At 60.0% G+C, this 57,671-nt stretch carries 52 protein-coding genes, 1 tRNA gene and 1 pseudogene (2 of these 54 running past the window's edge); 31 read left to right on the forward strand and 23 right to left on the reverse strand.

Features of this window, described 5'->3' with window-relative positions:
• From ruvA to nadA, 13 genes are all read left to right on the forward strand, one after another.
• Nucleotides 1-559: the 3' portion of a Holliday junction branch migration protein RuvA gene (gene ruvA, locus FFS64_RS01610; protein WP_137803950.1), read on the forward strand. It extends 50 nt beyond the left edge of the window; only the last 559 of its 609 coding nucleotides appear in the window; its start codon lies off the left edge, out of view; its stop codon occupies nt 557-559.
• The gene (ruvB, locus tag FFS64_RS01615) at nt 560-1,621 is read left to right on the forward strand and encodes a Holliday junction branch migration DNA helicase RuvB (protein ID WP_137803951.1); all 1,062 of its coding nucleotides are present in this window, start codon (nt 560-562) and stop codon (nt 1,619-1,621) included.
• 127 nt (nt 1,622-1,748) lie between these two features.
• Nucleotides 1,749-2,216: a tol-pal system-associated acyl-CoA thioesterase gene (ybgC, locus tag FFS64_RS01620; RefSeq protein ID WP_095193174.1), complete on the forward strand. Its 468-nt coding sequence runs from the start codon at nt 1,749-1,751 to the stop codon at nt 2,214-2,216.
• A complete protein-coding gene (gene tolQ, locus FFS64_RS01625; protein ID WP_095193175.1) occupies nt 2,206-2,901 on the forward strand; it encodes a protein TolQ in 696 nt (231 codons plus the stop codon). Before ybgC ends, tolQ begins: the two co-directional genes overlap by 11 nt.
• A 23-nt stretch (nt 2,902-2,924) precedes the next feature.
• A complete protein-coding gene (gene tolR, locus FFS64_RS01630) occupies nt 2,925-3,377 on the forward strand; it encodes a protein TolR (RefSeq protein ID WP_171017047.1) in 453 nt (150 codons plus the stop codon).
• The gene (gene tolA / locus FFS64_RS01635; protein WP_137803953.1) at nt 3,377-4,456 is read left to right on the forward strand and encodes a cell envelope integrity protein TolA; all 1,080 of its coding nucleotides are present in this window, start codon (nt 3,377-3,379) and stop codon (nt 4,454-4,456) included. Before tolR ends, tolA begins: the two co-directional genes overlap by 1 nt.
• Nucleotides 4,457-4,473: 17 nt before the next feature.
• Nucleotides 4,474-5,754 carry a Tol-Pal system beta propeller repeat protein TolB gene (gene tolB / locus FFS64_RS01640; protein WP_171017048.1) on the forward strand — a complete coding sequence of 427 codons (1,281 nt, stop codon included), beginning with the start codon at nt 4,474-4,476 and terminating at the stop codon, nt 5,752-5,754.
• 52 nt (nt 5,755-5,806) lie between these two features.
• A complete protein-coding gene (gene pal / locus FFS64_RS01645; protein WP_003178634.1) occupies nt 5,807-6,304 on the forward strand; it encodes a peptidoglycan-associated lipoprotein Pal in 498 nt (165 codons plus the stop codon).
• Nucleotides 6,305-6,310: 6 nt separating this feature from the next.
• Nucleotides 6,311-7,156, forward strand: a complete 846-nt coding sequence (gene ybgF / locus FFS64_RS01650; protein ID WP_137803955.1) for a tol-pal system protein YbgF — start codon at nt 6,311-6,313, stop codon at nt 7,154-7,156.
• Between the two features lie 167 nt (nt 7,157-7,323).
• Nucleotides 7,324-7,971 carry a 7-carboxy-7-deazaguanine synthase QueE gene (gene queE / locus FFS64_RS01655; protein WP_137803956.1) on the forward strand — a complete coding sequence of 216 codons (648 nt, stop codon included), beginning with the start codon at nt 7,324-7,326 and terminating at the stop codon, nt 7,969-7,971.
• Between the two features lies 1 nt (nt 7,972).
• Nucleotides 7,973-8,665, forward strand: coding sequence for a 7-cyano-7-deazaguanine synthase QueC (gene queC / locus FFS64_RS01660; protein ID WP_095193180.1), 693 nt, complete (start codon nt 7,973-7,975; stop codon nt 8,663-8,665).
• 63 nt (nt 8,666-8,728) lie between these two features.
• Nucleotides 8,729-8,804: transfer RNA gene (locus FFS64_RS01665), tRNA-Lys, on the forward strand.
• Nucleotides 8,805-9,076: 272 nt separating this feature from the next.
• The gene (nadA, locus tag FFS64_RS01670) at nt 9,077-10,135 is read left to right on the forward strand and encodes a quinolinate synthase NadA (RefSeq protein ID WP_095193181.1); all 1,059 of its coding nucleotides are present in this window, start codon (nt 9,077-9,079) and stop codon (nt 10,133-10,135) included.
• A gap of 96 nt (nt 10,136-10,231) precedes the next feature.
• On the opposite strand, the gene FFS64_RS01675 is transcribed toward nadA, so the two are convergent.
• The 7 genes from FFS64_RS01675 to FFS64_RS01705 form a co-directional block, all read right to left on the reverse strand.
• On the reverse strand, nt 10,232-10,720 hold the full coding sequence (locus FFS64_RS01675) for an RDD family protein (protein WP_137803957.1): 489 nt from the start codon (nt 10,718-10,720) through the stop codon (nt 10,232-10,234).
• Between the two features lie 96 nt (nt 10,721-10,816).
• Nucleotides 10,817-11,029 (reverse strand): cold-shock protein, encoded by a 213-nt coding sequence (locus FFS64_RS01680; protein ID WP_007931076.1) that lies wholly within the window; start codon nt 11,027-11,029, stop codon nt 10,817-10,819.
• Between the two features lie 402 nt (nt 11,030-11,431).
• A complete protein-coding gene (gcvT, locus tag FFS64_RS01685) occupies nt 11,432-12,556 on the reverse strand; it encodes a glycine cleavage system aminomethyltransferase GcvT (RefSeq protein WP_137803958.1) in 1,125 nt (374 codons plus the stop codon).
• 39 nt (nt 12,557-12,595) lie between these two features.
• A complete protein-coding gene (locus tag FFS64_RS01690; protein ID WP_137803959.1) occupies nt 12,596-13,972 on the reverse strand; it encodes an L-serine ammonia-lyase in 1,377 nt (458 codons plus the stop codon).
• A 110-nt stretch (nt 13,973-14,082) separates the two neighbouring features.
• Nucleotides 14,083-16,950 carry an aminomethyl-transferring glycine dehydrogenase gene (gcvP, locus tag FFS64_RS01695; RefSeq protein WP_137803960.1) on the reverse strand — a complete coding sequence of 956 codons (2,868 nt, stop codon included), beginning with the start codon at nt 16,948-16,950 and terminating at the stop codon, nt 14,083-14,085.
• 11 nt (nt 16,951-16,961) lie between these two features.
• The gene (gcvH, locus tag FFS64_RS01700; RefSeq protein ID WP_095193186.1) at nt 16,962-17,345 is read right to left on the reverse strand and encodes a glycine cleavage system protein GcvH; all 384 of its coding nucleotides are present in this window, start codon (nt 17,343-17,345) and stop codon (nt 16,962-16,964) included.
• Between the two features lie 459 nt (nt 17,346-17,804).
• Nucleotides 17,805-19,313 carry a sigma-54-dependent transcriptional regulator gene (locus FFS64_RS01705; RefSeq protein ID WP_137803961.1) on the reverse strand — a complete coding sequence of 503 codons (1,509 nt, stop codon included), beginning with the start codon at nt 19,311-19,313 and terminating at the stop codon, nt 17,805-17,807.
• Between the two features lie 138 nt (nt 19,314-19,451).
• Between FFS64_RS01705 and FFS64_RS01710 the strand changes: the two genes are divergently transcribed.
• Nucleotides 19,452-20,315, forward strand: coding sequence for a DNA-3-methyladenine glycosylase (locus FFS64_RS01710; protein WP_137803962.1), 864 nt, complete (start codon nt 19,452-19,454; stop codon nt 20,313-20,315).
• Between the two features lie 111 nt (nt 20,316-20,426).
• On the opposite strand, the gene FFS64_RS01715 is transcribed toward FFS64_RS01710, so the two are convergent.
• From FFS64_RS01715 to gap, 10 genes and pseudogenes are all read right to left on the reverse strand, one after another.
• Complete coding sequence (locus FFS64_RS01715; protein WP_137803963.1) at nt 20,427-21,776, reverse strand: CoA transferase; 1,350 nt, start codon at nt 21,774-21,776, stop codon at nt 20,427-20,429.
• 172 nt (nt 21,777-21,948) lie between these two features.
• Nucleotides 21,949-22,704 (reverse strand): methyl-accepting chemotaxis protein, encoded by a 756-nt coding sequence (locus tag FFS64_RS32085; RefSeq protein WP_371807299.1) that lies wholly within the window; start codon nt 22,702-22,704, stop codon nt 21,949-21,951.
• Nucleotides 22,705-22,854: 150 nt separating this feature from the next.
• Nucleotides 22,855-24,162 (reverse strand): annotated as a pseudogene (locus FFS64_RS32090) (chemotaxis protein); the annotation flags it as partial.
• A 194-nt stretch (nt 24,163-24,356) separates the two neighbouring features.
• Nucleotides 24,357-24,734 carry a YbaN family protein gene (locus FFS64_RS01730; RefSeq protein ID WP_137803966.1) on the reverse strand — a complete coding sequence of 126 codons (378 nt, stop codon included), beginning with the start codon at nt 24,732-24,734 and terminating at the stop codon, nt 24,357-24,359.
• A gap of 146 nt (nt 24,735-24,880) precedes the next feature.
• Nucleotides 24,881-25,483 carry a biliverdin-producing heme oxygenase gene (locus FFS64_RS01735; RefSeq protein ID WP_137803967.1) on the reverse strand — a complete coding sequence of 201 codons (603 nt, stop codon included), beginning with the start codon at nt 25,481-25,483 and terminating at the stop codon, nt 24,881-24,883.
• Nucleotides 25,484-25,596: 113 nt separating this feature from the next.
• Nucleotides 25,597-28,185, reverse strand: a complete 2,589-nt coding sequence (locus FFS64_RS01740) for a TonB-dependent receptor (RefSeq protein ID WP_137803968.1) — start codon at nt 28,183-28,185, stop codon at nt 25,597-25,599.
• Between the two features lie 122 nt (nt 28,186-28,307).
• The gene (locus FFS64_RS01745) at nt 28,308-29,273 is read right to left on the reverse strand and encodes a FecR domain-containing protein (protein WP_137803969.1); all 966 of its coding nucleotides are present in this window, start codon (nt 29,271-29,273) and stop codon (nt 28,308-28,310) included.
• A 65-nt stretch (nt 29,274-29,338) separates the two neighbouring features.
• Entirely contained in the window at nt 29,339-29,899 is a 561-nt protein-coding gene (locus tag FFS64_RS01750; RefSeq protein ID WP_137803970.1) for an RNA polymerase sigma factor, read from the reverse strand.
• Nucleotides 29,900-29,976: 77 nt separating this feature from the next.
• Complete coding sequence (locus FFS64_RS01755) at nt 29,977-30,441, reverse strand: methylglyoxal synthase (protein ID WP_137803971.1); 465 nt, start codon at nt 30,439-30,441, stop codon at nt 29,977-29,979.
• Nucleotides 30,442-30,596: 155 nt separating this feature from the next.
• The gene (gene gap / locus FFS64_RS01760) at nt 30,597-31,598 is read right to left on the reverse strand and encodes a type I glyceraldehyde-3-phosphate dehydrogenase (protein WP_095193197.1); all 1,002 of its coding nucleotides are present in this window, start codon (nt 31,596-31,598) and stop codon (nt 30,597-30,599) included.
• Between the two features lie 220 nt (nt 31,599-31,818).
• On the opposite strand from gap, the gene edd reads away from it, so the two are divergent.
• The 11 genes from edd to FFS64_RS01815 all read left to right on the forward strand — a co-directional run bounded on the left by edd (nt 31,819) and on the right by FFS64_RS01815 (nt 45,386).
• Complete coding sequence (edd, locus tag FFS64_RS01765) at nt 31,819-33,645, forward strand: phosphogluconate dehydratase (RefSeq protein ID WP_137803972.1); 1,827 nt, start codon at nt 31,819-31,821, stop codon at nt 33,643-33,645.
• Nucleotides 33,642-34,592, forward strand: a complete 951-nt coding sequence (locus tag FFS64_RS01770) for a glucokinase (protein WP_137803973.1) — start codon at nt 33,642-33,644, stop codon at nt 34,590-34,592. The genes edd and FFS64_RS01770 overlap by 4 nt, the downstream gene beginning before the upstream one ends.
• 177 nt (nt 34,593-34,769) lie before the next feature.
• Nucleotides 34,770-35,501 carry a response regulator gene (locus FFS64_RS01775; protein WP_137803974.1) on the forward strand — a complete coding sequence of 244 codons (732 nt, stop codon included), beginning with the start codon at nt 34,770-34,772 and terminating at the stop codon, nt 35,499-35,501.
• A 31-nt stretch (nt 35,502-35,532) separates the two neighbouring features.
• On the forward strand, nt 35,533-36,960 hold the full coding sequence (locus tag FFS64_RS01780; protein WP_372242157.1) for an ATP-binding protein: 1,428 nt from the start codon (nt 35,533-35,535) through the stop codon (nt 36,958-36,960).
• A gap of 171 nt (nt 36,961-37,131) precedes the next feature.
• Nucleotides 37,132-38,391 carry an AGE family epimerase/isomerase gene (locus tag FFS64_RS01785; protein ID WP_137803976.1) on the forward strand — a complete coding sequence of 420 codons (1,260 nt, stop codon included), beginning with the start codon at nt 37,132-37,134 and terminating at the stop codon, nt 38,389-38,391.
• Nucleotides 38,392-38,509: 118 nt separating this feature from the next.
• On the forward strand, nt 38,510-39,817 hold the full coding sequence (locus tag FFS64_RS01790) for an ABC transporter substrate-binding protein (protein ID WP_137803977.1): 1,308 nt from the start codon (nt 38,510-38,512) through the stop codon (nt 39,815-39,817).
• Between the two features lie 198 nt (nt 39,818-40,015).
• Nucleotides 40,016-40,924 (forward strand): carbohydrate ABC transporter permease, encoded by a 909-nt coding sequence (locus tag FFS64_RS01795; protein WP_095193204.1) that lies wholly within the window; start codon nt 40,016-40,018, stop codon nt 40,922-40,924.
• Nucleotides 40,917-41,762, forward strand: coding sequence for a carbohydrate ABC transporter permease (locus tag FFS64_RS01800; protein ID WP_095193205.1), 846 nt, complete (start codon nt 40,917-40,919; stop codon nt 41,760-41,762). The genes FFS64_RS01795 and FFS64_RS01800 overlap by 8 nt, the downstream gene beginning before the upstream one ends.
• 4 nt (nt 41,763-41,766) lie before the next feature.
• Nucleotides 41,767-42,927 (forward strand): ABC transporter ATP-binding protein, encoded by a 1,161-nt coding sequence (locus FFS64_RS01805; RefSeq protein WP_095193206.1) that lies wholly within the window; start codon nt 41,767-41,769, stop codon nt 42,925-42,927.
• Nucleotides 42,928-43,073: 146 nt separating this feature from the next.
• Nucleotides 43,074-44,420: a carbohydrate porin gene (locus FFS64_RS01810; RefSeq protein WP_137803978.1), complete on the forward strand. Its 1,347-nt coding sequence runs from the start codon at nt 43,074-43,076 to the stop codon at nt 44,418-44,420.
• 111 nt (nt 44,421-44,531) lie between these two features.
• Nucleotides 44,532-45,386, forward strand: coding sequence for a D-hexose-6-phosphate mutarotase (locus FFS64_RS01815; protein ID WP_137803979.1), 855 nt, complete (start codon nt 44,532-44,534; stop codon nt 45,384-45,386).
• A gap of 80 nt (nt 45,387-45,466) precedes the next feature.
• On the opposite strand, the gene FFS64_RS01820 is transcribed toward FFS64_RS01815, so the two are convergent.
• Complete coding sequence (locus FFS64_RS01820) at nt 45,467-46,327, reverse strand: MurR/RpiR family transcriptional regulator (RefSeq protein WP_170948639.1); 861 nt, start codon at nt 46,325-46,327, stop codon at nt 45,467-45,469.
• A 228-nt stretch (nt 46,328-46,555) separates the two neighbouring features.
• Here FFS64_RS01820 and zwf point away from each other — a divergent pair, with 228 nt between their 5' ends.
• From zwf to FFS64_RS01835, 3 genes are read left to right on the forward strand one after another with little or no spacing between them, the layout of a single operon-like run.
• Nucleotides 46,556-48,025, forward strand: coding sequence for a glucose-6-phosphate dehydrogenase (zwf, locus tag FFS64_RS01825; protein WP_137803980.1), 1,470 nt, complete (start codon nt 46,556-46,558; stop codon nt 48,023-48,025).
• Complete coding sequence (pgl, locus tag FFS64_RS01830; RefSeq protein WP_137803981.1) at nt 48,012-48,725, forward strand: 6-phosphogluconolactonase; 714 nt, start codon at nt 48,012-48,014, stop codon at nt 48,723-48,725. Before zwf ends, pgl begins: the two co-directional genes overlap by 14 nt.
• A gap of 17 nt (nt 48,726-48,742) precedes the next feature.
• Complete coding sequence (locus FFS64_RS01835; RefSeq protein WP_008056780.1) at nt 48,743-49,408, forward strand: bifunctional 4-hydroxy-2-oxoglutarate aldolase/2-dehydro-3-deoxy-phosphogluconate aldolase; 666 nt, start codon at nt 48,743-48,745, stop codon at nt 49,406-49,408.
• 132 nt (nt 49,409-49,540) lie between these two features.
• Here FFS64_RS01835 and FFS64_RS01840 read toward each other — a convergent pair whose 3' ends face one another.
• Both FFS64_RS01840 and FFS64_RS01845 read right to left on the reverse strand, forming a co-directional pair.
• On the reverse strand, nt 49,541-50,722 hold the full coding sequence (locus FFS64_RS01840) for an aminotransferase class V-fold PLP-dependent enzyme (RefSeq protein ID WP_137803982.1): 1,182 nt from the start codon (nt 50,720-50,722) through the stop codon (nt 49,541-49,543).
• A 32-nt stretch (nt 50,723-50,754) separates the two neighbouring features.
• Nucleotides 50,755-50,991: a DUF3820 family protein gene (locus FFS64_RS01845; protein WP_032891009.1), complete on the reverse strand. Its 237-nt coding sequence runs from the start codon at nt 50,989-50,991 to the stop codon at nt 50,755-50,757.
• A gap of 203 nt (nt 50,992-51,194) precedes the next feature.
• Here FFS64_RS01845 and FFS64_RS01850 point away from each other — a divergent pair, with 203 nt between their 5' ends.
• Entirely contained in the window at nt 51,195-51,662 is a 468-nt protein-coding gene (locus tag FFS64_RS01850; RefSeq protein WP_137803983.1) for a PA2169 family four-helix-bundle protein, read from the forward strand.
• 74 nt (nt 51,663-51,736) lie between these two features.
• Here FFS64_RS01850 and FFS64_RS01855 read toward each other — a convergent pair whose 3' ends face one another.
• The gene (locus FFS64_RS01855) at nt 51,737-52,207 is read right to left on the reverse strand and encodes a MaoC family dehydratase (RefSeq protein ID WP_096509380.1); all 471 of its coding nucleotides are present in this window, start codon (nt 52,205-52,207) and stop codon (nt 51,737-51,739) included.
• A 41-nt stretch (nt 52,208-52,248) separates the two neighbouring features.
• Nucleotides 52,249-53,193 carry an alpha/beta hydrolase gene (locus FFS64_RS01860; RefSeq protein ID WP_137803984.1) on the reverse strand — a complete coding sequence of 315 codons (945 nt, stop codon included), beginning with the start codon at nt 53,191-53,193 and terminating at the stop codon, nt 52,249-52,251.
• 258 nt (nt 53,194-53,451) lie between these two features.
• On the opposite strand from FFS64_RS01860, the gene fadD2 reads away from it, so the two are divergent.
• Together fadD2 and fadD1 are read left to right on the forward strand one after the other, a co-directional pair.
• Complete coding sequence (gene fadD2, locus FFS64_RS01865) at nt 53,452-55,140, forward strand: long-chain-fatty-acid--CoA ligase FadD2 (protein WP_137803985.1); 1,689 nt, start codon at nt 53,452-53,454, stop codon at nt 55,138-55,140.
• Nucleotides 55,141-55,521: 381 nt separating this feature from the next.
• Nucleotides 55,522-57,222 (forward strand): long-chain-fatty-acid--CoA ligase FadD1, encoded by a 1,701-nt coding sequence (gene fadD1 / locus FFS64_RS01870; protein WP_137803986.1) that lies wholly within the window; start codon nt 55,522-55,524, stop codon nt 57,220-57,222.
• Between the two features lie 169 nt (nt 57,223-57,391).
• Here the strand turns inward: fadD1 and FFS64_RS01875 are convergent, their stop codons facing one another.
• Nucleotides 57,392-57,671: the 3' portion of a hypothetical protein gene (locus tag FFS64_RS01875; RefSeq protein WP_077047210.1), read on the reverse strand. Its footprint extends 98 nt past the window's final position; only the last 280 of its 378 coding nucleotides appear in the window; the start codon falls outside the window, past its right edge — the gene reads right to left on this strand; it ends in the stop codon at nt 57,392-57,394.

The raw sequence follows: 57,671 nt of genomic DNA on the forward strand, positions 1-57,671 counted from the left end.
GATTCTGGATGTAAACGGCCTGGGCTATGAACTTGAAGTGCCCATGACCACGCTTTATCGCTTGCCGTCGGTCGGTGAGCCACTGACGTTGCACACCCATTTGGTCGTACGCGAAGACGCGCAGTTACTCTATGGCTTCGTCGGCAAGCGCGAGCGAGACTTTTTTCGCGAGTTGATCCGTCTCAATGGCGTGGGTCCGAAACTGGCCCTGGCCCTTATGTCGAGCCTGGAAGTCGACGAACTGGTCCGTTGCGTGCAATCCCAGGACACCTCGGCGCTGACCAAGGTGCCGGGCGTGGGCAAGAAAACCGCCGAGCGTCTGCTGGTGGAACTCAAGGACCGCTTCAAGGCCTGGGAAACCGTGCCAAGCATGTTCGCCCTGGTACCGAACCAGCCGGACGGGCCCGCACCGGTCAATACCGCCGAGAATGACGCGGTCAGCGCGCTGATTTCCCTGGGCTACAGGCCGCAGGAAGCCAGCAAGGCGATTTCCGCGATCAAGGAGAAAGGCTTGAGCAGTGAAGACATGATTCGTCGTGCCCTGAAGGGAATGATCTAAGTGATTGAAGCTGATCGTCTGATCGCCGCCACGGGTGGTCCCCGTGACCGCGAGGAAGTCCAGGACCGGGCAATTCGTCCCGTCAGCCTGGCCGAATACATTGGCCAGCCGACCGTTCGCGAGCAAATGGAGTTGTTCATCCAGGCTGCCCGAGGGCGCAACGAATCCCTGGATCACACCTTGATTTTTGGTCCTCCGGGATTGGGTAAAACCACCCTGGCCAACATCATCGCCCAGGAAATGGGGGTTTCGATCAAAAGCACCTCGGGGCCGGTCCTTGAGCGTCCGGGTGACCTGGCGGCGCTGCTGACCAATCTCGAGCCGCACGACGTACTCTTTATCGACGAAATCCATCGCCTGTCGCCGATCGTCGAAGAGGTGCTGTACCCGGCGATGGAAGATTTCCAGCTCGACATCATGATCGGCGAAGGCCCGGCCGCGCGTTCGATCAAGCTCGACCTGCCGCCGTTCACCCTGGTCGGCGCGACGACGCGGGCGGGGATGTTGACCAACCCGTTGCGTGACCGTTTCGGGATCGTCCAACGCCTGGAGTTCTACAGCAACGCCGATCTGTCGACGATTGTCAGTCGCTCGGCGAGCATTCTTGGCTTGCCGCTGGACCCGGAGGGCGCCTTCGAAATCGCCCGGCGTGCCCGCGGTACGCCGCGGATCGCTAATCGCTTGCTGCGCCGGGTGCGGGACTTCGCGGAAGTTCGTGCCAAGGGCCATATCACCAAGCCGATTGCCGACCTGGCCCTGAACCTGCTGGACGTCGATGAGCGCGGCTTCGATCACCAGGATCGACGTCTGTTGCTGACCATGATCGAGAAGTTCGATGGCGGGCCGGTCGGGGTCGACAGTCTCGCCGCGGCCATCAGTGAAGAGCGCCACACCATTGAAGACGTGCTGGAACCCTACCTGATTCAGCAGGGCTACATCATGCGTACGCCACGGGGGCGAGTGGTGACGCGGCATGCGTACCTGCACTTCGGCTTAAACATTCCGTCACGATTGGGCGAGATGCCCGTGGTAGACGAGTTCCTCGATGCCGTGGACGATTAATTAACTTTTGCGGGCTGAATTTTCGGGCATTGTGCTGTCCTAGGACCGTACTTTCGCCAGAAAGCCGCAGAACATTGAAAAACAGTTGCCTGGCCGGATTGGCAACCCGAGGAGTAAGCACTAGAGTATGCGCGCGCAAAACGGGCTTGAGCCTTTCGCACATCGTTGTCGCGTTTATTACGAGGACACCGATGCGGGCGGCATCGTGTATTACGTCAATTACCTCAAGTTTATGGAACGGGCTCGAACCGAGCGGCTACGAGAGCTGGGCTTTGCCCAATCGCAGCTGGCAGGGGAGGACCTGTTGTTCGTCGTGCATTCCAGCGAAGCGCGCTACCACGCGCCGGCGCGACTGGATGACGAGCTGCTGGTAAGCGCTGAAGTAATCGAATTGAACCGTGCCAGCTTGCGCTTCAAGCAGCAGGTCAGGCGGGCCACGGATAATGCACTGCTCTGTGAAGGGCAGTTTCTGGTGGCCTGTGTGCGCACTGAAAGTTTAAAACCCCGGGCCATTCCCGAAGCTCTACGAGCGGCCTTTGCCGACGTGAGCGGCGCGGGTACACACTCAAAGCAGGAGATAAAGCGTGGAAGCTAACGTCGTCGACCATTCCTCCATGTGGAGCCTGGTCAGCAATGCCAGTATCGTGGTGCAACTGGTAATGCTGACCCTGGTAGCCGCATCGGTGACCTCATGGATCATGATCTTTCAGCGCAGCAACCTGCTGCGCGCCGGTCGACGCGCCCTGGAGAGCTTCGAAGAGCGCTTCTGGTCGGGTATCGACCTGTCCAAACTCTACCGTCAGGCGGGCAGCAACCCGGACCCGGATTCGGGTGTCGAGCAGATCTTCCGTGCCGGTTTCAAGGAATTCTCCCGTCTGCGCCAGCAGCCAGGCGTTGACCCCGAGGCGGTCATGGAAGGTGTGGCTCGTGCCATGCGCGTTGCCATTTCCCGTGAAGAAGAAAAGCTCGAGCAGAGCCTGCCGTTCCTGGCCACCGTCGGCTCTGTCAGCCCGTACATCGGTCTGTTCGGTACCGTCTGGGGCATCATGAACTCCTTCCGTGGCCTGGCGACTGCGCAACAAGCAACCCTGGCCACCGTGGCGCCAGGTATCGCCGAAGCCCTGATCGCCACTGCGATCGGTCTGTTCGCCGCCATTCCTGCCGTTATTGCCTACAACCGCTTCTCTGCTCGCAGCGAAACCCTGCTGAGCCGTTACTACACCTTCGCCGATGAATTCCAGGCGATCCTGCACCGCAAAGTGCACACCAGCGAAGAATAAGCAGGTAATTTCCAATGGCTTTAATCGCTCGAGCTCGACACAAGCGCAAGCCGGTCGCCGAGATGAACGTGGTGCCTTACATCGACGTGATGTTGGTGCTGCTGGTCATCTTCATGGTGACCGCGCCGATGCTCAACCAGGGCGTGAAAGTTGATCTGCCGAAGGTTTCCAGCGAAGCCTTGCCGCAGGACAACAACACCCAGGTCCTGACCATTTCGATCAAGGCTGACAAGACCTACTACTGGAACCTTGGCAGCGAAGTCGACACAGAGAAGCAACAAGATCGCGCCATGACCCTGCCGCAGATGACTGACGCGGTGACCAAGATCATTCGCGTCGGCAACGAAGGCGGCAAGCGTACCCAGGTCTTCATTCGCGGCGACAAGAGCGTCGACTATGGTTCCGTGATGGGCGCCATGGGCGGGTTGCAGAAAGCCGGGGTCGGTAATGTTGGCTTGATTACCGAGGCGCCCTGATGCAGCAACAGCGAGAGCCGTCCGCCTCGGAAAGCTACTTCTGGCCTAGTGTCTGGGCGATTGGCTTGCACGTGCTGGTGTTCGGCATGCTGTTCGTCAGTTTTGCCTTCACACCGGAGCTGCCGCCGGCCAAGCCGATTGTTCAGGCAACCCTGTACCAGCTGAAATCGAAAAGTCAGGCAACCACCCAGACCAATCAGAAGATTGCGGGTGAGGCGAAGAAATCCGCTGCACGCCAGACCGAAGAAGAACAGCTGGAACAGAAGAAGGTCGAGCAGGAAGCAGTGAAGGCTGCGGAACAAAAGAAAGAAGAAGCGGCTCAAAAGGCCGAGGAAGCCAAGAAGGCCGACGAGTCCAAGAAAGCGGAAGAGGCGAAAAAGGCTGATGAAGCCAAGAAAGCCGACGACGCGAAAAAGGCCGCCGAAGCCAAGAAGGCAGAAGAGAAACAATTGGCTGATATAGCCAAGAAGAAAGCGGAAGAAGAAGCCAAGAAGGCTGCTGAAGAAGAGGCCAAGAAAGCGGCCGCTGAAGAAGCGAAGAAAAAGATCGTCGAAGACGCGAAGAAGAAAGCCGCGGAAGACGCCAAGAAGAAAGCTGAAGCTGAAGAGGCGAAGAAGAAAGTCGCCGAAGAAGCGAAGAAGAAAGCTGCTGCCGATGCTGCGAAGAAGAAAGCGCAGGATGCGGCACGTAAATCCGCCGAAGACAAAAAGGCTCAGGCCCTGGCAGATTTGCTTTCCGACACGCCGCAGCGTCAGCAGGCCTTGGCGGATGAGCAGGGCGACGAAGTCGCCGGCAATTTCGATGACCTGATTCGAGTGCGAGCAGCGGAAGGCTGGGCTCGTCCACCTTCGGCCCGCAAAGGCATGACGGTCCAGTTGCAAATCGGCATGTTGCCGGACGGTACGGTGACTTCGGTCAGCGTGCTCAAGTCCAGTGGCGACGGTCCGTTTGACGCGTCGGCTGTAGCGGCAGTGAAGAATATTGGACGTTTGACAGAAATGCAGGGAATGAAGCCGAGTGATTTCGCTCCGTATCGTTCATTCAAGATGACATTCACACCTGAGGATCTATCCCCGTGAGAAACCTCCTTCGAGGAATGCTGGTCGTGATCTGCTGCATGGCAGGGATCGCGATGGCAGATGAGAAAAACATTCTGGTCACCAGCGGCAGTGACCGGGCGACCCCGATCGCAGTCGTACCGTTCGGCTTCCAGGGCGGCAGCGTGCTGCCGGACGACATGGCTGAAATCATCGGTAACGACCTGCGCAACTCGGGTTACTACTCGCCTATTCCAAAGCAGAACATGATCAGCCAGCCAAGCCAGGCCAGCGAAATCATCTTCCGTGACTTCAAGGCGCTGGGTGCCCAGTACGTCATGGTCGGCAGTATTGTTCCGGCGGGCGGTCGCCTGCAGGTTCAATACGCACTGTTCAACGTCGCTACCGAGCAGCAAGTGCTGACCGGCAGCGTGTCGGGCGGCGTCGATCAGCTGCGCGACATGTCGCACTACATCTCCGATCAGTCGTTCGAAAAACTCACCGGTATCAAAGGTGCGTTCTCGACTCGCCTGCTGTACGTGACGGCCGAGCGTTTCTCCGAGAAGAACACTCGCTACACGCTGCAACGTTCGGACTATGACGGTGCCCGCGCCGTGACCCTGTTGCAATCGCGCGAGCCGATCCTGTCGCCGCGCTTCGCTCCGGATGGCAAGCGCATCGCCTACGTCTCGTTCGAGCAGAAGCGTCCGCGCATTTTCATGCAGAACATCGACACCGGTCGCCGTGAACAGATCACCAACTTCGAAGGCCTGAACGGTGCGCCAGCCTGGTCGCCGGATGGCAATCGCCTGGCATTCGTCTTGTCCAAAGATGGCAACCCGGACATCTATGTGATGAACCTGGGTTCGCGTCAGATCAGTCGCGTCACCAACGGCCAGGGCATCAACACCGAACCGTTCTGGGGCAAGGATGGTTCGACCATCTACTTCACCTCCGACCGTGGCGGCAAACCGCAGATCTACAAAACCAGCGTGGGTGGTGGCGGTGCCGAGCGTGTGACTTTCGTCGGTAACTACAACGCCAACCCTAAACTGTCGGCTGACGAAAAGACCCTGGTGATGATCCACCGCCAGGACGGATTCACCAATTTCAAGGTGGCGGCTCAGGATTTGCAGCGCGGTAGTGTAAAGATCCTCACTGATAGCACTCTGGACGAGTCGCCTACTGTTGCGCCCAACGGCACCATGGTAATCTACGCCACCCGCCAGCAGGGCCGGGGAGTCTTGATGCTCGTGTCCATCAATGGACGCGTAAGGCTCCCGCTTCCTACCGCACAAGGCGAAGTCAGAGAACCTTCCTGGTCCCCTTACCTGAACTGACGCGGCGCTTTACGTTTTACTTAACACACTGGGGTTCATTAGGAGTTTCACGATGGAAATGCTGAAGTTTGGTAAATTTGCTGCGCTGGCTCTGGCCATGGCTGTAGCTGTAGGTTGCTCGTCCAAAGGCGGCGACAATGCCGGTGAAGGCGCGGTAGATCCAAACGCTGGTTACGGCGCAAACACTGGTGCAGTTGACGGCTCCCTGAGCGAAGAAGCTGCTCTGCGCGCAATCACCACTTTCTACTTCGAATACGACAGCTCGGACCTGAAGCCAGAAGCCATGCGCGCTCTGGACGTTCACGCCAAAGACCTGAAAGCAAACGGCGCTCGCGTTGTTCTGGAAGGCAACACCGACGAACGTGGTACTCGTGAGTACAACATGGCACTGGGCGAGCGTCGTGCGAAAGCCGTTCAACGCTACCTGGTACTGCAAGGTGTTTCCCCAGCTCAGCTGGAACTGGTTTCCTACGGCGAAGAGCGTCCAGTTGCTACCGGCAACGACGAGCAGTCCTGGGCTCAAAACCGTCGCGTCGAACTGCGTAAGTAATTCGTCATGCGAACGTGCCGTCGTGCTGTAACTGTTCTGGCTCTCAGTCTCGCACCGCTTGCGGTGTGGGCTGAGGTTCCTGTGGTCGATAATGACTCCGGCTATAACAATAGCGGGAGCAGTTATCCGCCTGCGGGTTACGGTACGAACGGCGCCTATGCCGGGGGAGGGGTTTCGGCCCCTGTCTCGGCACAGGGCCAGCTGTTCAACCAACTGCAACAAATGCAGGATCAGATCTCGCGCCAACAGGGTGTGATTGAAGAACTGCAAAATGATGTAACGCGCATGAAGCAAGAGAGCCTGGAGCGATATCAGGATCTTGATCGGCGCATAGGATCCGGCGTTGCACCAGCCGCGACTTCCGATAATTCTTCCACCGGTGGCGATTTGAATGCCCCCGGTGCAGCAGCAGGCGCAGCCGCCGGTGCAGGAGCGGCAGCCGCTCAAGCACCCGCCGCGGGCAGCGAGCCGGCAGACCCGGCGAAGGAAAAGCTCTACTACGACGCAGCCTTCGACCTGATCAAGGCCAAGGATTTCGACAAGGCCAGCCAGGCTTTCGCCGCATTCTTGCGCAAATATCCGAATAGCCAATACGCGGGCAATGCCCAGTACTGGTTGGGTGAAGTGAACCTGGCCAAAGGTGATCTGCAAGGTGCAGGTCAGGCGTTTGCCAAGGTTTCACAGCTTTACCCGAAGCACGCCAAAGTACCTGATTCGCTGTACAAGCTCGCTGATGTAGAGCGCCGCCTCGGTCATACCGACCGGGTCAAAGGCATTCTGCAGCAGGTGGTTTCCCAATATCCGGGTACTTCCGCCGCTCAGTTGGCACAGCGTGATCTGCAAAAAATGTAAGGGCTGCTTGACCTGTTTCGAAGAAACCCGCGCTTGTCGCGGGTTTTTTGTTAGAATTCATCCCCTTTTTTCTGAAACACGCTTTTTGGGATCTGCGCATTGCCGGGGTTCCTTGAAGTGCCTGACGGAGGCGGACAGCCTGTTTAGCTGTTACGCCCGTGGCGACTATGCAAGACACATTGAGAATCACCGAAGTTTTCTACTCGTTGCAGGGTGAAACTCGGACTGCCGGCCTGCCCACGGTTTTTGTGCGCCTGACCGGTTGCCCGTTGCGTTGCCAATACTGCGACAGCGCCTACGCCTTCACCGGCGGAACCATTCGCACGCTCGACGATATCCTTGAGCAAGTGGCAGGGTTCCGTCCGCGCTATGTCTGTGTCACGGGCGGCGAGCCCCTGGCGCAACCCAACGCCATTCCATTGCTCAAGCGGTTGTGTGACGCCGGTTACGAAGTGTCACTGGAAACCAGTGGTTCTATCGATATCTCGGCCGTGGATCCTCGGGTCAGTCGTGTCGTCGACCTGAAGACTCCAGGTTCGAAGGAAGCACATCGCAATCGTTACGAAAACATTGAACTGCTCACGTCCAACGATCAGGTGAAATTTGTCATCTGCTCGCGGGAAGACTATGACTGGTCCGTTTCCAAGCTGATCCAGTACGGTCTGGACCAGCGCGCCGGCGAAGTCCTGTTCTCACCAAGTCATCACGACCTCAATGCTCGGGATCTGGCTGACTGGGTGGTGGCGGACAATCTGCCAGTTCGCCTGCAATTGCAGCTGCATAAATATCTTTGGAATGACGAGCCGGGGCGCTGATATGACGGAACAATTGAACACTGTGGAAAAACGTGCGGTCATCCTCCTGTCCGGTGGCCTGGATTCGGCAACCGTCGTGGCCATGGCTCGCGCTGAAGGCTACAGCTGCTACACCATGAGTTTCGACTATGGTCAGCGTTCCCACGCCGAGCTGTATGCCGCTGAGCGTGTCGCCCGTGACTTGGGTGTGGTCGAGCACAAGGTGATCGGTCTGAACCTGAACGGCATCGGCGGCTCGGCGCTGACCGACAGCAGTATCGACGTGCCGGAGGTTGCAGGGGAGGGCATCCCGGTGACTTACGTGCCGGCACGCAACACGGTGTTCCTGTCGCTGGCGTTGGGGTGGGCCGAAGTGCTGGGCGCGCGTGACATCTTTATCGGTGTGAACGCTGTCGACTACTCCGGTTACCCTGACTGCCGTCCAGAGTTCGTCGAGGCCTTCGAGCGCATGGCTAATCTGGCAACCAAGGCCGGTGTTGAAGGGCAGGGCTTCCGTATTCAGGCACCCCTGCAAAACCTGAGCAAGGCACAGATTGTCCAGGCAGGTGTAAAGCTTGGCGTGGACTACGGCCTGACCGTTTCCTGCTATCAAGCTGATGACGATGGGCGTGCCTGCGGCAAATGCGACAGCTGCCGCCTGCGTGCGGAAGGCTTTGCGGCGGCCGGAATCAGCGATCCAACACCTTATTTTTGATTTATTTCAAAATAGGTGTTGAATAGTCCTTAAAAATCAGTATTATACGCGCCACCACACAGCGGGTCGTTAGCTCAGTTGGTAGAGCAGTTGGCTTTTAACCAATTGGTCGTAGGTTCGAATCCCACACGACCCACCATTTTCAAGCTGTTTTAAAAGTCTGGAAGGCCCACGAAAGTGAGGATTTCCGGATTTTTTTTTGCCCGCGATTTATGCCCGCCCGATTCCCGGGCTGCACTGCATGACACAGATCAGAATCATCTTTTGCATCCACGGGATATTCTGTAGCCTTGCGCAGCTTCAACGCTGTCCGTGCCTGATCAATACCCACTTTCCCGGCGGTACCCTGTTGGGTCCGGAGCCGGGTGTATACTCGACTTTCGCGCGAATGCGCCTGCAGGTCTTGCGAACATGACGCAGATTTCCGAACGCCTTCTGGTTCAAGCCCACCTCGACGCCAAGCAGCCCAAGCCGCTGACAGCCGATGAGGAGGCTTATTATCGTTCTGCCATCGCTGCCGAGCTCAAGGCTCAGGACGCAGTGCTGGTTGCTCACTTTTATTGCGATCCGATCATTCAGGCCCTGGCCGAAGAAACCGGTGGCTGCGTTTCCGACTCGCTGGAAATGGCCCGCTTCGGCAATGCTCATCCGGCCAAGACCGTGGTGGTCGCCGGGGTCAAGTTCATGGGCGAGACGGCCAAGATCCTCAACCCCGAAAAACGCATCCTGATGCCGACGCTGGAAGCCACGTGCTCGCTGGACCTGGGCTGCCCGGTCGACGAGTTTTCCGCGTTCTGCGACCAGCATCCCGAGCGTACGGTGGTGGTCTATGCCAATACATCGGCGGCGGTAAAAGCGCGGGCTGACTGGGTGGTGACGTCGAGCTGCGCGCTGGAGATCGTGGAAAGCCTGATGGACAACGGCGAAACCATTATCTGGGGGCCGGACAAGCATCTTGGGACTTACATTCAGCGCCAGACCGGTGCCGACATGCTGCTGTGGGACGGGGCTTGCATCGTTCACGAAGAGTTCAAGTCCAAGCAGCTCGAGGACATGAAGGCGCTGTATCCCGATGCGGCGATCCTGGTGCATCCAGAGTCGCCCACTTCGGTGATCGAGCTGGCAGACGCTGTGGGTTCCACCAGCCAGTTGATCGCGGCAGCACAGACCCTGCCGAACAAAACCCTGATTGTTGCCACCGACCGCGGCATCTTCTACAAGATGCAGCAGTTGTGCCCGGACAAGGTGTTTATCGAAGCGCCAACCGCCGGTAACGGTGCTGCGTGCCGCAGTTGCGCACACTGCCCGTGGATGGCGATGAACACGCTTGAGCGCACGCTGAAGAGCTTGAAAGAGGGGACTAACGAGATCTTTGTCGATCCTGCGCTGATTCCCCAGGCCATTCGGCCGCTCAAGCGTATGTTGGATTTCACCCAGGCGGCGCGGATGAAGTTGGCTGGTAACGCTTAAGAGCGAAAATCAAAAGATCGCAGTCTTCGGCAGCTCGTACAGGTGTAGACATAACCCTGTAGGAGCTGTCGAAGGCTGCGATCTTTTTTGTGGGCGCTACTTTTGTTTTTTCGGAATCCGCACCAGCTGGGTGTTGGAGTACATGTCGTGCCAGCTGCGCTTCTGCTTGTCGAACAGCGACCAGATGAATCCGAGGCCCACGCACAGCAGCGAAGCGATCGACACCACGAAGCGCAGCAGCGCTTGCCACAGGCTGATGGAGGAGCCATCGGCATTCTGTACGCGAATGCACCAGACCTGCATGCCCAGGGTTTGGCCTGAGTGGGTCCAGAACTTGGCGAAGAAGCCAAACAGAACGAACAGCAGTACGGTCGAGAGCAGCGGGTCGCCGTCGAGCGCTCCGGCCTCTGTGAGCGCGCGCATTTTTTCTTCACCGATGATCGCCATCTGAATCATCTTGTAGGCGCCGCTGGTCACGATCAGCAGGGCGGTGCACAGCAGGAAGTCATAGAACATCGCCGCCAGACGACGACCCAGGCCAGCGGCAGGAAATTCGCCCTGGGGTTTCAGCAGGTGTTTCGACATGACGGCACTCAAAGGGAAAAAAGAAGCCATTTTACGGATTTACGCGCACAAAAAAGCCCCTGATGTCAGCATCAGGGGCTTTTTCGTAACAGAAGATTAGCCTTCTGCTTGTACCTCGTCAGCCTGCATGCCTTTCTGGCCTTGCACAGCGATGAAGGTCACTTTCTGGCCTTCTTTCAGGCTCTTGAAACCGTTGCCCTGAATAGCGCGGAAATGCACGAACAGATCCGGACCGCTTTCTGGAGTGATAAAACCAAAACCTTTCTCGTCGTTAAACCACTTGACGGTACCGCTCTGACGTTGGGACATTTCTTATTTCCTTTGACGCTAAAATTAATGACAGTCTCTTTCTCATGAAAGAGTACTGGGGCTGGTTGCAGGAGAGTAAGAAGACGTCGAACGGGATGTAGCTAACTTGGTGGCTACTGCCCAGGTCACGATTCCAAGCGACCCATGCAAACACAGTGAACAAACTCTACGCCAACTATGGGAGAAAAAACAAGCCCCTGCGAAGCCCCCGGATTTCCTCAGGTTGCTGGCAGTTCGCAGACCATGCGGCGGCTTATTCGTTCCGCTTGTTCAATTGTTTTCGAACGTTATAAGCAAAGTTCATAATCGAAGCTTAGAGCCAAACGATGCACTCTTTTATGGCGGTTGCGTTACACATTAGTGCATTGTTAACGCAACCGCGTTACTTATAGGAACAATCAATCAGCCGCGATAGTAGCGTTGCGGAACAAATGGCATTTTGCTTACAAGCAAAGGAACCTTTTTCCCACGAACAATCGCCCATACTGGAGTATCGAGAGCGATATAAGCGCTGTCGACATAACCCATCGCCAAAGGACCGCCCAAGGTCGGCCCGAAACCGCCGCTGCAGACGCTGCCGATGATCTCGCCCGCTTCGTTGACAATCTCTGCACCTTCGCGCACCGGAGTACGTTCCTGAGGCAGCAGGCCGATACGCTTGCGGCTGACACCGCCCTGTTGCTGGGCGAATACGTTTTCAGCGCCAGGGAAACCGCCGGCACGCGCACCCTCGGCACGACGAGGCTTGGAGATAGCCCACAACAGGCTGGCTTCGATCGGGGTGGTGTCAGTGTTCATGTCGTGGCCGTACAGGCACAGGCCGGCTTCCAGGCGCAGCGAGTCGCGCGCGCCAAGGCCGATGGCTTCCACTTCCGGTTCCGCCAGCAGGGCGCGGGCGAGGGCTTCGGCGCTGGCGGCCGGCACGGAGATTTCGAAACCGTCTTCACCGGTGTAGCCCGAGCGGCTAACAAAGCAGTCAACGCCCAGCAATTGCACACGGGCGAACTGCATGAACGTCATTTTCGCCACTTCCGGAGCCAGGCGCGCCAGCACGGTGACCGCCGCCGGACCTTGCAGGGCCAGCAGGGCGCGCTCTTCGAACAACGGTTCGATACTGCATTGTTCGCCAATGTGTTTGCGCAGGTGTGCCAGGTCCTGGTCCTTGCAGGCTGCGTTGACCACCAGGAACAATTCGTCGTTACCCAGGTTGGCGACCATCAGGTCATCGAGGATGCCACCGGTCTCGTTGGTGAACATCGCATAGCGCTGCATGCCCACCGGCAGGTCGATGATATCCACTGGCACCAGGGTCTCCAGAGCCTTGGCGGCATTGGCGCCGGTCAGACGGATCTGGCCCATGTGCGAAACATCGAACAGCCCGGCCTGATCGCGGGTGTGCTGGTGTTCTTTCATCACGCCCAGCGGGTATTGCACGGGCATGTCATAGCCGGCGAATGGCACCATGCGTGCGCCCAGTTCGATGTGCAGTGCGTGCAACGGGGTTTTCAACAGTTGTTCGGTGGACATATTCAGCTCCTGAAAAAGTGTGCAGTGTGCGTAAGCCCATCAGCACTCGATAATGTTGACCGCCAAACCGCCTCGGGCGGTTTCCTTGTATTTGCTTTTCATGTCGGCGCCGGTCTGGCGCATGGTGCGGATGACCTTGTCGAGGGAGACGAAATGCTGTCCGTCGCCACGCATGGCCATGCGCACCGCATTGATGGCCTTGACCGAACCCATGGCGTTGCGCTCGATGCAAGGCACTTGCACCAGTCCGCCGATCGGGTCGCAGGTCAGGCCCAGGTTGTGTTCCATGCCGATTTCCGCGGCGTTTTCCACTTGTTGCACCGTGCCGCCGAGGACTTCGCACAAGGCCCCGGCCGCCATGGAACACGCCACGCCAACCTCACCTTGGCAGCCGACTTCGGCGCCGGAAATCGAGGCGTTTTCCTTGTACAGAATGCCAATGGCCGCGGCGGTCAGCAGAAAGCGCACCACCCCGTCTTCGTTCGCTGTGGGAATGAAACGCATGTAGTAATGCAGCACCGCCGGAATGATCCCGGCCGCACCGTTGGTGGGCGCCGTAACCACGCGCCCGCCATTGGCGTTTTCTTCGTTGACGGCCAGGGCGTAGAGGTTGACCCAGTCCAGAACCGACAGTGGATCGCGCAGGGATGATTCGGGGTTCTTGCACAGTTGCCGATACAGCGCAGCCGCCCGGCGCTTGACCTTCAAGCCACCGGGCAAAATGCCTTCGTTACGGCATCCAGCGGCAACGCAGTCCTGCATCACTTGCCAGATCTTCAACAGGCCGGCACGGGTTTCCGCTTCGGGGCGCCAGGCACTTTCGTTGGTCAGCATCACCTGGCTGATGGATAAGCCGTAGGTGGCGCAGTGACCGAGCAGTTCCTTGGCATTTTTGAAGGGAAAGGTCAGCGGGGTTGAGTCTTCGACGATGCGATCTGCACCGGCAGCGTCTTCATCGACGACAAAACCGCCGCCGACCGAGTAGTACTCGCGGCTGCGGATTTGCAAACCCGCCGCGTCGAATGCGCGAAAAATCATACCGTTGGGATGGTAGGCCAATGGTTTGCGGATCATCGCCAGGTGTTCTTTCTCGTTGAACGCAATGCTGTGTTCTCCGAGCAGGTTCAAGCGTCCGCTGCCACGAATGTCATGCAGGCGAGTGGCGACGGTTTCGGTGTCCACGGTATCCGGGTGTTCACCTTCCAGGCCCAGCAGCACAGCCTTGTCACTGCCGTGGCCCTTGCCGGTGGCACCGAGTGAACCATAGAGCTCGACCTTGACGCAGGTGGTCGCGGTCAGCAGGTTTTCTCGGCGCAGGCCCTCGGCGAAACGCGCGGCTGCGCGCATCGGGCCGACGGTGTGGGAACTGGAGGGGCCGATGCCAATTTTGAACAGGTCGAACACGCTTAGCGACATGGTTGGCCTCCGGGGGAGAAGTTGCAAGCGGCAAGCTACAAGCTACAAGCTGCAAGTCAGAGCCTGTTGGCTTTCAACTTGTAGCTTGCGGCTTGAAGCTAGTTGCTGCTTTAAGCGTAGCTTTCGATCGACGGGCAGGCGCAGACCAGGTTGCGATCACCGAACACGTTGTCGACGCGACCGACCGGCGGCCAGTATTTGCCTTCGATCAGCGAAGCGACCGGGTACACCGCTTGCTCGCGGCTGTACGGATGCGACCACTCGCCGACCAGCTCCGCCGCGGTGTGCGGGGCGTTTTTCAGCGGGTTGTCGTCCTTGTCCAGCGTGCCGTTTTCCACCGCGCGGATTTCCTCGCGGATGCGGATCATGGCGTCGCAGAAACGGTCCAGTTCTTCCTTGGATTCGCTTTCGGTCGGCTCGATCATCAGCGTGCCGGCCACCGGGAACGACATGGTAGGAGCGTGGAAGCCGAAGTCGATCAGGCGCTTGGCCACGTCATCGACGCTGATGCCGCTGCTGTCTTTCAGCGGACGCAGATCTAGGATGCACTCGTGCGCCACCAGGCCGTTGCTGCCGGTGTAGAGCACTGGGTAATGCTCTTCGAGGCGACGGGAGATGTAGTTGGCGTTGAGAATGGCCAGCTGCGAAGCGCGCTTCAGACCCGCGCCGCCCATCATGCGGATGTACATCCAGGTGATCGGCAGAATACTCGCGCTACCGAATGGCGCGGCGCATACCGCGCCTTCCTTGCGTGCCATTTGCGCGTGGCCCGGCAGGAATGGCGTCAGGTGCGATTTCACACCAATCGGGCCAACGCCCGGGCCGCCACCGCCGTGAGGGATGCAGAAGGTCTTGTGCAGGTTCAGGTGCGACACGTCGCCACCGAACTTGCCCGGGGCGCAGAGGCCGACCATGGCGTTCATGTTGGCGCCGTCGATGTACACCTGGCCGCCGTTGTCGTGAATGATGCCGCAGATTTCGCGGATGCCTTCTTCGAACACGCCGTGGGTCGACGGGTAGGTGATCATCAGCGCGGCGAGGTGTTCGCGGTGCTCGATAGCCTTGGCGCGCAGGTCTTCGATGTCGACGTTGCCCCGGGCATCGCACGCGGTGACCACTACGCGCATGCCGGCCATCTGGGCGGTGGCCGGGTTGGTGCCGTGGGCCGACGACGGGATCAGGCAGATGTCGCGGCGGTCTTCGCCACGGCTCTGGTGATAGGCGCGGATGGCCAGCAGGCCGGCGTACTCACCTTGCGAACCGGCGTTCGGTTGCAGCGAGATCGAATCGTAACCGGTGGCGGCGCAGAGCATTGCTTCCAGTTCATCGGTCAGTTGCTGGTAGCCGGCGCTCTGTTCGGCAGGGGCGAACGGGTGCAGGGCGCCGAACTCGGCCCAGGTCACCGGGATCATTTCGCTGGCGGCGTTGAGTTTCATGGTGCACGAACCCAGCGGGATCATGGTGCGGTCCAGCGCCAGATCCTTGTCCGCCAGTTTGCGCAGGTAGCGCATCAGCTCGGTTTCCGAGTGATAACGGTTGAACACCGGGTGGCTGAGGATCGGCGATTGGCGTACCAGTGCAACCGGGATGGTGCTTTGTACCGAGGCAGCGAGGGCGACGAAGTCCGGCAGGGTTTTGCCGTCGGCCAGCAGGCTCCACAGGGTTTCGACGTCGGCCTGGGTGCTGGTTTCGTCGAGGGACAGGCCCAGACGCTCGGCATCCACCACGCGCAGGTTGATCTGCTGAGCGCGAGCCTTGTCGTGCAACGCAGCCGTTTGCGCGCCGGTTTTAATGGTCAGCGTGTCGAAGAAGTTTTCCTGCTCGACGCTCAGACCCAGTGCGCTCAAGCCCTTGGCCAGAATCGCGGTGAGGTGATGCACACGGTTGGCGATCTGCGTCAGGCCTTTCGGACCGTGGTACACGGCGTACATGCTGGCGATGTTGGCCAGCAGCACTTGCGCGGTGCAGATGTTGCTGGTGGCCTTCTCGCGGCGGATGTGCTGTTCGCGGGTTTGCATGGCCAGGCGCAGCGCCGGCTTGCCAAAACGGTCCACGGACACACCGACCAGACGGCCCGGCATGTCGCGCTTGAACGCATCCTTGGTGGAGAAGTAGGCCGCGTGCGGGCCACCAAAGCCCAGCGGCACGCCGAAGCGTTGCGCGCTACCGATGGCCACGTCGGCGCCGAACTCGCCCGGCGGGGTCAGCACGGTCAGGGCCAGCAGGTCGGCGGCGACGGCAACCAGCGCGTTGGCGGCGTGGAAGCGTTCGGTCAGTTCGCGGTAGTCGAAGACGTCACCGTTGCTTGCCGGGTATTGCAGCAGGGCGCCGAAGAATGCGCTGACGTCAGTCAGTTCACGTTCATCGCCGACTACGACGTCGATACCCAGAGGCTCGGCACGGGTGCGCAATACGTCGAGGGTTTGCGGGTGGCAATGCACGGAGGCGAAGAACGCGTGGCTGCCCTTGTTCTTGCTCAGGCGTTTGCAGAAGGTCATGGCTTCGGCAGCGGCGGTGGCTTCGTCGAGCAGGGACGCGTTGGCGATCGGCAAGCCGGTGAGGTCGCTGATCAGAGTCTGGAAGTTCAGCAGCGCTTCAAGACGGCCTTGGGAAATTTCCGGCTGGTAAGGGGTGTAGGCCGTGTACCAGGCCGGGTTTTCCAGCAGGTTGCGCAGGATCGGCGACGGTGTGTGGGTGCCGTAGTAGCCCTGGCCGATGAAGGTCTTGAACAGCTGGTTCTTGCTGGCGATGGACTTGATCAACGCCAGGGCGTCGGCTTCGCTCAGGCCGTCTTCGAGGCCGAGGACGCTGGTGCCCTTGATGCTGTCCGGGATGACGCTGGCGCTCAGGGCTTCCAGGGAGTCGAAACCGAGGCTGTTGAGCATCGCTTGCTCGTCGCCGGCGCGCGGGCCGATGTGACGGGCGATGAATTCGTTGGCGGTACTGATGTTTACAACGGCAGGATTCACTTGAGTCATGTCAACGTTCCTCAGGCTTCGGCTTGGGCTTTGATCAGGCGGTCGTAGGCGTCCTGATCCAGCAGTTTGGCGACAGCCGAGTCGTCAGCCGGTTTGAAACGGAAGAACCAGCCTTCACCCAGCGGGTCTTCGTTGACCAGTTCCGGGCTGCTGTCCAGCGCCGGGTTCACTTCCACTACTTCTCCGTCCAGTGGCATGTACACGCCGCTGGCCGCTTTTACCGATTCCACGGTGGCTGCTTCAGCGCCTTTTTCGTAGGACTGCAGCTCAGGCAGTTGTACGAAAACCACGTCGCCCAGCGCGTTCTGTGCGAACGCGGTGATACCGACTGTGACAGTGCCGTCAGCTTCGGTGCGCAGCCATTCGTGATCTTCAGTAAAACGCAATTCGCTCATGGAAAACTCCTAAGGGGCCAGACTCGTCTGGTGGACGCGATTGAATGCTTGGGCAATTGCCCTGATTTATGAGTGGTGATTAAGCAAAAAAGCGGCCAATGTTATTTTATTGTTTTAAATCAATGGCTTAGGTGATTTTTTGAGGAGTGGTCATTTGCTGCCTGTAGCGAAATCGCTACAGGCATGGGTCAAGAAAAAAGCTGAAGTGGATCAAAGCCTTGCAGGACAGTGGTTGGAGAGGGGTGTAGCGATATCGTTCCGCTGTAGCGCTTTCAGTACAGGTGGAGGTCGTTTTTAGAGTGAAATTTACGGGTCAAACTCAAAACCTGTGGGAGCCAGCCTGCTGGCGATAGGGCCATCACATTCAACATCTTTGTTGTCTGTGAAACTGCTATCGCCAGCAGGCTGGCTCCCACAGTAGATTTTTGTTGGCTGGGAGAGGTGTTTCAACTGTAAGGATTACGGCTTATTGGGAATGCCGTACTTGCGCAACCGATGGGCGATTGCGGTGTGTGAGGTTTGCAGGCGGCTGGCCAGTTGGCGGGTCGAGGGGTAGCTGACGTAGAGTTTTTCCAGCAGGGTTTTCTCGAACTCGTCCATCGCCTGTTCCAGGCTGTCGACGTCGTGGTCGCTCTGGCGCGCTACCGAGGTGCCGGCAATGTCGAGGTCGCCGATGTCCACCAGGCTGCTTTCGCAAATGGCCGCCGCGCGGAAAATCACGTTTTGCAGCTGACGCACGTTGCCCGGCCAGCGGTTGCCCAGCAGGGCCGGATAAGTGCCCGGCGCCAGGCGACAGACCGGGCGCTGGATCTGCGCGCAGGCTTGCTGCATGAAGTAGCGAGCCAGCAGCAGAATGTCCTGGCCGCGCTCGCGCAGCGGTGGGACTTCGACGTTGAGGACATTAAGGCGGTAAAACAGGTCTTCGCGAAACTGCCCTTCACTGACCATTTTTTCCAGGTTGCGGTGGGTCGCGCTGAGAATGCGTACGTTGACCTTCACTTCGCGATCGCCGCCCACTCGCCGGAAACTGCCATCGTTGAGGAAACGCAACAACTTGGCCTGCAAGTACGGTGACATTTCGCCGATTTCATCGAGGAATACCGTGCCCTGGTTGGCTAGTTCCATCAGTCCTGGCTTACCGCCCCGTTGTGCGCCGGTGAAGGCGCCGGGGGCGTAGCCGAACAGTTCGCTTTCGGCGAGGTTCTCCGGCAATGCCGCACAGTTCAACGCCAGAAACGGTGAGTTGTGCCGCGCACTGATGGCGTGACAGGCCCGGGCCACCAGTTCCTTGCCGGTGCCGGTTTCACCCTGGATCAACAGCGGTGCATCGAGGGCCGCCACCCGTTGCGCGCGAACCTTGAGCGTGCGGATCACCGGCGATTCGCCCAGTAGCGCGTCAAAACCTTCGGCATGATCATGGTGCAACGCCGACAGGCGTTCGCCGATGCGGTTCGGTTGATACAGGGTCAGCAGGGCGCCGGCGTCGGTGATCGGTGTAGCGTCGAGCAACAACGTCTGGCCATTGACGGTGATTTCCCGCAGTGGCAGGCGAAAGCCGTGTTCGAGCAGGGTGTCGAGCAGCGCCGGGTCGGCGAACAGATCGGCGACGCTTTCACCGGCCGGTTCTCGGCCATACAGGGCAATCAGTGCGGGATTGCCCAGCAGCACCTTGCCGGCACTGTCTAAAGCCAGCACCGGATCGGTCATGGCCGCGAGCAGTGCATCGAGCTGCAAGTGCCGGCGCTGGCCCGGCAGGATATCGACCACCGTCATCGCCTGCACGCCACGCACGCTGAGCAACGCATCACGCAGTTCTTCAAGGACGTCCGGGCTCAGGGTCGGCGCGTCGATATAGACGTTGGGCGGAATCATTTCCACCGCATCCAGATTGAGATTGCGCCCACCGAGCAAGGCCAGGACTTCCTGGGTAATACCGACGCGGTCGATGAAGCTGACGTGGATACGCATGGGGCGGTTTCAGGTTCTGGAGTGCGGAGGGTGGCAAGTATGCCTTGGGGCGGGCGATTGGTGAAATCCCTGTGGGAGCGAGCAGGCTCGCTCCCACAAAGGATAATCTGGTCACATTGATCAATTTGAGGGACCGCCATGAAGTTGTTGCTTGCGTTTCAACCACCCTACGACTGGCCGGCGATGCTCGGCTTCTTGTCGGCGCGGGCGATTGCCGGAATGGAAGAGGTGATCGACGGCGTTTACTCGCGCAGCATTGGCTTGAAGGGCGTTCATGGCAGCCTGTCGATCAAACAGGCGACAACGGACTCACTGGAGCTGGCCCTCGATTTTCCCGACCCGACAGCCGTGCCCGAGATCGTTGCGCGAGTGCGGCGGATGTTTGATCTGGATGCCGATCTGACCAGGATCCATCGACATCTGGCGGTTGATCCGCTGCTGGCGCGATTGATTGCCGAGCGCCCGGGGCTGCGCGTGCCGGGGACGTGGGACGGACTGGAACTGGCGATTCGCGCGGTGTTGGGACAGCAGATTACGGTAGGGGCGGCAATCAAGCTCGCCGGGAAACTGGTGGCGCAATATGGCGTGCCACTGACCTCGCCGCGAGGTGGCGTGAGCCATGTCTTTCCCGAGGCCGCGGTGTTGGCGGCGGCGGACCTGGCGACTCTTGGAATGCCGAAAAGCCGTGGCTGCACGTTGTCGGGCGTGGCTCAGGCATTGCTGGATGATCCGCTGTTGTTCGAGCCCGGTCGGCAGGGTGGCGTGGCGCGGTTGCTGGCGTTGTATGGGATTGGTGACTGGACGGCGCAGTACATTGCATTGCGGCAATTGCGCGAGATGGATGGGTTTCCGACGGGGGACGTGGGGCTGATCAATGCCTTGGCGGCGCTTGAGGGGGAGGCGGTGACGGCGCGGCAGCTGTTGGTGCGGGCTGAGGGGTGGAGGCCGTTTCGGGGGTATGCGGCGCAGTTGCTTTGGACTTCGTTGAGTCGTTCTGACTGATTGATCCAATTTTCGTGTCAACTGTTCTGACGCCATCGCGGGCAAGCCCGCTCCCACAGGTTCAGCGCCGAAGTTGTGGGAGCGGGCTTGCCCGCGATGGCGATGTAAAAATTACCACCACTGCGCGCGATGGGAACCCAATTCAGTGGCTGCAATCGCCCACTGCAATGGCGTACCGGTGATCTTCAGTGGCACATGCAACCGATGCGCCGGCCCCCAGGGAGTCTGTTCGACCAGCATGCCCTGATCGCTTTCTTCCTCCGCCTGTAGCGGCTGCGCGATACCGGGTCCAGTCTCGATCAACAACTTCGCCGTTCGCGCCAACGACAACCGCGCCGACCCACTGCGCCCACTGCGCCAGCGCTCGGCCAATAACTGAATCACGCTGGCCGCCATCAGATACCCGGTGGCGTGATCGAGGGCTTGCAACGGCAAGGGCGTCGGTTTATCCGCCTGCTTCCAATGCATGCCGGCTTCGGCAATGCCGCTGCTCATCTGTACCAGACTGTCGAAGCCGCGACGGTTCAGCCACGGGCCGCTCCAGCCGTAGGCATTGAGGCTTGCGTCGATCAGGCCGGGAGCCAGTTTCTGCCGCTCAGTTGCACCGTAACCCAGGCGCTCCAGAGCATCGGCGCGGTAGCCGTGCAGAATGATATCGGCGCCCTTGAGCAGGCTTTCGAATACGCGGCGATCGGCGTTGTCATGCAAGTCCAGGCGTGCGCAGCGCTTGCCCAAGGTCATTTCCGGCACCACGCCCGGTTCGTTCCAGGTCGGTGGGTCGATGCGCAAGACGTCGGCGCCAAGGCCCGCGAGAAAACGGCTGGCGACGGGGCCGGCGAGTACGCGGGTCAGATCCAGCACCTTGATCCCGGCCAGCGGTTGCGCCACCGAACCCTGCCACGGTGTGCCGTTGTGACTGCTGTGATGGCCGAACTGAATCAGCGCTTCGGCGTTCACGGCCTGACCTTGTGGATGGGCCTGCCACTGTGCCCAGCTGCGCATTTCGGCGGCACAGCCTCCGGCGTCGACCACGGCCTGCTCCAGATCGCGCTTGGCCCATTGCGCCACCTTGCTTGCCATCGCCGCACGGTCGGCACAGGCGCCAAGCACCGATTCGGCCGCGGCGCGGTGATGGGGGGCATTGGTGTGCAGGCGAATCCAGCCATCTTTGGCGGCATAGTCACCGGCGATCGGGTCCCACAATGGTGGGACGCTCCAACCTACAGGCCGGATCGAACTGGAGAACCAGAACGAGGCCAGGCGCCGATCGACTTCAAGATCGGGCAAGCGTCCGGTTTGTTGGTGCAGCAATTGGCTGATGGTTTGGCCCGCGGCGGCGATACTGGCGCAGGCCAGGTCGGTGACGGCAAACGCCGAGGGCAGGGCGCCCGTAGAGGTGAAAGGGATTGGCGAATGCGGCAAGCCGAGTGCGGCTTGAATGGACGTGAGTAAATCAGTCATCGAAGGCCCTCCGGAGCGAGAGCCCGAGCATAGATCAAAAAGCCTGTGCAGCAGATGAAAAACCTGTGTGCAAGCCTGCTCGCGAAAGCGGTCTGTCAGTCAACATTCATGTTGAGGGTCAGTCCGTCTTCGCGAGCAGGCTCGCTCCCACAGGGGATTTGCGATGGGATGACTACACCCGGAACTGATCCATCAGTTTCATCTGGTGGGTGGTCAGGTTGTTGAGCTGGCTGCTGATCTGCGCCGATTCGGTGGCTTGTCCGGTCAGGGTTTCGGTCACGGTGCGGATCGCCGAGACGTTGCGGTTGACCTCTTCGGCCACGGCGCTCTGTTGTTCGGCGGCGCTGGCGATTTGCAGGTTCATGTCGCTGATCACAGTGACCGCGTCGCTGATCTTGCTCAAGGCCTGGACCGCTTGCTGGATCTGTCCGGCATTGCTGTGGGCCTGGGTCTGGCTCGAATGCATGGTGGCGACCACGCCGCGGGTGCCGCTCTGGATGCGTTCGATCACCAGGCGAATTTCTTCCACCGAATCCTGGGTACGTTTGGCCAGGTTGCGCACTTCGTCGGCCACTACCGCGAACCCACGACCGCTTTCACCGGCACGGGCGGCCTCGATTGCCGCATTGAGTGCCAGCAGGTTGGTTTGTTCGGCGATGCTGCGGATCACTTCCAGCACCGAGCCGATTTGCTCACTGTTGACTGCCAATGCTTCAACTTCAGTCACGGCCTTGCTGACTTCGTCGGCCAATTGATTGATGTCGCGGGTACTGCGCTCGATGATCTGCATGCCATCGCGGGCCGACTGGTCGGCGCCCTTGGCGGCACTGGCCGCGTTCGACGCACTGTTGGCGACGTCGTGGGCGGTGGCGCTCATTTCGTTGGACGCGGTGGCGACCTGGTCGATTTCGCGGAACTGTACCTGCATGCCTTCGCTGGTCTGGCGGGCGATTTCCGAAGACTGGTCGGCGGTGCCTCGAGCGTCAGTGATGCTTTGTTTGATCTGCGCGATGGTCGGTTGCAGTTTGTCGAGGAATCGGTTGAACCAGCTGACCAGTTCGCCCAGTTCATCCTTCTTGCTGTAGTGCAGGCGTTGGGTCAGGTCGCCGTCGCCGCTGGCAATCGCCTTGAGCATCTCGGCCACGCTGTTGATAGGCCGGGTGACGCCCGAGGCGGTGAGCCAGATCAGCAGCAAACCGATCAGGCCGGCGATGATTGCAACAGCTACCGCCTTGATCGTGCCGTTTTGCTGGGCGTCGTCGAGCACCGCTTGCAGTTTCACCGAATCGGCCAAAAGCACTTGCTTGGGCAAGTCGATCACCACGCCCCAGGCCTTGGAGTCGGCGATCGGGCTGACCGGGTAGACCGCGCGGATCAGGTCACCCTGTTCAAGAATCTTCGGGGTGCCGGCGCCGAGCAATTGCAGGACATCCTTGCCGTCCGCGCCCAGGGTGTCGCCGATGCTTTTACCGACTTTGCTGGCGTCGACGCTGTAGGCGGCGAGCACACCGCTGCCGGAGACGATCAGCATGTGACCGGCGCTGTTGAACAGGTCGCGCTGGGAGTCGACGGCCGCCGCTTGCAGGGCATCAAGGGCGATGTCGACACCGACCACGCCGATGGCCTTGCCATCCACCAGCAGCGGTACGGAAATGGTGGTCATCAGCATTTCCTTGCCGGCGACGGTGTCGGCATACGGGTCGAGCAGGCAGGTGCGTTTACTGTCGCGTGGGCAGGTGTACCAGACGTTGTACGGCGTGCCGCTGAGGTTAAGGTCGGTCTTGGTCATGTCGTCTTCGACCATGATCGTGTTCAACCCGGTGCCGCCGGCACGGCTCCAGTAAGTGGCAAAGCGTCCGGCTTCGTTGGATTGGCGAGCCGCGTCATTGGCGAATTCGCTGTCCTTGCCATCCAGGCCATTGGGCTCGAACGCCAGCCAGATCCCGAGTACTTTGCTGTTGCGTTCGAAGGCGGTTTTCAGGCTCTGGTTCAGCTCCTCGCGCAAGGCGCCGGCCTCAAGCGAACGCTTGGCAGCCATGGCGCGCATGTCCTTGATCTGATCGGCCAGGGCGGTGACCACCAGCAGGTTTTCCCCGAAGGTCTTCTGCACCCGCACCGCCTGTTCGGCAGCCTTGGCCTGCAGCAGGTTTTGCACACTCTCGGTGAGCATCTTGCTGCTGGAGGCACTGACCAGTTCATCGTTCTGATTGGTCTGGTAGAAGTTCATGCCGACGATCAGCGTGACCACGCCGAGCAGGCAGAGACCGGAGAGCAGGACAGTTTTCAGGCGGATGGACAGTGAGTCGAACATAGGGCGAACTCGCGAATGGATGATTGTTGGCTGTGAGTCGGGTTGACTCGATACGCCAAATCCATTCAGCGCCATTCACTGCACATCGGCGCGGGGATGGCGTTGCATGAGAGGGGTTCCGACGAACGGTCATGGTTGAACGTTTGCGCGGGAAAATGTGCTGAATATCAAATAAAAAACAGGAAAAATCTCCAGATGGTTCAGCGCGTTTGCGGCCTTGAGCCAGTGCCGGAGATGAAATAGAGAACAGGAAAAAATCGCCAACTGGTTCAGGAGGATTCCGGTCGCGACCAGATCCAGAGATTGCCTATCCCCATTCCGGCGACGGCCAGGTAGACCGGCCAACCATGATCGAGCATCACCAACATCAGCGTGGCGCACAGCAACATGCTGGCGGTGGCGCTGACCTTGGCCCGACGCGTAATGATTTTGCCGTTGCGCCAGTTACTGAGCAGGGAGCCGAACAGCCGGTGGTTTTCCAGCCAGGCGCTCAAGCGTGGCGAACTGCGGGTGGCGGCCCAAGCGGCCAGCAGGATGAATTCGGTGGTCGGCAGGCCGGGAATGACGATGGCGATCAGGCCGATGCCCAGGCTGATGTAGGCCAGCAGACCGAAGAGGAGGCGGATGAGTTTGGAGGAGGCTGGCATTTGAGGGTTGATCAGAATCTTGCAGGTGTACTCGGTCCTTTGTGGGAGCGGGCTTGCCCGCGAATGCGGTGTATCTGTCAATTTTGATGTCGACTGACACTCCGCATTCGCGAGCATGCCCGCTCCCACAAGGGGATTGCATTCAGTCAGGCGAGTTCCGGGGTGTAAGCCTGTTCCAGCAACACCGTGAAGCGGTTGAACGCATCGATGGCGCCTTTATCCAGCTCGGCTTCTTCCTGGGCGCTGAGTTCAAGCGCATCGAGTGTCTTGACGAAACGCTTCCAGCCTTCAGCACGGCCACCGGCCGGTTCACCCAGGTGACGGGCACCGAAGGTTTCGCTCAAGCCAAGGCCCACGGCGCGCTTGATCAGGAACGCCGCGCCGAGTTTCGAGCCTTCGGAGACGAAGATCCAGCCCAATGCCTGGGCTTTACTCGGGTTACTGACGGCACCCGCGACCGGTGCTGGCACTCCCGTTTCCAGGTCCGCCAGGTCAGCCTTTGCCGCTTCGGCACGGCAGCGATCAGGCAGGTCAGGGACGATGGCGCTTAGTTCGGCATCGTTGTACAGCGCCACCAGTTCCGACTGGAACAAGTACTGCGCCACGACGAAACGGGCGAAATTGGCCTGTGTTTCGAACGGGGCGTGGGCTTTGACCAGGGCGTCGAGTTTGCTGTGGGGTTCGTGGGTGATCTGGTTCAAGCGTTGCGAGCGCAAATCCGGGCGTTGAGCCGTGTCCTGAGTGGTCATGGGAAGTCCTTGAGAAAGAGAAGTGCCTGCTAACGAGACGAATGAGCAGGCGCATGACAGTAAAAATCCTCGCAGCGCGACATTCATCAAGTCGCGCTGCGTGGTGATCATGGTCAGATATCCCAGATCAGGTTGACCGCGAAGTTGCGGCCCGGTTGAGTCAGGCGATCGAGGTTGGCCGGTTGCGTCACCGAGGCTTCACCGACGTTGTCGTAACCGCGCACGTCATCCCACAGCCAGTACTTTTTGTCGGTCAGGTTGTACACGCCACCGCTGACGGTCACGTCGTCGGTCACTTTGTAGTAGGCGCTCAGGTCCAGCACACCGAAGCCCGGGGTCTTGAACTGACTGCTGACGCCGTCCGGCGACTTGAAGTTGCTGTCGTCGACGCGATCCTTTCTCTTGACCAGGGTCCAGCTGAGCAAGCCGCCATAATTGTCCTGGTCGTAACCGAGGCCGAGCACCCCGGTCAGCGGGTTGACGCTGTTGATCGGCTCGCCGTTGTCGTTGTTGCGCCCGTAGGCGTAAGCCACCGATCCCTGGGTGTAGAGGCCTTGTGGCGCACCAACGGCATCGAGGTTCAGGCGGCCCTTGATCTCTGCACCCTTGATGGTGGCATGTTTGATGTTGGCGCTCTGGAAAGTGGGTTCGTCATAGCCTGGGGTAACGGCGTCTTCGTTGATGAAGTCGCGGTACTTGTTGTAGAACACAGCCACGTCGAAGTAGCCCTGCTCGAAGTTGCCCCGCAGACCGGTCTCGTAGCTTTGGCTTTTCTCCGGATCCAGATCCGGGTTCGGTTCCACGCGGTATCCGGCTGCGGTGTTATCGAAGCGCCCGTAAAGTGCCTTCGCGGTCGGGGTGCGGAATCCTTCGGCGTATTGGCCGTACCAGGTGTAATGGTCGTTGAAGGCGTAGGTCAGGCCGAACTTGGGCGAGACTTTGTGCCAGGTCTTGTTGTCGTCGCTGACGGTGCCGCGACCATCGGCGGCCACGGTGTTGAGAAACTCCTGGGTGATGTGCGGCTTGAGCTCGGTGTAGTCGTAGCGCAGGCCCGGCAGAAAGGTCCAGTTGTTCCAGCTGATCTGATCCTGGGCGAACACGCTGTAGGTGTTGATGGTCGGGTCCGGGAAGTCGCTGGATTTCTTCAGTGCGTCCGCCGTGCTGGTGGCACCGATGGCGGTGCAGCCGCGACCGACTGCCAGGCAAGTACCGTTACCGCTGCGCGAGCCAGTGACTTTCTGCTGCTTGATGGTAGTGCCATAGGTCAGCACATGCTCGGTGTCGGCGATGCTGAAGGCTTTATCCAGTTGTGCATCGAACACCCACTGCTTTTCTTCGTAGATCGTATCCCGGGTACGCAGGACCTGGCGGGTGATCGGGAAGTAGAACTCATCGGTACTCTGATCGGTTTTGGCGATCTGGTGATTCAGACTCCACTTGACGTTGTCCGCCAGCAGACTGTCGAGGACGAAGCTGTGCTCCAGGCCAAAACGCTCGCGGGTAATGGTGTCGTTACCGGTGCGCCACTGGTACATGCCGCCGGGCAGTACGCTGGCAGGAATGGTAGGAGCACCCGCGAAGAACGGGCCGCCGTAAGCGCTTTTCTGGTCGGTGTCCCGATCGTCCTTGTACTTCTCGTAAACCAGGCCCAGGCGCGAATCTTCGTTGTAGTTCCAGCCGATCTTGGCCAGCACGTTGGTGGCGCGCACGTCTTCCGGGTTGGCGGCGGTGCGCGTCAGGCCGGTGCTGTTGTTGCTGCCATAGGATTCGGTTTCATGACCGTCGCGCTGGCTGTAATGCAGCAGGCCGTCGAACTGATCGGCGCGACCGGCCACGTTGGCGGACTTGAGCCAGCTTTCGTCGGCGGAGCTGTAACCGGTCTTCAGGCGCGCGCCGGCGTCCTGGCCGGGTTTGATGATGTCGTCCGGGTCGAGGGTGAAGTAGCTGACCGCGCCGCCAATGGCATTGCTGCCGTAGAGTACTGAAGCCGGACCGCGGAGGATTTCGACGCGTTTGATGATTTCCGGGTCGACGTAGTTGCGCTGGGTCTTGGCGTAAGGGCCGTTGAAGAAGCCGTTGGGTATTTCAACACCATCGATCTGGGTCAGCACGCGGTTGCCATCGATACCACGGATGTTGTAGCCGCTGATTCCGCCCCGTGTACCGGCACCACCCACGGAAACGCCAGGCTCGTAGCGCACCAGATCCTTGATGGTATTGACGTTGTTGCGGTCCAGTTCTTCGCGAGTGTGCACAGTGACGGTGCTGGGCACGCTGTTCACGTCCTGCTCGTTACGCGTGGCGCTGATGGTCACCTGTTGCAGATTCAGGGTGCCGGCGCTGGCGCGGCGTTCCAGCACGATGTTGTTATTGCCCAGTTTGCGATAGCTCAGGTTGGTCCCCACCAACAGGCGATCCAGGGCTTTTTCCGGCGCTAGCGACCCGCGTACACCCGGCGATGTCACCCCTTCAGCCAGTTCTGCCGGCAAGCCGACCTGCCAGCCTGTCACGGCGGTAAAGTCATTGAGTGCCGAGACCAGCGGCTGGGGCGCGATGGCAAACGCGTAGTCGCCCATGTTGCGGCTGGGCTGTTCGGCAGTGGCGGCCATGACCGGTGCGGTGCCGGCCATCAGGATGGCGGCGGTCAGCAGCGAGAGCATGCGCGAAGGTGAAGAGGACTGGCGGGTAAGGCGAGAGGACATCGATAGCGCTCCGTGTCGCACGAATCTTTATAGGTGCTGATTGGCATTCAGAGATACGAATCAATTGCATTGGCTATAACGAGACGTATGACGTTCAGCTATCGAGTAAAAATAATTCTCATTTAGTTCAGTATCACTAAGGCAGGGAATTCCTTGAGCCGTGCCGAGGTGATGTGGGCCAGTGAGCGGACCACGTCCAGAGGCTGGTCGAGACGGTAATTTCCGGTGACGGCAACATCGGCCAACTGCTCGTTGTTGTTGATGATCCAGCCCGGATAGTAGCGACGCAGCTCCGCCAGCACCTGGTTCAGCGGGCAGTTTTCGAACACCAGGCGACCCTGGACCCAGGCCAGGTCGGTGGCGGCATCCAGCTTGGCCGGCCGGTCGAAACCGTTGGGGCCGATGCGGATGCTTTCCCCGGCCGTCAGGCGAACCCGTGCGTCGTCGCGGGTGGCGCGCAGATCGACATCGCCGCGCTGCACGCGAACCTGGGTTACGCCATCCAGATAACGCACGGCGAATGCCGTGTCGCGAACGCTGGCGGTGACCGGGCCCGCGTCGATTTCCAGCGGTTGGCCGCGATGGGGCTGCACCTCGAAAAACGCTTCGCCCTGATACAGGCGCGCCACACGCTGCTGGTCGTTGATGGTGCTGGAAAATGCCGAGTTGGTGTTGAGCAGGACTTTCGAACCGTCCTCCAGTTGCAGGCGCTGGCGTTCACCAACCGCCGTCAGGTGATCGGCCTGCAGGCGCAGCGGCAGATTGCTGAAACTGAACAGGCCGAGGATCAGCACAGCAGCGGTGGCCAAGGGTTTCCAGTGCGGGCGCAGGCGCGACAGCAGGGTAACTTTGGCTGGCCGCGCCGCCAGGCTTTGCGCGCACTGCGTGACTTGCGGACCGTTCCAGATCGCCTGGGCCCTGGCGAACGCCTCTGCATGGGCCGGGTCGGCTGCCAGCCATTGGTGGAACTGGCGGGTCTGTTCTTCGCTCGGGCTGTCCAGCACGATCAGCCAGTCCAGGGCCTGGTCCATCGCGTCTGCAGTGGCCTGCGCCGGTGAGGGCGAAGGGGAGCGGTGGGTGTCCGTCACGGTGTTTCCTCGGAGGGTCTGTTGAGGAGCAGTTTCAAGCTACAAGCTGCAAGCTGCAAGTTCGGTCAGGCGTTCGGCACGCCGTTTTTTGCTTGTGGCTTGTAGCTTGTAGCTTGCAGCTGCCTCTCTGCTACTCCGATGCAGATCGTCATGATCAGTTTCAGCTCCTTTTGCACGGTACTGAGCGACACGCCGAGTTTTTCGGCGATCTCCAGATAGCTGTGCCCGTGCAGGCGGCTGAGGATGAAAATCTGTTGCTGACGGGGGCTGAGTTGACTGAGGCGCACGTTCAGACGCTCGAGCAATTGTTCGGCATGGGCGGCGTCCTCGGCACTGCTGGCGGGGGCGGCGACACTTTCCACCACGTCCAGCGGCACGTCATCGACCATGGTGCGCGAGTGGATGCGTCGCGCACGCAAATGGTCCAGCGCCAGGTTGCGGGCGGTCTGGAAAACGAAGGGTTCCAGGTGATCAATGGTCCGCTCGCCGAGCGCGCGGGTCACGCGCAGGTAGGTCTCCTGCAGGAGGTCTTCAGCGGTGCTGTGATTGTTGACCATCCGCTCCAGCGTGCGCAGCAGGGAGACTCGCTGAGTGATGAAGACGTCGTTGAAGCGCGATTGACTCACGGGAAGACCTGATCCGTTTTGAGCGAATGATAATGCTTATCATCCGCTCGAATGGTCAAGTATTGATTTGTGAAGCTTTACGCACGGCCCTGCAAATACGTCGCGTAATCCGGAATCCGGTACTCATGCGCCTGATCCATCAACGGGCTGCTGAGCAGGTAGTCAGCGCTGCATTCGTTGCACGCCACCGGGATGTTCCAGACCGCCGCGACCCGCAGTAGCGCCTTGATGTCCGGGTCGTGGGGTTGCGGTTCGAACGGGTCCCAGAAGAACACCAGCATGTCGACCCGTTGCTCGGCGATTCGCGCGCCGAGCTGTTGGTCGCCACCCAGTGGGCCACTGATCATGCTCTCCACCGGCAGGTCGAGGCGTTGTTGCAACAACAACCCCGTGGTGCCGGTGGCGACCAGTTCATGGTGCGCCAGCCTGTCTTTCTGCCGCTCGGCCCAGTCCAGCAAAAACACTTTGCAGTGGTCATGGGCGACCAGGGCGATGCGCTTGCGCGCGGCCATGGTTTTTTGCGTGAAGGTGATGCCGATCATGGGTGCTCCAGAAATGACACGCACCCTGTAGGAGCGAGCTCTGCTCGCGATGAACTGTCAGACACCGCGGGGCATCAGGTTCCCCGCGTTATCGTTGACGACCATCGCGACGGTGCGACGATTCGACAGAGCTCGCTCCTACAGGTAGGGGGGGCTTATTCGGCGTTGCACAGCGCCAGGCAGTTATCGAGCATGCGGTTGGAGAAGCCCCATTCGTTGTCGTACCAAGCCAGCACCTTGAGCAGTTTGCCGCTGGATTTGGTGTGGTTGGCGTCGAAAATCGACGACAGCGAGTTTTGGTTGAAGTCGCTGGAGACCAGCGGCAGGGTGTTGTAGCCGAGAATCTTCGAGTGCTGGCTGGCTTCTTTCATGATCGCATTGACTTCATCGGCTGACGCTTCGCGCTTGAGCTGCACGGTGAGGTCCACCAGGGACACGTTGATCACCGGTACGCGCACCGCCATGCCGGTCAACTTGCCCGCCAGTTCCGGCAACACCAGGCCGACCGCTTCGGCGGCGCCGGTCTTGCTCGGGATCATGTTCTGGGTGGCCGAGCGCGCGCGGTACGGGTCGGTGTGATAAACGTCGGTCAGGTTCTGATCGTTGGTGTAGGCATGGATGGTGGTCATCAGACCGCTTTCGATGCCCAGTTCGCGGTGCAGCACCTGGGCCACCGGGGCCAGGCAGTTGGTGGTGCACGACGCATTGGAAATAATCTGGTGCGACTGGCGCAGGATGTCGTGGTTGACCCCATACACCACAGTGGCGTCTGCGCCCTTGGCCGGCGCCGAGATGATCACTTTGCGTGCGCCGGCCGTAATATGCGCGGCGGCTTTGGCCCGGTCGGTGAACAGACCGGTGCATTCGAATACCACATCAATCTTTTCCGCGGCCCAAGGCAGGTCGGCCGGATTGCGAATGGCGCTGACCGCGATACGGTCGCCGTTGACGGTCAGGCTTTCCTGATCGTGCTGGACATCGGCGTCGAACGTGCCGTGAACAGTGTCGTACTTGAGCAAGTGCGCATTGATTGCGCTGTCCCCCAGGTCGTTGATGGCGACGATCTGCAAATCCTGACGATAGCCTTGGGTATAGAGTGCGCGAAGGACGTTACGGCCAATACGGCCAAAACCATTGATTGCGATTCGAAGAGTCATTTATCAGCGCCGCCGTCGTTTTGTTGTTGGAATTACAAGATTATTCGCAAAAAAATAGAAAACAAGCCTTTTTAATGGCAATATTTTGTTCAATCTACAACGAGTGACCTGAATCAACTGGTCCGAATGGTCAACAAAACCGTCTGTCATCCCATCGACACCGGTGTTTGATCAGCATAGACAATCAGGTCGCCACATCCGTTAGCCTGGAGTTCTACACATGCATTCCCGCGTCCTTGAGGTCACCGAACGGCTTATCGCCCGCAGTCGCGCCACGCGTGAGGCTTACCTTGCACTGATTCGCGGTGCGGCCAGCGACGGCCCGATGCGCGGCAAATTGCAATGCGCCAACTTCGCCCACGGCGTGGCCGGTTGCGGCAGCGACGACAAGAACAGCTTGCGGATGATGAACTCCGCCAACATCGCAATTGTTTCGTCATATAACGACATGCTCTCGGCGCATCAGCCATACGAGGTCTTTCCGGAACTGATCAAAAAGGCCCTGCGCGAGATCGGCTCGGTCGGTCAGTTCGCCGGTGGCACCCCGGCCATGTGCGATGGCGTGACCCAGGGCGAACCGGGCATGGAACTGAGCCTGCCCAGCCGTGAGGTGATCGCGCTGTCCACCGCCGTGGCGTTGTCCCACAACATGTTCGATGGCGCGTTGATGCTCGGCATCTGCGACAAGATCGTCCCGGGCCTGATGATGGGCGCATTGCGTTTCGGCCATCTGCCGATGATTTTCGTGCCGGGCGGGCCGATGGTGTCGGGCATTTCCAACAAACAGAAAGCCGATGTGCGCCAGCGCTATGCCGAGGGCAAGGCCAGCCGCGAAGAGCTGCTGGAGTCGGAAATGAACTCCTACCACAGCCCTGGCACCTGCACCTTCTACGGCACCGCCAACACCAACCAGTTGCTGATGGAAGTCATGGGCCTGCACTTGCCCGGCGCATCCTTCGTCAACCCGAACACGCCGCTGCGCGATGCCCTGACCCGCGAAGCGGCGCATCAGGTGACGCGCCTGACCAAGCAGAATGGCAACTACCTGCCGATCGGCGAAATCGTCGACGAACGTTCGCTGGTCAACTCCATCGTCGCCCTGCACGCCACCGGCGGCTCGACCAACCACACCTTGCACATGCCGGCCATCGCCATGGCGGCGGGCATCCAGTTGACCTGGCAGGACATGGCCGACCTCTCCGAAGTGGTGCCGACCCTGAGCCACGTCTACCCGAACGGCAAAGCCGACATCAACCACTTCCAGGCTGCGGGCGGCATGTCGTTCCTGATCCGCGAACTGCTGAACGCCGGGTTGCTCCACGAAAACGTCAACACCGTGCTGGGCCATGGCCTGAGCCGCTACACCCAGGAACCGTTCCTCGATAACGGCGAACTGGTCTGGCGTGAAGGCATCACCGAAAGCCTCGATGAAAGCATCCTGCGCCCGGTCGCTCGCGCGTTCTCGCCAGAGGGCGGCTTGCGGGTGATGGAAGGTAATCTCGGTCGCGGGGTGATGAAGGTCTCGGCCGTGGCCCTGGAAAACCAGGTCGTCGAAGCCCCGGCCATGGTGTTCCAGGATCAGCAGGACCTGGCCGACGCGTTCAAGGCCGGTTTGCTGGAGAAGGATTTCGTCGCGGTGATGCGCTTCCAGGGGCCGCGCTCCAACGGCATGCCGGAACTGCACAAGATGACGCCGTTCCTCGGCGTGCTGCAGGATCGCGGCTTCAAAGTCGCCCTGGTGACCGACGGACGCATGTCCGGCGCATCGGGGAAAATCCCGGCGGCCATTCACGTCAGCCCCGAGGCTTATGTGGGCGGCGCTTTGGCGCGGGTGCAAGAGGGCGATATCATCCGCGTCGATGGCGTCAAAGGCACCCTGGAGCTTAAGGTGGACGCCGAAGAATTCGCAGCGCGCACGCCGGCCAAGGGTCTGTTGGGTAACAACATCGGCACCGGTCGCGAACTGTTTGGTTTCATGCGCATGGCCTTCAGCTCGGCGGAGCAGGGCGCCAGCGCCTTTACTTCTGCCCTGGAGACGCTTAATTGAAACTGGCTTTGGTCGGTGACATCGGTGGGACCAACGCACGGTTCGCGTTGTGGAAAAACCAGCAGTTGGAATCGGTCCAGGTGCTGGCGACGGCTGACTATGCCAGCCCGGAAGAGGCCATCAGTCTCTACCTGAGCGGGTTGGGTCTGGCGCCGGGTTCGATCGGTTCGGTGTGCCTGTCGGTGGCCGGCCCGGTCAGCGGCGACGAATTCAAATTCACCAATAATCACTGGCGCCTGAGCCGCAAGGGATTCTGCGAGACCTTGCAGGTGGAGCAGTTGTTGCTGGTCAACGACTTCTCGGCCATGGCCCTGGGCATGACCCGTTTGCAGCCGGGCGAATTCCGTGTGGTCTGCGAAGGCACGCCGGAGCCGTTGCGTCCGGCGGTAGTGATCGGTCCGGGCACCGGGCTGGGCGTCGGCACCTTGCTCGATCTCGGCGAAGGACGTTTCGCCGCGCTGCCGGGGGAGGGCGGTCACGTCGATTTGCCGCTGAGCAGCCCGCGTGAGACTCAACTGTGGCAACACATCTTCAATGAGATCGGTCATGTCAGCGCCGAAACGGCGTTGAGCGGCGGCGGCTTGCCGCGAGTCTACCGCGCGATCTGCGCAGTGGATGGTCACGCGCCGGTACTCGACACCCCGGAATCGATCACCGCGGCTGGCCTGGCGGGCGACCCGATTGCTTTGGAAGTACTTGAGCAATTCTGCTGCTGGCTTGGCCGCGTGGCCGGCAACAACGTGCTGACCACCGGTGCACGCGGTGGCGTTTACATCGTCGGCGGCGTGATACCGCGCTTCGCCGATTTCTTCCTCGAAAGCGGTTTCGCCCGGTGCTTTGCCGACAAGGGTTGCATGAGCGATTACTTCAAGGGGATACCGGTGTGGCTGGTGACGGCGCCGTATTCGGGGTTGGTTGGCGCGGGTGTGGCGCTGGACCAGGCCTGAAACCGCGTTGCGCCCATCGCGGGCAAGCCACGCTCCCACAGGATTACCTACATCTCAGGATGTGCGAAAACCTCTGTGGGAGCGGGCTTGCCCGCGATGGGGCCGGAACAGACAACATAGATCCATGATCGATCAGGCATAATCCGCCCCAATTCCAACAACAAGGATGCCTTCGAAGTGAGCTCAGTCAACAAGTCGATTTTGTTGGTCGATGACGATCAAGAGATACGCGAGTTGCTGGACACCTACCTGACCCGCGCCGGTTTCCAGGTCCGCACCACGCCCGATGGCGCCGGTTTTCGCCAGGCCCTGAACGATGAACCGAGCGACCTGGTGATCCTCGACGTGATGCTGCCGGACGAGGACGGTTTCAGTTTGTGCCGCTGGATTCGCCAGCATCCGAAGCGGGCGCAAGTGCCGATCATCATGCTCACCGCCAGTTCCGACGAGGCCGACCGGGTCATCGGCCTGGAACTGGGCGCCGACGATTACCTGGGCAAACCTTTCAGTCCCCGTGAATTGCAAGCGCGCATCAAGGCCCTGTTGCGCCGTGCGCAGTTCGGTCAGGAACGTTCCGGCAGTGAAGTGCTGGCCTTCGATGACTGGCGGCTGGACATGGTCAGCCACCGGCTGTTTCACATCGATGGCGAAGAAGTGATTCTGTCCGGTGCCGATTTCGCCTTGCTGAAACTGTTCCTCGATCACCCCCAGGAAATCCTCGACCGCGACACCATCGGCAACGCCACCCGTGGCCGTGAATTGATGCCGCTCGATCGCATCGTCGACATGGCGGTCAGTCGCCTGCGCCAGCGTCTACGCGACACGGAAAAGCCACCTCGGCTGATTCGCACCGTGCGTGGCAGCGGCTACCAGTTGGCAGCCAATGTGATTGCCAGCAATGGCCACTGAATCCCTGCGCAAGTTCGCCGGACGAATACCCGTGCCGCGCTCGCTGCTCGGGCGCATGTTGCTGCTGACCTTGCTGGCGGTGTTGTTCGCCCAGGCCCTGTCGAGCGTGATCTGGGTTTCGCAATTGCGTGCCACGCAACTCGAAGGGCTTGTCACCAGCGCCCGCAGCCTCGCCCATTCGATGACCGCCAGCGTCAGTTATTTCCGCTCGTTGCCGGTGGCGTTTCGGCCGTTGGTGCTCGACCAGTTGCGCAGCATGGGCGGCACGCGGTTCGTGGTCACCCTCAACGACAAACCCTTGGGCATGGAGGTGCTGCCGATCACGCCGCGCAAGGCCGCGGTGATCAAGGCGGTGGACGAAGTGCTGCGCCAATCCCTGGGACAAGACACCGATATTTCGGTGACCTTTGTCAGCCCCGAAGACCTGCGGATTTTCAATGGCGGCCTGAAGCTCGATGAGTTGCCACGCTCCTGGGCGCACTATGCGCTGACCCTGGAACCGGTGAACCCGCCGGTGCTGGTGACGCAAATCCAGATGGCCCCCGGCGAATGGCTGTACATCGCGTCGCTGTTGCCCGAGCCCTACACCAGTCTTGAAGAGCAAGGCCTGCCGGCGCAGCAGGTGTGGTTCATCGTCCTCACCAGCGGCTTTCTGCTGTTGTTCATCGGCCTGCTGGTGCACTGGCAGAGCCGGCCGCTCAAGCGCCTTGCGCGCGCGGCGCGGGACTTGTCGCTGGGTGCCGACGTCGAGCCGGTGGCCGAGGGCGGGGGCAGTGAAGTGGTCGAAGTCGGTCGTGCCTTCAACACCATGCGCGAGCGCATCAGCCGCTACCTGACCGAACGCAGCCAGTTGTTCAGCGCGATTTCCCATGACCTGCGCACGCCGATTACCCGGCTGCGGTTGCGGGTCGAATTGCTCGAAGATGAAAAACTGCAAGCCAAGTTCGGTCGCGATCTGGATGAGCTGGAGCTGCTGGTCAAGGGCGCGCTGCAATGTGTGAAAGACACCGACATCCACGAAAACATCGAGCAGGTGGATCTCAACTATGTACTCGACTGCCTGGTGGAGCCTTATCTGGCGCCGAACGGCAACGGTCGCGTGACCCAACAGGGGCGGGCGCTGGCCACCTATCCGGGCAAACCGCTGGCGCTCAAGCGTTGCATTGGCAACCTCATCGACAACGCCCTGAAATACGGCCAGAACGCGCACCTGCACATCGATGACGATGAGAGTGCGTTTGTGCTGCATGTCGACGACGAAGGACCGGGGGTTCCCGAGCAGCGGCTGGAGCAGGTGTTCGAACCGCATTTTCGCCTGGCCGGGCAGCAGCAGGGGTATGGGTTGGGGTTGGGGATTGCGCGCAACATTGCCCATAGCCATGGCGGTGAGGTGAGTTTGCAGAATTTGCGTGAGGGTGGGTTGCGGGTGACGTTGCAGTTGCCGCGCAGTGTCGACTAAATACCGCGTTATCGTTCATCGCGGGCTTGCCCGCGATGAGGGAAGGCCATACAACGCATCACTTAAGGTGAATGTCACGGGTTGGTGACATAACTCGCCCCCTTCGTTACAAGCCCGCCCCGGCCGGTTGTTTAGACTGCCTCTCAGTCATAACAACAAAAAAGGCCCCCAATGGACCACTTCCAACCTGCCTTCAGCAGTTGGCTGAACGCCCCCGCCCATCAGCAGTGGCTCGCCGCCGAAGGCCTGCGACTGCTGGGTTTCGCCAAGGCTTCGAAGTTGCCTGAAGGTTTCGGCAATCTCGACGAACGAGGCCATCTGCCTGCGGACGCGCAAGCCGAAACCATGAACACCGCGCGCATGACCCACAGCTTCGCCATGGCTCACATTCAGGGTCTGCCGGGTTTTGCCGAGCTGGTGGATCACGGCATCCAGTCCCTGCGCGGACCGTTGCGCGATGCGTTGCATGGCGGTTGGTTCGCCGTTGCCGAACACCGTGACGGCAACACCGGCAAGAACGCCTACCTGCATGCCTTCGTGGCGCTGGCCGCGAGTTCCGCGGTGGTCGCGCAACGTCCCGGCGCGCAAGCCTTGCTCGACGATGCCATCGACATCATCGACACGTATTTCTGGAGCGAGGAGGAGGGCGCCCTGCGCGAATCCTTCAACCGTGACTGGAGCGAAGAGGAAGCCTACCGCGGCGCCAACAGCAACATGCACGCCACCGAAGCCTTCCTCGCCTTGGCCGATGTCACCGACGACAACCGCTGGCTGTGCCGCGCCCAGCGCATCGTCGAGCGGGTGATTCATGGTCACGCCGCCGCCAATGATTATCGGGTGGTCGAGCATTTCGACCGTGACTGGCAGCCGCTGCGCGAGTACAACCGCGACAACCCGGCCGACGGTTTCCGCCCCTATGGCACCACGCCGGGTCACGGTTTCGAATGGGCGCGGTTGTTGTTGCACCTCGAAGCGGCGCGGGTGCGGGCCGGCATGCTCACGCCGGGTTGGCTGGCCACCGACGCGCAGAAACTCTTCGAGCAAAACTGCCGGCATGGCTGGGACATCGATGGCGCGCCGGGCATCGTCTACACACTCGACTGGGACAATCGCGCGGTGGTCCGCCATCGCCTGCACTGGACCCATTGCGAAGCCAGCGCTGCCGCCAGTGCCTTGCTCAAGCGCACCGGCGATGAGCAATTCGAGCGCTGGTACCGGCTGTTCTGGGAATTTTGTGACCGTCATTTCATCGACCGAGAAGGTGGCAGTTGGCACCACGAACTCGATCCATTGAACCGTCCGAGCGCCGATATCTGGGCCGGCAAACCCGATCTTTATCATGCCTGGCAAGCGCTGCTGATTCCCCGCCTGCCCCTGGCGCCGAGCATGGCCAGTGCGCTGGCAGCATTGTCCCAGAGCGCTTCTGTGTAACCATGTGGTGACATTCGCGCGTCCCTTCGTTACCTGCGAAGGGGCATCCCCTGTTTAAAATCCTGTGTAGCGCAAGCACCAGACTTGCAATGCATAACAACAAGAAAGGTACTACTAGATGAATGCGATTTCTCGCCTCGCTACTGTCATTTCTCTCGCCTCCCTGGTTCCTCTGTCCGCGTTCCCGCTCAGTGCCCTTGCCGCCGATTCCAAAGGTTCGGTGGAAGTCGTTCACTGGTGGACGTCCGGTGGTGAAAAGGCAGCGGTCGATGTCCTCAAGGCTCAAGTCGAAAAAGACGGCTTTACCTGGAAGGACGGCGCAGTCGCCGGTGGTGGCGGTTCCACGGCCATGACCGTTCTCAAGAGTCGCGCCGTCGCCGGCAACCCGCCGGGCGTTGCCCAGATCAAGGGGCCGGATATCCAGGAGTGGGGCAGCACTGGCCTGCTCAGTACTACCACGCTGGCAGACGTCGCCAAGTCGGAAAACTGGGACGGCCTGCTGTCGAAGAAAGTCTCCGACACCGTGAAATATGAAGGCGACTACGTGGCCGTGCCGGTGAACATTCACCGTGTGAACTGGTTGTGGATCAACCCGGAAGTGTTCAAGAAAGCCGGGATCGACAAGGCGCCGACCACCCTCGAAGAATTCTATGCCGCCGGCGACAAACTCAAGGCCGCAGGCTTTATCGCGCTCGCCCATGGTGGCCAGCCTTGGCAGGACAGCACCGTGTTTGAAGACGTGGTGCTCTCGGTCATGGGGGGCGAAGGTTACAAGAAAGCCCTGGTGGAACTCGATCAGAAAACCCTGTCGGGCGCCGACATGACCAAAGCCTTCACCGAGCTGAAAAAAATCACCACCTACATGGACCCGAACCGCGCCGGTCGTGACTGGAACATCGCGGCCGCCGACGTCATCAACGGCAAGGCCGGCATGCAGATGATGGGCGACTGGGCCAAGAGCGAATGGACCGCCGCGAAGAAAGTCGCCGGCAAGGACTATCAGTGCGTGCCGTTCCCGGGTACCGACAAGGCCTTCACCTACAACATCGACTCGATGGCCGTGTTCAAGCTCAAGGCTGATCGCAAGGGTGACATCGCCGCGCAGCAAGATTTGGCCAAGGTCGCGTTGGGCACCGACTTCCAGAAAGTCTTCAGCATCAACAAGGGTTCGATCCCGGTCCGCACTGACATGCTGAACGAGATGGACAAACTGGGCTTCGACGCCTGCGCGCAAACCGCGGCCAAGGACTTCCTGGCGGACGACAAGACCGGCGGCCTGCAACCGAGCATGGCGCACAACATGGCTACCTCCCTGGCCGTGCAAGGCGCGATCTTCGATGTGGTCACCAACTTCATGAACGACAAGGACGCCGACCCGGCCAAGGCCAGCGCCCAACTGGCTTCGGCTGTCAAAGCGGCCCAGTAACTCCTGACACAGTCTGTTCCTTGTTGGAATGGGGTTGTGTGGGAGCTGGCTTGCCAGCGATGCAGGCGACTCGGTTTGACTTTGAACCCGGTTGATCCAATCGCTGCGGTGCGGCGATCCGACAAGCCAGCTCCCACAGGATCCTGTCCCACAAGGGATCGGTGTGCCAGTTTCATTTCTCTAACCTGGATTATCCCGATGAGCTCTGTGGCGGTTTTCAGCAAAGCCTCACCGTTCGATGCGCTGCAACGCTGGTTACCCAAATTGGTACTGGCGCCGAGCATGCTGGTCGTGTTGGTTGGCTTCTACGGTTACATCATCTGGACGTTCATTCTGTCCTTCACCAATTCCAGCTTCATGCCGAGCTACAAGTGGGTCGGCCTGCAGCAATACATGCGTCTGATGGATAACGACCGCTGGTGGGTCGCGAGCAAGAACCTCGCGCTGTTCGGCGGCATGTTCATCGGTATCAGCCTGGTGCTGGGGGTGTTCCTCGCTGTGCTGCTGGACCAGCGCATCCGCAAGGAAGGCTTCATCCGCACCATCTACCTGTACCCGATGGCGCTGTCGATGATCGTCACCGGTACCGCGTGGAAATGGCTGCTCAACCCAGGCCTGGGCCTGGACAAGATGCTGCGTGACTGGGGCTGGGAAGGCTTTCGTCTCGACTGGCTGGTGGACCAGGATCGCGTGGTGTACTGCCTGGTGATCGCCGCTGTCTGGCAAGCCTCCGGGTTTGTGATGGCGATGTTCCTGGCAGGTCTGCGCGGTGTCGATCAGTCGATCATCCGTGCCGCGCAAGTCGACGGTGCGAGCCTGCCGACCATCTACCTGAAGATCGTGCTGCCGAGCCTGCGCCCGGTGTTCTTCAGTGCCTTCATGATCCTCGCGCACATCGCGATCAAGAGCTTCGATCTGGTGGCGGCGATGACCGCCGGCGGTCCTGGCTACTCGTCCGACCTGCCGGCGATGTTCATGTATTCCTTCACCTTCAGCCGTGGCCAGATGGGCATCGGTTCGGCCAGCGCCATGCTGATGCTCGGTGCCGTGTTGACCATCCTCGTGCCGTACCTGTACTCCGAGCTGCGAGGCAAACGCCATGACTAATCAACTCGGCAAACCGGGCATCAGCTTCAGCCGCATCGCGATTTACGCCACGCTGCTTTTGGCCGCTGCGGTGTACCTGATCCCGCTGGTGGTGATGCTGCTGACCAGCTTCAAATCCCCGGAAGACATCCGCACCGGCAACCTGTTGAGCTGGCCGGCCGTGATCGACGGCATCGGCTGGATCAAGGCCTGGGACGTGGTCGGCGGCTACTTCTGGAACTCGGTGAAAATCACCGTGCCGGCGGTTTTGATCTCGACCTTCATCGGCGCCATGAACGGTTACGTGCTGTCGATGTGGCGCTTCCGCGGTTCGCAACTGTTCTTCGGTCTGTTGTTGTTCGGCTGCTTCCTGCCGTTCCAGACCGTGCTGCTGCCGGCCTCGTTCACCCTCGGCAAGTTCGGCCTGGCCAATACCACCACGGGCCTGGTGCTGGTGCACGTGGTCTACGGCCTGGCGTTCACCACGCTGTTCTTCCGCAACTACTACGTGAGCATTCCGGATGCGCTGGTCAAGGCTGCGCGGCTCGATGGCGCGGGCTTCTTCACGATTTTCTGGAAGATCCTGCTGCCGATGTCGATTCCGATCGTGATGGTCTGCCTGATCTGGCAGTTCACCCAGATCTGGAACGACTTCCTGTTCGGCGTGGTGTTCGCCAGCGGTGACGCCCAGCCAATCACCGTGGCCCTGAACAACCTGGTCAACACCAGCACCGGGGCCAAGGAATACAACGTTGATATGGCCGCCGCGATGATCGCCGGGCTGCCGACACTGCTGGTCTACATATTCGCTGGCAAGTATTTCCTGCGTGGGCTGACGTCCGGCGCGGTCAAGGGGTAGAAACATGGCAACTCTCGAATTACGCAACGTCAACAAGACTTACGGTGCCGGTTTGCCGGACACCCTGAAGAACATCGAACTGAAGATCGATGACGGGGAATTCCTGATCCTGGTCGGTCCGTCCGGCTGCGGCAAATCCACCTTGATGAACTGCATCGCCGGCCTGGAAACCATCAGCGGCGGCGCAATCCTGGTAGATGACGCCGACATCAGTGGCATGAGTCCCAAGGATCGCGACATTGCCATGGTCTTCCAGTCCTACGCGCTGTACCCGACCATGAGCGTGCGCGACAACATCGCCTTCGGCCTGAAGATTCGCAAAATGCCGACCGCCGACATCGATGAAGAAGTCGCGCGGGTTTCCAAACTGTTGCAGATCGAACACCTGCTCAATCGCAAGCCCGGCCAGCTCTCCGGTGGTCAGCAACAGCGCGTGGCGATGGGCCGTGCGTTGGCGCGGCGGCCGAAGATCTACCTGTTCGACGAACCTCTGTCCAACCTCGACGCCAAGCTGCGGGTCGAGATGCGCACCGAAATGAAACTGATGCACCAGCGCCTGAAAACCACCACGGTCTACGTGACCCACGACCAGATCGAAGCCATGACCCTGGGGGACAAAGTGGCGGTGATGAAGGACGGGATCATTCAGCAGTTCGGTACGCCGAAGGACATCTACAACAACCCGGCCAACCTGTTCGTGGCGAGCTTCATCGGTTCGCCGCCGATGAACTTCATCCCGCTGCGCCTGCAGCGCAAGGACGGTCGTCTGCTGGCGCTGCTCGACAGCGGCCAGGCCCGTTGCGAGTTGCCGCTGGGCATGCAGGACGCCGGTCTCGAAGATCGCGAAGTGATCCTTGGCATGCGCCCGGAGCAGATCGTCCTGGCCAACGGCGAGGCCAACGGTTTGCCGACCATTCGCGCCGAAGTCCAGGTCACCGAACCGACCGGCCCCGACACCCTGGTCTTCGTCAATCTCAACGACACCAAGGTCTGCTGCCGCCTGGCGCCTGATGTTGCGCCAGCGGTGGGCGAGACCCTGACCCTGCAATTCGATCCATCGAAAGTGCTGCTGTTCGATGCCAAGACCGGCGAACGCCTGGGGGCTGCCGGCCTGCCGAAAACCGAGAGCCACGCTGCGAACGTCGCCCAATTCAAAGGCCGCTGAAAATCAAAAATTGTGGGTGATCAATGTGGGAGCGAGCCTGCTCGCTCCCACAGGGGGATATCTGTGATGGGCGGCCTGTCGCCTGCCACAACCGATGTAACCGCGTTAAACAAAAAAGTTAATAACAATAAGACGAGGATGTAGGGATGAAGAAGAACAACAACGCTCAGCTTATCTGCCAGTTATCAGCCGTCGCGGCCATGATGCTGGCCGGTAGTGTGCACGCGGCTGACGCGTTTAGCGCCGATTCCGAATGGATGACCGGTGATTGGGGTAGCGAACGGACCCGGCTGATCGAGCAAGGCATCGACATCAAGATGGACTATGTCGGTGAAGTGGGCGGCAACCTCCATGGCGGGTTCAACGATGACAAGACCGCTCGCTACAGTGATCAGTTTGGCCTGGGCGCGGCGCTGGACCTGGAAAAACTGTTCGGCTGGGATAACACCCAGGCCAAGATCCAGCTCACCAACCGTAACGGTGAAAACATCTCCAATGACCGTGTCGGCGATCCGCGTGCCGGCACCTTGAGTTCCTCCCAGGAAGTCTACGGCCGTGGCCATATGGTCCGTCTGACCCAGTTGTGGATCAAGCATCAGTTCTTAGACAACAAACTGGACATCAAGGCCGGTTACTTCGGCGAAGGCGAAGACTTCAACTCCTTCCCTTGCGAGTTCCAGAACCTGGCATTCTGCGGTTCCCAGGTGGGTAACTGGGCGACCAACATCTGGTACAACTGGCCGGTCAGCCAGGCCGCTATCCGCCTGAAGTGGAACATCTCGCCTGAGTTCTATGCGCAGATCGGCGCGTACAACCAGAACCCGACGCAACTGGAGCACGGTAACGGATTCAAGCTCAGCGGCAGTGGTACCGAGGGCACCGTCCTGCCGGTGGAACTGGTCTGGTTGCCTAACCCTGGCAACCTGCCGGGCGAATACCGTGTCGGTTACTACAAAAGCACGGCCAGCGCCGATGACGTTCGTGAAGACGACAACGGCAATGACGCTGCAACCAGCGGCAATGCCTATCGCAGCCACAGCAGCAAGCACGGCTACTGGTTCGTCGCCCAGCAACAACTGACCACCCACAACGGTGATGCTTCCCGCGGCCTGAACATCGCCGCCAACGCCACTTTCCACGACAAGGACACCAACATCGTCGACAACTACCAGTCGCTGATGTTCGTGTACAAGGGGCCGTTCGATGCGCGTCCAAAAGATGACCTCGGCATCGGCTTCGCCCGTATCCATGTCAACGATGACGTGAAGAAAAACGCCGAGCTGGTGAACGCCGCCAATGGTGTCACCGACTACAACGATCCCCTGTTCTCGCCACTGCGAGACACCGAGTACAACTACGAACTCAACTACGGCTTCCACGTCACCAACTGGCTGACCGTGCGCCCCAACCTGCAATACATCACTCATCCGGGCGGTGTGGATGAAGTCGACAACGCGCTGGTGGCCGGCCTGAAAATTCAGTCGGTGTTCTGACGCGGTTGCGATAAGCTCCTCTCTATGTGCGCATTTTGCGGACGGCCATGGCTGTCCGCTTTTTTTTGGGGTGGCGCACCCAGGTAAAGATGATTTTCAGGACCGTGGCACATGCTTGAGCATCCGCTACAACGCTTCTTCAAATCCTTGCGCGAACGACCGGTGTTTGCGTGGGAGCGCTATCAGAAGCGCGATGTGTTGGTGATTGATCATCCGCTGTGTCAGGCGGTGTTCAGTCGCCAGGGCGCGCAGTTGCTGCACTTTCAGCCCCGGGGCCAGAAACCCTGGCTGTGGTGTGCGGCGAAGTGGCCGCAGGTCGGGGCCATTCGCGGTGGCGTGCCGGTGTGTTGGCCGTGGTATGGCCGTCATCCGAGTGAAAATGCCTGGCCGTCCCATGGCTGGGCACGCTTGCTTGACTGGAAACTGCTCGACAGCAGTAGCGACGATGATGGCGTGCGTCTGCATTGGCGGCTGGAGTTGTGCGATTGGCAAGTGGACCTGCACGCGCACCTCGGTGAGCGCATGGACCTGCGCCTGAGTACCGAGCATCACGACAGCCTGCCCTGCCAATTGAGCCAGGCGTTGCACGCCTACTGGCGTATTGGTGACGTTGGTGAGGTAGCGCTGTCTGGCCTCGACGGCGCGCAAGGTTACGACCAGTTGAACCGGCAGATTTGCCAGCAGGAAGGCGAACTACGGGTTGATGGCGGATGTCAGCGGGTGTTCCAGCATGACGGCGAACTGCAGCTCAATGACCACGCCTGGCAGCGGGCGTTGTGCATCGATACCGGTGACACGGCGGACACGGTGGTCTGGCACCCGGGCTCGCGGCCGTTGTTGGGGGTGAGCTGGAATGAGATATCGGAATTTGTCTGTGTGGAAGCAGCGAGCGGCGGCACCGACAGCCTGTGCCTCGCGCCCGGGGAGAGGGCGCATTTGAGTTTGCAGGCGCGGGTGGGGGCTTAGTTCGAATCTTGCGGAGCGTCGGCTGGCCTCATCGCGGGCTTGCCCGCGATGAGGCTCTATCAGGCAATGAAAATACTGGATCAGTTGAACTCGTCACCCACCGGATACCGGCTGGCATTCAAGCTCTCCTTGATCTTGCGCAAGTGCGGCTGGAAATCCACGCCCCGGCGCAAGGTCATGCCGGTGGCGAGCACGTCCAGCACGGTCAGTTGAATGATCCGCGAGGTCATCGGCATGTAGATGTCGGTGTCCTCCGGCAGCGGGATGTTCAGGCTCAAGGTACTGGCCTTGGCCAAGGGTGAGTTCTCCGCGGTCAAGCCAAGCACCGATGCGCCGTTTTCCCGGGCGATGCGCGCCACTTCCACCAGTTCGCGGGTGCGGCCGGTGTAGGAAATGATCACGAACAACTCGCCGGTGTGCGCCACCGACGCAATCATGCGCTGCATCAGCACGTCGGCATGGGCGGTCACGGCCAGATTGAAGCGGAAGAATTTGTGCTGCGCATCCAGGGCCACCGGGGCTGAAGCGCCAAGGCCGAAGAAGTGGATCTGCCGGGCCTGGATCAGTAGGTCGACGGCGCGGCTGATCAGGTTCGGGTCCAGCGCCTGGCAAGCGCTGTCCAGGGACGCGATGGCGCTGCCGAAGATTTTCTGGGTATAGGCTTCCGGGTTGTCGTCGGCCTCCACCGCACGGCTGACGTATGCCGCGCCGCTGGCAAGGCTCTGGGCCAGTTGCAGCTTCAGTTCGGGGTAGCCGCTGACGCCGAACGAACGGCAGAAACGGTTGACCGTCGGCTCACTGACCGATGCGGCCTGGGCGAGGGCGGCGATGCTGAACCGGGTGGCCTGCTGTGGGTTGAGCAGGATCACTTCGGCGACTTTGCGTTCGGCCTTGTTCAGCTCTTCAAGGCGATTCTGGATCTGCTCCAGTAGATTTCGCACGCGGTCCATATGGATTTCCTTGATTCACCTGCGCCGATAAGCGCACGGCTAATGCAAAAAGGGCCTTTGATGCTGCCCGTAACGGTGGCCTATCCTACTGATGGCTCCGACCGACCACCACTCGGAATCTGTATTTTGCGAAAATGTTGTGGTTATTACTACATTTTCCCTTGAGTGATGCCTTGAAAAAAGGTATTTGTAGCTTAACTTGATAAAAGAACAAACATCATGCCTTCGATTACGGTTGAACCGTGCACCTTCGCCTTGTTCGGCGCCCTCGGCGATCTGGCCCTGCGCAAGCTGTTTCCTGCCCTTTATCAACTCGACGGTGCAGGCCTGCTGCACGAGGACACGCGAATCATCGCGCTGGCCCGTGAACCCGGCAGTGAGCAGGAGCATCTGGCGTTCATCACCGCCGAGCTGCGCCGCTATGTCGGTGCCAAGGAGCTGGACGAAGCCGTGGTCGAGCGTTTCCTCGCGCGCCTGAGCTACCTGCACGTCGATTTCCTCAAGTCCGAAGACTATGTGGCGCTGGCCGAAGCAGCGGGCAGCGCACAACGGGTCATCGCCTATTTCGCCACGCCCGCAGCGGTTTACGGTGCGATCTGCGAGAACCTGGCCAAGGTTGGCCTGGCGGAAAACACCCGCGTGGTGCTGGAAAAACCCATCGGTTCGGACCTGGAGTCCTCGCGCAAGGTCAACGATGCCGTGGCGCAGTTCTTCCCGGAGAACCGCACGTACCGCATCGACCACTACCTGGGCAAGGAAACCGTCCAGAACCTGATCGCCCTGCGTTTCGCCAACAGCCTGTTCGAAACCCAGTGGAACCAGCACTACATCTCCCACGTGGAAATCACCGTGGCCGAGAAGGTCGGCATCGAAGGCCGCTGGGGCTACTTCGACAAGGCCGGTCAGCTGCGTGACATGATCCAGAACCACCTGCTGCAACTGCTCTGCCTGATCGCCATGGACCCGCCGGCCGACCTGTCCGCCGACAGCATTCGCGACGAGAAAGTCAAAGTCCTCAAGGCGCTGGCGCCGATCAGCCCGGAAGGCTTGACCACCCAAGTGGTGCGCGGTCAGTACATCGCCGGCCACAGTGAAGGCAAGTCGGTGCCGGGTTACCTGGAAGAACCGAACTCCAACACCCAGAGCGACACCGAAACCTTCGTCGCCCTGCGTGCCGATATCCGCAACTGGCGCTGGGCCGGGGTGCCGTTCTACCTGCGCACCGGCAAGCGCATGCCGCAGAAGCTGTCGCAGATCGTCATCCACTTCAAGGAACCGTCGCATTACATCTTCGCTCCCGAGCAGCGCCTGCAGATCAGCAACAAGCTGATTATCCGCCTGCAGCCGGACGAAGGCATTTCCTTGCGCGTGATGACCAAGGATCAAGGCCTGGACAAGGGCATGCAGCTGCGCAGCGGTCCGTTGCAGCTGAATTTTTCCGACACCTGGCGCAGTGCACGGATTCCCGATGCCTACGAACGGTTGTTGCTGGAAGTGATGCGTGGCAATCAGAACCTGTTTGTCCGTAAAGATGAAATCGAAGCCGCGTGGAAGTGGTGTGACCAGTTGATCGCCGGGTGGAAGAAATCCGGTGATGCGCCCAAGCCGTACGCAGCCGGGTCCTGGGGCCCCATGAGTTCCATTGCACTGATCACGCGGGACGGGAGGTCGTGGTATGGCGATATCTAATTTGAAACTGCCCCGGGGTGTCAGCGCCCATGCGTTCAAGAGCCCCGTACTCTTGGCCGAAGGCTTGGCACTGAACGTGGCCAAACACCTGAGCGAGGCGATCGACACCCGGGGCACCGCGACCCTGGTGGTGTCCGGTGGCCGCAGTCCGGTGGCGTTTTTCCAGCACCTGGCCAAGCAGGCGCTGGACTGGTCGAACGTGGTGATCAGTCTGGCTGACGAGCGCTGGGTGCCGGTGGAACACGCCGACAGCAATGCTGGCCTGCTCAAGAAATATCTGTTGCAAGGCCCGGCGGCCAAGGCGCAATTCCTGAGCCTGTACAGCGCCACCGCCAACCTGGAACAGGCAGCAGAACAAGCCGACCGTTTGCTCGCTGAATTGCCGGCGATCGATGTGCTGGTGCTGGGCATGGGGGACGACGGCCACACCGCGTCGTTGTTCCCGGGCAGCCCGAACCTCGCCGAAGCCCTCCAGGCCGACGGCAGCCGTCGCTGCTACCCGATGCTGGCGCCGACCGTGCCGCATCAGCGCCTGACCATGAGTCGTGCGCTGCTGGCCTCGGCCAAACACAAAATTCTGTCGATTTCCGGTCAATCCAAACTGACCACTCTCGATACCGCACTGGCCGGTGACGATGTCGCCGCGCTGCCGATTCGCGCGTTTCTGCAACCCACGTTAGAGATTTACTGGTGCCCATGAGCCAAGGAACAGCCGCTATGACAAACCCATCCCCGACCGTTTCCATGGCGGATAAAGTTGCCCTGATCGACAGCCTCTGCGCCAAGGCGCGGATCCTGCCGGTGATCACCATCGCCCGCGAGCAGGACATCCTGCCGCTGGCCGATGCCCTCGCTGCTGGTGGCCTGACCGCCCTGGAAGTGACCCTGCGTTCGCAGTTCGGCCTCAAGGCCATCCAGGTCCTGCGTGAGCAGCGTCCGGAATTGGTGACCGGTGCCGGCACCGTACTCGATCGCCACATGCTGGCGGCGGCCGAAGCGGCCGGTTCGCAATTCATCGTCACGCCGGGCATCACCCGCGACCTGCTGGAAGCCAGCGTCGACAGCCCGATTCCACTGTTGCCAGGCATCAGCAACGCCTCGGGCATCATGGAAGGCTACGGCTTGGGGTATCGCCGCTTCAAGCTGTTCCCGGCGGAAGTCAGCGGCGGCGTCGCGGCGATCAAGGCCCTGGGCGGCCCGTTCGGCGAGGTTAAATTCTGCCCGACCGGCGGCGTAGGCCCGGCCAACATCAAGAGCTACATGGCGCTGAAAAACGTCATGTGCGTGGGCGGTAGCTGGATGCTTGATCCGGAGTGGATCAAGAACGGCGACTGGGCCCGCATTCAGGAATGCACCGCCGAGGCCTTGGCGCTGCTGGACTGATCAGCTTTACCTGACACTTCGTTGTGTGTTTTACGGCTTTACGGTGCGCTTGGTCGGTGCACCGTTTTTTTTGCCCAAAAGAAATGTACGAACGCCGTCTCCTGTGGGAGCGGGCAAGCCCGCTCCCACAGGTCAGCGCAGCTCCGTCAGCGCCGTGACCAGTCGTTTCATATGGTCGGCGGTGGTGGTCAGTCCCGGCGTAATCCGAATGCACGGGCCACACGCCGCGCCGGTACGCACCACGGTGAACAGGTTGTAGTCGTTGAGCAGCCGCTCGACCATCGCCTGTTGATCGGCCTGGGCGGTAAAGCGCATCGACGTGATGCCGCAATACAGTCGTGGGTCATCCGGGGTCAGGACTTCAATGTCGGGTAACTCGCGTACCGCACGAACCCAGAGGTTACGCAGGTAGTTGAGGCGCGAACCCTTGGCCGCGGAACCGCCCATCGCGTGGTGTTCCTCGATGACCAGCGGCAAGGTCAGCAAGGCCGGGATGTTCGGTGTGCTATAGGGCGTACGGGCTCGAATGTCGGTCGGCGGAAAGTGCATTTCGCCCATGTCCGGGTCGATGTCCGCCAGGCGCTCGGGGGCGATGTAGAGAAAGCCGAGGGTCAACGGCGCACCGATCCACTTGTGCAGGTTGTAGGCCGCGAAGTCGATGCCCAGTTCATCGAGGTTGAACTCGAATTGACCCAGCGCGTGGGCGCCATCGAGGATCACGTCGATGCCATGCTCCTTTGCGGCAGCGGCAATGGCCTGCACCGGCATTACCAGGCCGGTGCGGTGGGTAACGTGGGTTAGCGCCATCAGCTTGAGCCGCGGGTAACGCGCGAAGGTTTCACGGTAGGCGGCGATCAAGCTGTCGAAGCTGGCGGGGTGCCGGTGTTCGATCTCGATGACGTCGACACCGCGATGTTTCGCCAGCCAGCGCATGGCGCCCTTGACGGTGTCGTACTCCAGATCGCAGATCAGCACCTGATCACCCGGCTGCAGGCGATTGTAGTTGCGGATCAGCGACTGCAAACCCTCCGTAGCGTTGCTGGTGAGCGCGACCGTCTCGGCGGACACACCGATCAAATTAGCCACTTGTGCCTGGATCTTGATGCTTTCGCCCTGTTCGAAACGCTGGCGAACGTGAACCGAGTTGCCGCGATTGATCAGTTCGATGTTGCGCTGATATTCCTCGACCACCGTGCGCGACATACGTCCGAAATAACCGTTTTCCAGGTTGATCGGGCCGGGTTGCAGATCGTAGCGATCGGCAAAGGTTTGCCAGAAGGCTTCATCACGGGCGCGGCGGGTGTTGTCGGGCATGGGGTTACTCAATCAGGGGCGGGATGAGTGAATCAGTGGCGAGGGGCAGGTTTGCCATGTTTGGTGCGCAGCGGTTCGAGCAATTCCGACAAGCCGTTGTGATCGATTTCCTGCATCAGCGCCAGCAGGCCGCCGAGTTCGCCATGGGGGAAGCCTTCCCGGGCGAACCAGTTCAGGTAGGGGCCGGGCAAGTCCGCAATGATCCGGCCTTTGTACTTGCCGAAGGGCATTTCGCGGGTTATCAGCAGTTCGAGTTTTTCAGGGTTCATGACTCAGTCGTCTTGTTTCATTCGGTTCGGAAAATACAGGCATTCTGCATGCAGGCCAAATGACAGATCATGCAAAAAAAACGGATACAGATTCTTCGGTTTAATCTAACTATATGAAAAATAACGGTTAATTTATCGGTTAGAAGCTGGCATGCAGGCTGCACTACTTAATGCATCTTTCATCAACCGCAAGGAACTGAAAAATGACCGACATAAACAAAGAAGCGATTTCTGTACTCAACGACCTGATTGAAACCAGCAAGGACGGTCAGGAAGGGTTCAAGACTTGCGCTGAAGACATTAAACACCCTGAACTCAAAACCCTGTTCGTGCAACGCTCGGCCGATTGCGCAGCGGCTGCCGCGCAATTGCAGAGTGCCGTGCGTTCGATGGGTGGCGATCCGGAAACATCCACCAGTGTCAGCGGCGATTTGCACCGTCGCTGGGTCGACGTGAAGTCGATGTTCACCGGCAAGGACGAAGAGGCCGTGTTGAACGAAGCCGAGCGTGGTGAGGACCATGCACTGAAGGCTTATCGCGAGGCCATGGAGAAAATCAACAAGCACAACCTGGTGGGCATTCGTGACATCGTTGAGCGTCAGTACCACGGTGTGCAGCGTAACCACGATCAGGTCAAAGCCCTGCGTAACCAGGCGCGCGCACGTTCATAAGGGCGATTGGTAACACCTGTGGGACCTGTGGGAGCGAGCAGGCTCGCTCCCACAGTTAGTTATGGCGCGGCGAATCACCCGATGCTGATCGCCGGAAGCTCGGTCAAGGTCACGGACTGCTGTTTGCGCGGCGCGAGGATTTCCGCCTCGCCATCGACCACCAACTCATCGCGCTGGTTGAACACGCGAGTGGCAATGCGCACGCGGAACTTCGGCAGTTTTTCCAGGATTTCCAGGCGCACCGTCAGGGTGTCGCCGATTTTCACCGGCTTCTGAAAGCTCATCTGCTGTCCGATGTAGATAGTGCCCGGTCCTGGCAATTCGCAGGCGACCGCGGCGCTGATCAACGCACCGCTGAACATGCCGTGGGCGATACGTTCCTTGAACATGGTGCTGGCGGCGTATTCAGCGTCCAGGTGCACCGGGTTGTGGTCGCCCGACATCGCGGCGAACAATTGAATGTCGCGCTCTTCGACTGTTTTGCTGAAGCTGGCGGTCTGGCCGATTTCGAGGGCTTCGTAGGGGGTGTTGGTAACCTGGGTCATCGGTCTGAATTCCTGTGACGAGTAAAAAAATTCACAAAAAACTATTCGGTTCGGTGTGGCCGGGGATTGCTCAGGGTCTGGTGGATCCAGGCCAGCACATCGGCGGTCACTTCATCGCGGTTGGTTTCATTGAACAGTTCGTGCCGCGCTTGCGGGTAAATGGTCAGTTGCAGGCTCTGGCTGCCAGCCTCACGCAAGGCGCCAGCCAGATCTTTCAGACGCTTGCCTTCGCTCACCGGATCACATTCGCCGCCGATCACCAGCAATGGCAGGCCCGGATCGATCTGGGCGAGATTGGACGCTTTGCTGATTTGCTGCAACCCGCCAAGTAAATCGATCCACAGTTGATTGGTGCAGCGAAAGCCGCAGAGCGGGTCGTTGGCGTACAGGTCGACCTCCGCCGGGTCGCGGCTAAGCCAGTCGAATTGGGTGCGCACCGGTTTGAATTTCTTGTTGAACGAACCGAACGACAACCATTCGATCAGTGCGCTGCGGCCCTTGGGCCCCTGGCGAAGGCGTTCGAAACGGGCGATCTGGCGTGCCGCGCGATAAAGCGCCACGGGCTGGAAGTTCGAGCCGCTGAGAATCGCGCCATGCAGGCTGGCGCTGTGATGCAACAGATACGCCTGGGCGATGTAGCTGCCCATGCTGTGGCCCAGCAGCACGATCGGCGCGCCGGGATGTTGCTGGCCGATGTGTTGGTTGAGGCAGGCCAGGTCACCCACCACTTTGGCCCAACCGTCCGTGTCGGCAAAATGGCCGAGCGTCCCGTTTTCGGCAGTTTTGCCATGTCCGCGCAGGTCCGGGGCGTACACGCCATAGCCTTGATCGCAGAGTTTTTCCGCCAGACGCGCGTAGCGGCCGCTGTGTTCCGCCATGCCGTGCGCCAGCAGGATCACGGCCTTGGGACTGCCAGTGGGCAGCCACTGATTGACGAAGAGTCGGCTGCGGTCGCTGGTGGTCAACCAGAACGTATCGTGGATCATCGCGATTCCTTTGCTGGGGCATGGGGCATGGAGCTTGCGGCTTGCAGCTCAAGTTTATAGCGCATCCTTCGCCGGCCGTCTGATCAGGCCGTGCCGCGGCAGCAAGATTCACACGATCTATGACACACGTGCACATATTTGCCTGATTCGCCATAACTGCTAGTGTCCGAGAAGCTCCGCTTTTCCGCTTTCCGAGAAATGAGCGAGAAATGACAGAAAAGCGGCCCCGGATAGGCTCAGGTAAAGAGGACAAGAACAATGCAACCTGATTTCTGGAATGACAAGCGCCCGGCCGGCGTGCCACTGGACATTGACGTCGCTGAGTACAAGTCGGTCATCGAGGTGTTCGAGCGTTCCTGCAAGAAGTTTGCTGATCGCCCGGCGTTCAGCAACATGGGTGTCACCCTGACCTACGCCGAACTGGAACGCTACAGCGCCGCGTTCGCCGGCTACTTGCAAGCCCACACCGACCTCGTGCCGGGGGATCGCATCGCGGTCCAGATGCCCAACGTCCTGCAATACCCGATCGCCGTGTTCGGCGCCTTGCGTGCAGGGCTGATCGTGGTCAACACCAACCCGCTGTACACCGCGCGGGAGATGCGTCATCAGTTCAAGGATTCCGGCGCCCGGGCGCTGGTGTACCTGAACATGTTCGGGCAAAAGGTCCAGGAAGTGCTGGCCGACACCGATATCCAGTACCTGATCGAAGCGAAAATGGGTGACATGATGCCCGCCGCCAAAGGCTGGCTGGTCAATACCCTGGTGAGCAAGGTCAAGAAAATGGTCCCGGCCTATTCCTTGCCCCAGGCCATTTCCTTCAAGAGCGCCTTGCACCAGGGCAAAGGAAGGGGCATCAAACCACTGAGTGCCGGCCTCAACGACATCGCCGTGCTGCAATACACCGGCGGCACCACGGGCCTGGCCAAGGGCGCGATGCTGACCCACGGCAATCTGGTGGCCAACATGCAGCAGGCGCGGGCCTGCCTCAGTCAGTTTGCCAGCGACGGCCAGCCGCTGTTGCGTGAAGGCCAAGAGGTGATGATCGCGCCGTTGCCGCTGTACCACATCTATGCGTTCACGGCGAACTGCATGTGCATGATGGTGACCGGTAACCACAACGTGTTGATCACCAATCCGCGGGATATCGCCGGCTTTATCAAGGAGCTGAAAAACTGGCGTTTCTCGGCGCTGCTGGGGCTCAACACGCTGTTCGTGGCGTTGATGGACCACCCGGACTTCAAGACCCTGGACTTCTCCAGCCTCAAGCTCACCAACTCCGGCGGCACCGCGCTGGTCAAGGCTACGGCCGAGCGCTGGGAACAGTTGACTGGCTGCCGCATCACCGAAGGCTACGGCCTGACCGAAACCTCGCCGGTGGCCTGTACCAACCCGTATGGCGAGCAATCGCGCATCGGCACGGTCGGCCTGCCGGTGCCGGGCACCACGCTTAAGGTGATCAACGATGAAGGCGTCGAGCAGCCGTTGGGCGAGCGCGGCGAGCTGTGCATCAAAGGCCCGCAGATCATGAAGGGCTACTGGCAGAAACCCGAGGCGACCAACGAAGTGCTGGATGCCGACGGCTGGTTCAAGTCCGGCGACATCGCGGTGATCGACCCGGACGGCTTCGTGCGCATTGTCGATCGCAAGAAAGACATGATCATCGTCTCGGGTTTCAACGTGTACCCGAACGAGATCGAGGACGTGGTGATGGCGCACCCGAAAGTGGCCAACTGCGCGGTCATCGGTGTACCGGACGAGCGTTCGGGCGAGGCGGTGAAGTTGTTCGTGGTCGCCCGCGAAGCGGGTGTCAGCCTTGAAGAGTTGAAGGCCTACTGCAAGGAAAACTTCACGGCGTACAAAGTGCCCAAGCACATTGTCTTGCGTGAGTCGTTGCCGATGACGCCGGTGGGCAAGATTCTGCGGCGGGAGTTGCGGGATATCGCGTAAGCGGTGAATGGCCGCGCTTCGCGCGGATCGCGGGCAAGCCACGCTCCCACAGGTTCGGCGTCGTTCACTCATCTTGTGAACAATGCTGAACCTGTGGGAGCGTGGCTTGCCCGCGATGCCTTTAAGGGGAAAGCCTCGAATTTCGTGGCTTTCAGCGACATATAGGTTTTTTGCTCTAAAATGACTGCTTGTTATTCTTGAGTCATCAATGTGACCGTAGAGGCCGATTTTGGCTCTAGTCGACCCTATTCAAAGCTGCTACTCTCGGCGCGCTTTGTGACTTCTCGGCCTAGTAAAAAGCCAGACTCACCTATAGACAAACACCAATAATAATCGCATCAAATGCGGTGCTGAATTCGCGTTGCTGAGGAGTGGGCTTCCATGATCGAAGACTTTTGGAAGGATAAGTACCCAGCTGGAATTGCTGCCGACATCAATCCAGACGAGTACCCGAATATTCAGGCAGTGTTGAAGCAATCCTGCCAACGCTTCGCCAACAAACCGGCATTCAGCAACCTGGGCAAGACAATCACCTACGGTGAACTGTACGAATTGTCCGGTGCCTTTGCCGCCTACCTGCAACAGCATACCGATTTGCAGCCGGGCGATCGAATCGCCGTGCAACTGCCCAACGTGTTGCAGTACCCGGTTGCCGTCTTCGGGGCCATCCGCGCCGGGCTGATCGTGGTCAACACCAACCCGCTATACACCGCGCGGGAAATGGAACACCAGTTCAACGACTCCGGTGCCAAGGCCCTGGTCTGCCTGGCCAACATGGCACACCTGGCCGAAGCCGTCGTGCCGAAAACCGGGGTCAAGCACGTCATCGTCACTGAAGTCGCCGATCTGTTGCCTCCGCTCAAGCGTCTGCTGATCAACAGCGTGATCAAGTACGTGAAGAAGATGGTGCCGGCGTATCACTTGCCAAAAGCCATCAAGTTCAACGACGTGTTGAGCAAGGGCCACGGTCAGCCAGTGACCGAGGCCAGCCCGGCCAGCAGCGATGTCGCGGTGCTGCAATACACCGGCGGCACCACCGGCGTGGCCAAGGGCGCGATGCTGACCCATCGCAACCTGGTGGCGAACATGTTGCAGTGCAAGGCGCTGATGGGTTCCAACCTCAATGAAGGCTGCGAGATCCTGATCACGCCGCTGCCGCTGTACCACATCTATGCCTTCACCTTTCATTGCATGGCGATGATGCTGATCGGCAACCACAACATCCTGATCAGCAACCCGCGCGATTTGCCGGCGATGGTCAAGGAGTTGTCGAAGTGGAAGTTCAGCGGTTTCGTCGGCTTAAATACCTTGTTCGTGGCCCTGTGCAACAACGAAGGTTTCCGCAAGCTGGATTTCTCGGCGCTGAAAGTCACCCTGTCCGGTGGCATGGCCCTGCAACTGGCGGCTGCCGAACGCTGGAAAGCAGTCACCGGTTGCGCCATCTGCGAAGGTTACGGCATGACCGAAACCAGCCCGGTGGCCACGGTCAACCCGATCCAGAACATCCAGATCGGCACCATCGGCATTCCGGTTCCGTCGACCCTGTGCAAAATCATCAATGATGCCGGTGTCGAACAGCCGATGGGTGAAATCGGCGAGCTGTGCGTGAAGGGGCCGCAGGTGATGAAGGGCTACTGGCAGCGCCAGGAAGCCACCGATGAAATCCTCGACAGCGAAGGCTGGTTGAAGACCGGCGACATCGCGCTGATCCAGCCCGATGGCTACATGCGCATTGTCGATCGCAAGAAAGACATGATCCTGGTCTCCGGCTTCAACGTGTACCCGAACGAACTGGAAGACGTGCTGGCGGCCTTGCCGGGCGTGCTGCAATGTGCGGCCATCGGCGTACCGGACGAGAAGTCGGGCGAGGCGATCAAGATTTTCATCGTCGCCAAACCGGGCGTGACCCTGACCAAGGAACAGGTGATGGAACACATGCGCGCCAACGTCACCGGCTACAAGGTTCCGAAAGCCGTGGAGTTCCGTGATGCGCTGCCGACCACCAACGTCGGCAAGATTCTGCGTCGTGAACTGCGTGATGAAGAATTGAAGAAGATCAACGCGAAGAAAACCGCCGCGTAATCAAACAAAAAGCCCCGCAGATGCGGGGCTTCTTTTAATCCGTCAAAACACCGATCTACTGTAGGAGCGAGCATGCTCGCGAAAAAGGCCCAGACAACGCAGGCAATCAGACAGCCCGCGTTATCGTTAACGTCCATCGCGAGCATGCTCGCTCCTACAGAAATGTTGTTTATTGGCGGAAGGGCGCGAAATTGACGTTGGTGCCCGCCGGGCGCATGTCCTGCAGGTACGAGTCCTTGTCGGCGCTCAGTTCCAGGCTCAGGGCTGCCTTGCGCTTGCCCTGGTTGCGTACCACAAGGCCTTCGAGCTTCTCGCGCAGGAACACCGTCGGCACTTTCAGGTGCAGCAGTTCGTCGGTATCCGGGGTGTGCATCAGCAGGTGAATCCACTCGTACTGACCAATGGCCAGGCGCGCCACCGGGATGTCGAACCACCAGATGTTGCGGTTG

The organism is Pseudomonas sp. G(2018) (genome assembly GCF_005502415.1).
In the GTDB taxonomy this organism is placed as follows: domain Bacteria; phylum Pseudomonadota; class Gammaproteobacteria; order Pseudomonadales; family Pseudomonadaceae; genus Aquipseudomonas.

Excerpts from the sequence above, each read along its gene's own strand:
- ybgC (WP_095193174.1), top strand. The coding sequence starts at position 1,749 with ATGCGCGCGCAAAACGGGCTTGAGCCTTTCGCACATCGTTGTCGCGTT.
- tolA (WP_137803953.1), top strand. The coding sequence starts at position 3,377 with ATGCAGCAACAGCGAGAGCCGTCCGCCTCGGAAAGCTACTTCTGGCCT.
- tolB (WP_171017048.1), top strand. The coding sequence starts at position 4,474 with ATGCTGGTCGTGATCTGCTGCATGGCAGGGATCGCGATGGCAGATGAG.
- pal (WP_003178634.1), top strand. The coding sequence starts at position 5,807 with ATGGAAATGCTGAAGTTTGGTAAATTTGCTGCGCTGGCTCTGGCCATG.
- ybgF (WP_137803955.1), top strand. The coding sequence starts at position 6,311 with ATGCGAACGTGCCGTCGTGCTGTAACTGTTCTGGCTCTCAGTCTCGCA.
- queE (WP_137803956.1), top strand. The coding sequence starts at position 7,324 with ATGCAAGACACATTGAGAATCACCGAAGTTTTCTACTCGTTGCAGGGT.
- queC (WP_095193180.1), top strand. The coding sequence starts at position 7,973 with ATGACGGAACAATTGAACACTGTGGAAAAACGTGCGGTCATCCTCCTG.
- nadA (WP_095193181.1), top strand. The coding sequence starts at position 9,077 with ATGACGCAGATTTCCGAACGCCTTCTGGTTCAAGCCCACCTCGACGCC.
- FFS64_RS01675 (WP_137803957.1), bottom strand. The coding sequence starts at position 10,720 with ATGTCGAAACACCTGCTGAAACCCCAGGGCGAATTTCCTGCCGCTGGC.
- FFS64_RS01680 (WP_007931076.1), bottom strand. The coding sequence starts at position 11,029 with ATGTCCCAACGTCAGAGCGGTACCGTCAAGTGGTTTAACGACGAGAAA.
- gcvT (WP_137803958.1), bottom strand. The coding sequence starts at position 12,556 with ATGTCCACCGAACAACTGTTGAAAACCCCGTTGCACGCACTGCACATC.
- FFS64_RS01690 (WP_137803959.1), bottom strand. The coding sequence starts at position 13,972 with ATGTCGCTAAGCGTGTTCGACCTGTTCAAAATTGGCATCGGCCCCTCC.
- gcvP (WP_137803960.1), bottom strand. The coding sequence starts at position 16,950 with ATGACTCAAGTGAATCCTGCCGTTGTAAACATCAGTACCGCCAACGAA.
- gcvH (WP_095193186.1), bottom strand. The coding sequence starts at position 17,345 with ATGAGCGAATTGCGTTTTACTGAAGATCACGAATGGCTGCGCACCGAA.
- FFS64_RS01705 (WP_137803961.1), bottom strand. The coding sequence starts at position 19,313 with ATGCGTATCCACGTCAGCTTCATCGACCGCGTCGGTATTACCCAGGAA.
- FFS64_RS01710 (WP_137803962.1), top strand. The coding sequence starts at position 19,452 with ATGAAGTTGTTGCTTGCGTTTCAACCACCCTACGACTGGCCGGCGATG.
- FFS64_RS01715 (WP_137803963.1), bottom strand. The coding sequence starts at position 21,776 with ATGACTGATTTACTCACGTCCATTCAAGCCGCACTCGGCTTGCCGCAT.
- FFS64_RS32085 (WP_371807299.1), bottom strand. The coding sequence starts at position 22,704 with ATGCAGGTACAGTTCCGCGAAATCGACCAGGTCGCCACCGCGTCCAAC.
- FFS64_RS01730 (WP_137803966.1), bottom strand. The coding sequence starts at position 24,734 with ATGCCAGCCTCCTCCAAACTCATCCGCCTCCTCTTCGGTCTGCTGGCC.
- FFS64_RS01735 (WP_137803967.1), bottom strand. The coding sequence starts at position 25,483 with ATGACCACTCAGGACACGGCTCAACGCCCGGATTTGCGCTCGCAACGC.
- FFS64_RS01740 (WP_137803968.1), bottom strand. The coding sequence starts at position 28,185 with ATGTCCTCTCGCCTTACCCGCCAGTCCTCTTCACCTTCGCGCATGCTC.
- FFS64_RS01755 (WP_137803971.1), bottom strand. The coding sequence starts at position 30,441 with ATGATCGGCATCACCTTCACGCAAAAAACCATGGCCGCGCGCAAGCGC.
- gap (WP_095193197.1), bottom strand. The coding sequence starts at position 31,598 with ATGACTCTTCGAATCGCAATCAATGGTTTTGGCCGTATTGGCCGTAAC.
- edd (WP_137803972.1), top strand. The coding sequence starts at position 31,819 with ATGCATTCCCGCGTCCTTGAGGTCACCGAACGGCTTATCGCCCGCAGT.
- FFS64_RS01785 (WP_137803976.1), top strand. The coding sequence starts at position 37,132 with ATGGACCACTTCCAACCTGCCTTCAGCAGTTGGCTGAACGCCCCCGCC.
- FFS64_RS01790 (WP_137803977.1), top strand. The coding sequence starts at position 38,510 with ATGAATGCGATTTCTCGCCTCGCTACTGTCATTTCTCTCGCCTCCCTG.
- FFS64_RS01795 (WP_095193204.1), top strand. The coding sequence starts at position 40,016 with ATGAGCTCTGTGGCGGTTTTCAGCAAAGCCTCACCGTTCGATGCGCTG.
- FFS64_RS01800 (WP_095193205.1), top strand. The coding sequence starts at position 40,917 with ATGACTAATCAACTCGGCAAACCGGGCATCAGCTTCAGCCGCATCGCG.
- FFS64_RS01805 (WP_095193206.1), top strand. The coding sequence starts at position 41,767 with ATGGCAACTCTCGAATTACGCAACGTCAACAAGACTTACGGTGCCGGT.
- FFS64_RS01810 (WP_137803978.1), top strand. The coding sequence starts at position 43,074 with ATGAAGAAGAACAACAACGCTCAGCTTATCTGCCAGTTATCAGCCGTC.
- FFS64_RS01815 (WP_137803979.1), top strand. The coding sequence starts at position 44,532 with ATGCTTGAGCATCCGCTACAACGCTTCTTCAAATCCTTGCGCGAACGA.
- zwf (WP_137803980.1), top strand. The coding sequence starts at position 46,556 with ATGCCTTCGATTACGGTTGAACCGTGCACCTTCGCCTTGTTCGGCGCC.
- pgl (WP_137803981.1), top strand. The coding sequence starts at position 48,012 with ATGGCGATATCTAATTTGAAACTGCCCCGGGGTGTCAGCGCCCATGCG.
- FFS64_RS01835 (WP_008056780.1), top strand. The coding sequence starts at position 48,743 with ATGACAAACCCATCCCCGACCGTTTCCATGGCGGATAAAGTTGCCCTG.
- FFS64_RS01840 (WP_137803982.1), bottom strand. The coding sequence starts at position 50,722 with ATGCCCGACAACACCCGCCGCGCCCGTGATGAAGCCTTCTGGCAAACC.
- FFS64_RS01845 (WP_032891009.1), bottom strand. The coding sequence starts at position 50,991 with ATGAACCCTGAAAAACTCGAACTGCTGATAACCCGCGAAATGCCCTTC.
- FFS64_RS01850 (WP_137803983.1), top strand. The coding sequence starts at position 51,195 with ATGACCGACATAAACAAAGAAGCGATTTCTGTACTCAACGACCTGATT.
- FFS64_RS01855 (WP_096509380.1), bottom strand. The coding sequence starts at position 52,207 with ATGACCCAGGTTACCAACACCCCCTACGAAGCCCTCGAAATCGGCCAG.
- FFS64_RS01860 (WP_137803984.1), bottom strand. The coding sequence starts at position 53,193 with ATGATCCACGATACGTTCTGGTTGACCACCAGCGACCGCAGCCGACTC.
- fadD2 (WP_137803985.1), top strand. The coding sequence starts at position 53,452 with ATGCAACCTGATTTCTGGAATGACAAGCGCCCGGCCGGCGTGCCACTG.
- fadD1 (WP_137803986.1), top strand. The coding sequence starts at position 55,522 with ATGATCGAAGACTTTTGGAAGGATAAGTACCCAGCTGGAATTGCTGCC.